Genomic DNA, 57,481 nt, shown 5'->3' on the forward strand with positions numbered 1-57,481 from the left:
AGCTGGTTGTAGACGATGTTGCCGATCGAGGCCGGATGCATGCCCTCGGCATCCTTCAGCGGATGCACCGCCGCCTGCAACGTCTTGACCGGGATATGCGCCGGCACCGGCCGCTGGATGATGATGCCGGTGACGCGCGGATCGGCGTTCAGCCCATGGATCGCCGCTTCCAGTTCACCGGCCGTGATGTCGGCGGGAAAGCGCCGCTCCTCAAAGGCGATGCCGGCCAGTGCCGCCTTGGCGCGCTGGTTGCGCACATAGACGTCCACCGCGGCAGTGTCGCCGACGGTGATCGACACAAGCTTGGGCGGAAAACCTTCGGCAGTCGCAATCACCGCGTCTTCGCGCACGGCGGCGATGATGCGTTGGGCGACCGGGCCGCCCTTGAGATAGCGGCTGTCGTCGGGCAGGGACATGGATGTCTGGCCTTTGTCTTGAAGCATTGCCGCCGACATAGCAAAAGAGCAGGCAAAAGGCAGCGGGAAAAGCGAACCGATGTGCCTCGCGTGCGACCTGCCGGCGCGGCCTGGCTTCACCATCATCCAGAAACGAAAAGGGCAGCGCGGTTTCCCGTGCTGCCCTTTCGTGACTGACCGTATCCCCACACGGCCCGTCCCCCGTTATCCCTATTCCAGAAATCTTGTGGACAGAATCACCGGTAAAAGCAACTGGAGATTACATCACCACAACCGTGGTGCCAACATTGACCCGCTCATAGAGGTCGACGACGTCCTCGTTGCGCATGCGGATGCAGCCCGACGACACCGCGCCGCCGATCGTCCAGGGCTGGTTGGTGCCGTGGATGCGGTATTCCGTCGAGCCGAGATAGAGCGCCCGCGCGCCGAGCGGATTTTCCATGCCGCCGGCGAGATAGGTCGGCAGGTAGCGGCCCTTGGCGGCCTCGCGCTTGATCATCACCGCCGGCGGGCGCCAGTCCGGCCAGACGCGCTTGTTGGTGATCTTGTGGGTGCCCGACCATTCGAAGCCCGGCTTGCCGGTGCCGACGCCATAGCGCCGCGCCTTGCCGTTCTTCTCGACCAGATAGAGGAAATTCTGCGTCGTATCGATGACGATCGTGCCTGGCTTCTGCCCGCCGTCATAGGCGACTTCCTGCGGCAGATAGAGCGGATTGATCTGCGGCCGCGCGACCATGCGCCTGGCCGGCGCCTGCACCGCTGCCGTGCGCAGCCGATCGGGTTGCGCTTGCCGCTGATAACGCCGCTGTGGCTGCACCTCCTGCCGGCTTTGCCGCACGATGCCCGGGGCGTGGCCGAGCTGCAGCACCCAGGGCGCCGAAAGGTCGGGGCTCACCACCACCGGCGGCCGGTCGGCATAGCGGTCATTGGCGCTGGAGGCGGTGACGCCGGCGGCAAGCATGGCCGCGGCGCCGAACAGGGAAAGGAACACTGACTTCATCGGAACGCACCTTGATCGTCGAACACGCGGGGAAGCCCCCGATGGCGCGAGCATTGGCGCGAAGCCGCAACCGAAACATGAATCGGAATGCGTAAAATGCCGCTTTGTCAGTAAACCTTTTGGTGTGGTTACCGGCCGGTTCAGGAATCTGGTAAAGCCGGGGTAAAAGCAGCGCGAAGCCCATTAACGAACGGATTTCTAGCGATGGAAAATGAAAACACAGGCCTGCTCGCCGGTCCCGACGGTGTGAAGCGCTGCTTCTGGCACGGCAATCTGCCGGACTATCTGCACTACCACGACCATGAATGGGGCCGGCCGGTCATTGATGATCGCAGGCTGTTCGAAAAGATCTGCCTCGAAGGCTTTCAGTCGGGCCTGTCTTGGCTGACCATATTGCGCAAGCGCGAGAATTTTCGCGCCGGCTTTGCAAACTTCGAGTTAGACAAGATCGCCGCCTTCACCGACAAGGATGTCGAGCGCCTGCTCGGCGATGCCGGCATCGTCCGCCACCGCGGCAAGATCGTCTCGACCATCAACAACGCCAAACGCGCCCGCGAAATGGTCGATGAATTCGGTTCGCTCGCCGCCTGGTTCTGGAAGTTCGAACCAGGCCCCGACGAGCGGCCCGCAATCGTCGACCTCGCCCATCTGCGCGCCAACCCGACCACGGCGGTCTCGGTGCGCATTTCGAAGGAGTTGAAAAAACGCGGCTGGAGCTTTGTCGGCCCGACCACCGTCTACGCCTTCATGCAGGCGATGGGGCTGGTCAACGACCATCTCGAGGGCTGCGTCTGCCGGGTGCAGGTGGAGAAGGAACGAAAGGCATTCAAGCGGCCGAAATAAGCTTCCTTTGCCTTCTCCCCTTGTGGGAGAAGGTGGCCGAGCGAAGCTCGATCGGATGAGGGGTGTTCCAGGGAACGCCGACGCCTCATTTCTTCCAGCACCCCTCAACCGTCTCGGCGCTGCGCGCCGATCCACCTTCTCCCACAAGGGGAGAAGGAGAAGGCCGGCGCTCAAACGCCGCCGGCGCCGGCGAGAAAGAGGCCGGCGACGATCGCCGCCACCGTGGCCAGGGCGGGATAGATCACCAACAGGCCGGTCATCAGCGCATCGCGCATGGTCGGGCCTCGGCGTTCTTCAACTGCGGCCTCGAACGGACCCGCGGGCAGCGCGCGAGCAGAGCTGTCGATGTCTGTTCCTTGTGCCGTGGTCATTGCCGGAACCCTTTGTTTCGGCGCACTTATCGGCCCTGATTGTGTCTGCACGATGCCGCGCTGATGGCGGAATTGTTTCCTTTTTGGCGCGATTTGTTTCGCAAGTGCCCTAAGCGTTTCGAAATTACTAATCACTGCAATTGGCCTCAATGTCCCTAGCCGCTTGGCCGCCCCGGCAGTGGATGAGCCAGAAGAAGTTGCCAACCCTTGCCGCACCAAGCCGCATCGGTTAGGAAACGCGCGCTCGCAACAAGTCAGTTTTACCTAGCAAAAAGACCCATCCCATGGCCGACAAATCGGAAAAGACCAAAGCGCGGCTGCCGCGCGGCTTTGCCGACCGCAGCGCCGACGACATCCGTGCCGTCGAGAAGATGATGGCGACGATCCGTGGCGTCTACGAACTCTATGGCTTCGAGCCGGTCGAGCAGCCGCTGATCGAATACACCGACGCGCTGGGCAAGTTCCTGCCCGACCAAGACCGGCCGAACGAAGGCGTCTTCTCCTTCCAGGACGATGACGACCAGTGGCTGTCGCTGCGCTACGACCTGACGGCGCCGACGGCGCGTTTCGTCGCCGAGAACTACGAGCGCCTGCCGAAACCCTATCGCAGCTATCGCTCCGGCTGGGTGTTCCGCAATGAAAAGCCCGGTCCCGGCCGCTTCCGCCAGTTCATGCAGTTCGATGCTGACACGGTGGGTGCACCGAGCGTGGCCGCGGACGCCGAGATGGCGATGATGATGGCCGACGTCATGGAAGCGCTCGGTATCAAGCGCGGCCAATACGTTGTGCGATTTAGCGATCGCCGTATTTGGGACGGAGTTCTTGAAGCAATAGGACTAGCTTCGGAGCATACTGTCACTCGTCGCCTCACTGTGTTGAGGGCAATCGACAAACTTGATCGCGTCGGCTTGGAAGGGGTCGAAGAACTACTTGGCCCTGGTCGAGCCGATGAGAGCGGGGATTTTACGAAGGGCGCCGGGCTTAAGTCCGAACAGATATTGGCCATTATGAGTCTTCTTCACGGCAGTGAAATTGATAGGATGGCGTACTCGGGGGAGGTCATTTTTTCTGGTGCAAGTGAGGCCGGCCCCTTGCATATGAAGATGGCTTTCAGTGAAGACTCTGCCTTTATGAACAATTTGAGGGCGCTAAGTTCAAAATTTTCGATAAATGAGAACTTTTCAACTGGCTTGGAAAGTCTGGAGACTATCGAAAAGCTAGTTAGAACAAGTGGGTATGGTGCGGATAGAATTCGCATCGATGGAACGGTGGTGCGCGGCCTCGAGTATTACACCGGCCCGGTCTATGAGGCCGAGCTTCTGGCCGAGATCCCCAATGAGGACGGCCAGATTGTCCGTTTCGGTTCCGTCGGCGGTGGTGGTCGTTATGACGGCCTCGTCTCGCGCTTCCGTGGTGAACCGGTGCCGGCGACCGGCTTTTCCATCGGCGTCTCGCGGCTGATGACCGCGCTGAAGAACCTCGGCAAGCTCGACACGTCGGATGTGATCGCACCGGTCGTCGTGCTGGTGATGGACAAGGACACGGAAAGCCTCGGCCGCTACCAGAAGATGGTGGCCGAGCTGCGCGCCGCCGGCATTCGCTCCGAAATGTATCTCGGCGGCGCCGGCATGAAGGCGCAGCTCAAATATGCCGACCGTCGCGGCAGCCCCGTCGCCATCATCCAGGGCGGCGACGAGCGCGCCAAGGGCGAGGTGCAGATCAAGGACCTGATCGAGGGCGCGCGGATGTCGGCCGAGATAGCGGACAATGCCGAATGGCGCGCTGCCCGGCCCGCGCAGGTGACGGTGGCGGAGAGTGAACTGGTCGGTGAGGTACGCAAAATACTCGCGGCGCAGGCCGAGGAGAGGGCACGTGGCAAATAGAGGCCGCGTTCCTTCGCGCCCCCCTCTGTCCTGCCGGACATCTCCCCCACGAGGGGGGAGATCGGCTGCTTCGTCGATCTCGCTTTTCTTGCAACGTAGGCGATTGGCGAAAGCCGGCGCGACATCCGATCTCCCCCCTCGTGGGGGAGATGTCCGGCAGGACAGAGGGGGGCGCCGTAGAGCGCCTACGTTCATCCGTCTTGGCGCTGCGCGCCAATCCACCTTCTCCCACACGGGGAGAAGGGAAGGGCGCCTGCAATGACCTCCCGCTACCCCGCCATATCAGCCGACATCACCAGCCTCTTCGCGGCGCGCAACACCCATGCTGTCGAGGTCGCGGTGCTGCAGCCGGCCGACCCGTTCCTCGACATGGCCGGCGAGGATCTGCGTCGCCGCATCTTTCTCACCGAAAGCGAGACGGGAAAGACGCTGTGTCTCAGGCCCGAATTCACCATTCCCGTCTGCCTCGACCATATCAGCTCGCAGGCCGGCACGCCGCGCCGCTATTCCTATCTCGGCGAGGTCTTCCGCCAGCGCCGCGAAGGCGGCAATGAGTTCTTCCAGGCCGGCATCGAGGATCTCGGCGATCGCGACACGGCCGCCGCCGACGCCCGCTCGTTGGCCGATGCGCATGCTTTGCTGTCGCTGGTGCTGCCGGACCAGGCCCTGACGATCACGCTGGGCGACCAGACCATTTTCGAGGCGGTGCTGGCGGCACTCGGCCTGCCGCGTGGCTGGCGCATGCGGTTGGCGCGGGCCTTCGGTTCGGCGCCGATGCTGGAGGCGGCGTTGGCCGATCTCGCCAATCCACCACGCAATGGCCAGCTCTCCGGCCCTGTCGCGTCGCTTGTGCTGGACGGTGATCTGGAAGGCCTGTCGGCGCACATCGCCGGCGGCATGGAGGAGGCCGGGTTGTCGGCGTCGGTCGGACGCGCGCCTGCCGACATTGCCCGGCGGCTGATCGAAAAGGCCGAACTGCGCAGCGTCAGGCTGTCGAACGAGGCGTTTTCGGCGCTGAAAACCTTTCTGGCGATCGACGTGCCGCTTGGCAGTGCTGCCCAGGCGCTCGAAGCCTTCGCATCGGGCGCCGGCCTTTCCCTCGGCGCGGCGCTGGAGAATTTCGCTGCCCGCGCCAGCGCAATTGCAACACACGGCCTGCCGGTCGAAAAAATCCGCTACGACGCCGCCTTCGGCCGTCCGCTCGATTACTACACCGGTCTCGTCTTCGAGATCGCGGCGGAAAATGGCGACCGGCCGCTGGTCGGCGGCGGCCGTTACGATCGCCTGCTGACGCTGCTTGGCGCGAAGACGCCGATCCCCGGCGTCGGCTTTTCCGTCTGGCTCGACCGCATCGAGGCGTTGCGGGAGAGGGCGCCATGATCACGCTGGCGATCCCGTCGAAAGGCCGGCTGAAGGAGCAGGCGCTGGAGGTGCTGGCCAGAGCCGGGCTTGCCGTCAACCTGCCCGGCGACGAGCGCAAATACCGCGCCCGCATCGAAGGCGCCGAAAGCATCGAGGTGGCGTTCCTGTCGGCCTCCGAAATCGCCGGCGAGATCGGGCAGGGGACGGTCGATCTCGGCATCACCGGCGAGGACCTGTTGCGCGAGACCCTCGCCGACTGGGAGACGCGCGCCGAGATCGTTGCTCGCCTTGGTTTCGGCAATGCCGATGTGGTGGTGGCGGTGCCCGACATCTGGCTCGATGTCGATAGCATGGCCGATCTCGACGACGTCGCCGCAGATTTCCGCCAGCGTCACGGCAGGCGCCTCAGGATCGCCACCAAATACTGGCGGCTGACCCAGCAATTCTTTTCGCAAAAGCACGGCATCCAGGTCTACCGTATTGTCGAAAGCCTGGGCGCCACCGAGGGTGCGCCGGCGGCGGGCCTGGCCGACGTCATCGTCGACATCACCACAACCGGCTCGACGCTGCGCGCCAATCATCTGAAAGTGCTGGGCGACGGTGTCGTCCTGCGGTCTGAGGCCTGTCTTGTGGCTTCGAGGAAGACGCGCGCGGCCGCCGACGAAGCTGTGTTGCGCGACATCGCCGCCAAAATGGCGTCGGTGGAGAGATAGGTTGGCCTGAACCACGGCATGTTTGTTCTTGCTTTGTGCCATCAGTTATGGTAGAGATTTCGGCACGGTGCTGATTTGCGCCCAAGGATCCGCCCGCCGAGGCGGTTTTTTTATTTCAGGTTCCGGCGGTTGCCGGCGCGACCTGGGTTCGAAACCCTGCCCACTACCATCGATGGGATTTCCACCACCTTGCCGGGCTGATAGGTTCGGCCGTCTGCGGAGGAGACGGCGATGCCGATCAATCTCGACGAGTTGAAGAATGCCACCAACCTGCGCGGTCGCGGCCCGCGCAATGGCGCAACTTTCGTCGCGCCGGTCGACGGCAGGGCGCATGTTTCGGGCGAGCGCACGGTGCCGCTGCTCAACCAGACGATTCCGGCGCTGTTTTCCGACACTGTCAGCAAATACGGCACGCTCGATGCCGCCGTTTTCGTCGCTCAGGACAAGCGTTTCACCTGGAGCGAGCTGTCTGACACGGTGGACGCGCTGGCCGCCGGTTTCCTGGCGCTCGGCCTGGAGAAAGGCGACCGCGTCGGCATCTGGTCGCCGAACCGCTGGGAATGGCTGGTGACGCAGTTCGCCACCGCCCGCATTGGCCTGATCCTGGTCAACATCAACCCGGCCTACCGGCTGACTGAACTGGAATATGCCCTGAACAAGGTCGCTTGCAAGGCGCTGGTCACGGCTGTCCAATTCAAGACCTCCGACTACCTTGGCATGATCGAGACGCTGGCGCCGGAGATCGCCAAGGCGACGCCGGGCAAGCTCAAGGCGCAAAAATTGCCGGCGCTGGAGATCGTCATCCGAATGGGCGAGGAGAATTCGCCCGGCATGTTCAATTTCGCCGACGTGCTGGCGATGGCCGGGCGCGACGAGCATGACAGCCTCGACCGCATTTCGGAGGGACTGAAGCCCGGCGAGGCCATCAACATCCAGTTCACTAGCGGAACGACGGGCGCACCCAAGGGCGCCACGCTGACCCATGCCAACATCGTCAACAACGGCAATTTCGTCACTTCGGCGATCAAGCTCACCGCCGACGACAGGCTCTGCATCCCGGTGCCGCTCTACCACTGTTTCGGCATGTCGATGGGCACGATGGGCTGTGTCACCAAGGGCGCCACCATGGTTTTCCCGGGCGAGGGCTTCGATGCCGGCGCCACGCTGAAGGCGGTGGCGCAGGAGCGCTGCACCGGCCTCTATGGCGTGCCGACCATGTTCGTCGGCCTGCTCGACCATCCGGATTTCGCCTCGTTCGATCTCACCAGCCTCAGGACCGGCATCATGGCCGGCTCGCCCTGCCCGATCGAGGTGATGAAGAAGGTGGTGTCACTGATGCATATGGCGGAGGTGACCATCGCCTACGGCATGACCGAGACCAGCCCGGTGTCGTTCCAGAGCGGCGTCGACGATCCGCTGGAAAAACGCGTCTCGACGGTCGGGCGCATCCACCCCCATGTCGAGGTCAAGGCCATCGACGCCGAGGGCGCAACCGTTGCGGTCGGCGTGCCAGGCGAGCTCTGCACGCGCGGCTATTCCGTGATGAAGGGCTATTGGGATGACGCCGAGAAAACCCATGAGGCGATCGACAGCGACGGCTGGATGCACACCGGCGACCTCGCCACCATCGATGTCGAGGGCTATTGCAACATTGTCGGCCGGGTCAAGGACATGGTCATCCGTGGCGGCGAGAACGTCTATCCGCGCGAGGTCGAGGAATTCCTCTATCGCCATCCCAAGGTGAAGGAGGTTCAGGTATTCGGCATTCCCGACGCCAAATATGGCGAGGAGCTTTGCGCCTGGATCGTGCTCAAGCCCGGCCAGGTCGCCACCGCCGAGGAGATCAAGGCCTTCTGCACCGGCCAGATCGCCCACTACAAGATCCCGCGCTACATCCGCTTCCGCACCGAACTGCCGATGACGGTGACCGGCAAGCCGCAGAAATTCCTGATGCGCGAAGCGATGGTCGAGGAGTTGGGGCTGGTAGCGCAGAAGACGGCGTGAGGGACACAGAACAGTTCGCCGTTTCAGGGGAAACGGTGAACTGCTCGGTCTCTTGTTTTGAAGCAATTCCGGACGGGTTCACACTTTTCCCGGAATTGCGCCACCCTTGGCAGCAAGTCGCAGCATGGCCTTGTGCCGATCCTCAGGCCGCCGTCGGATAGTCTGTATAGCCCCTGGAGTTGCCGCCATAAAACGTCGCCTTGTCCGGGTCGTTCAGTTCGGCATTTCGCTTCAGGCGGCTGACGAGGTCGGGGTTGGCGATGAAAAGCTTGCCGAACGCGACGAGGTCGGCATAGCCGTCCGCGACGGCCTTCTCGGCCAGTTCCTTGTCGTAGCCATTGTTGACCAGCCAGGCGCCCTGTCCGCCGGCGTTGCGATAGGCGGCTTTGAGGTCCGCATAGTCGAACGGCTTGTCGCCCTGGCTGAAGTCGCGCGCGCCGCCGGTGGCGCCTTCGACGATATGGAGATAGGCAAGGTCGCGGTTGCCCAGGCCCGCCACCACATGGTTGAACAGCGGCTGCGGATCGGTATCCGAAGCGTCGTTGGCGGGCGTCACCGGCGACAGCCTGATCCCGGTCTTGCCAGCGCCGACAGCGCCTGTCACCGCGTCGACTACCTCAAACAGGAGGCGCGCCCGGTTTTCGATGGAACCGCCATAGTTGTCGTTGCGATGGTTGGTGCCCGAGCGCAGGAACTGGTCGATGAGATATCCATTGGCGCCATGGATCTCGACGCCGTCGAAACCCGCTTCTTCGATCGCCGCTTTGGCCGCACGGCGAAAATCTTCGACGATGCCAGGAAGTTCGGCTGCGTCGAGCGCGCGGGGCTCGGACGTCTCGACGAACTCGCCAATGCCGTCCGGCTTGACCAGATAGGTCTTGGATTTTGCCCTGATAGCGGACGGCGCCACCGGCTTGCCGCCGCCGGGCTGCAGCGTGTTGTGCGAGATGCGCCCGACATGCCAGAGCTGGACCGCGATCTTGCCGCCGGCGGCATGAACGGCGTCCGTGACGCGCTTCCAGCCGGCAAGCTGGTCGGCGCCATAAAGGCCGGGCACGTCGGCATAGCCCTGGCCCTGATGGCTGATGGCGGTGGCTTCCGTTACGATCAGCCCGGCCGTGGCGCGCTGGCTGTAATAGGTGACGGCGAGGTCGCCGGGCACCGCATTCGGAGAACGATTGCGCGTCAGCGGCGCCATGACGATGCGGTTCGCAAGCGCCAGGTCGCCAAGCCGCAGGGGGTCAAAGATGGTAGTCATGAGAAATGCCTTTCATGCATTTGTGGGGGCAGTGGGGGAGGATGGTCAGAGATCGGACAAGGCGACCTGAAAGGCGGCGATGGTTTCTTCGTTGCGCTTGTAGAACACCCATTGGCCGACCCGCCGCGTGTTAACGAGGTCGGCTGACGCCAGCGTCGCCAGATGCGCCGAAACACTGGACTGCGCCAGGCCGCGACGTTCGAACTGGCTGGCGCACACGCCCATCTCAAGCGGATGCGCCTGCTCGGCGAAGTGCCGTTCAGGCTCCTTCAGCCACGCCAGGACATCACGTCGAAACGGGTGCGCCAGCGCCTTCAATATGATGTCGTGGTCCATCTTTACCTGCATCGATCTCAACCGATATATAGATCGGGAAGAGACGATATCGCAGGAAATCCATCCCATTCTTGAGGGCGATCGGAGAAAAGTTGCCGCCCCATATGGCAACGGGGCCGGAATAATTGTCGGGAACTACGCCGGTCGTTCGTCCTTTGAAGGCGCAACAACCCGAACACCGGAGCCTCCAATGACCCCGACCATCACGGCCTTCGAAAAATCGCCCGACCGCGGCAAGGGACAGGCGCGTGACATGCGTGTTCGTTGGGCGCTTGAAGAAGTGGGTCAGCCCTACGAAGTTCGACTTGTCTCGTTCGCCGCGATGAAGGAACCGCCGCATCACGCACTACAGCCTTTCGGCCAGATTCCGACCTATGAAGACGGCGATCTCGCTTTGTTCGACTCAAGCGCCATCGTGCTCCATATCGCGGAGCGCCATGCTGGCCTGCTGCCGGACGAGGCGAATGCCCGGGCGCACGCGGTCATGTGGATGTTTGCCGCGGTTACCACGATGGAGTGGACGATCGTCGAGCGCGAGACCGCCATACTCCTGGAAGGCGAGGAGACTTGGCACAAGCAGCGCCTGGCCGTTGTCGAGGATCGCATCCGTGGCCGGCTGCGCGACCTCTCCGCTCGCCTTGGCGATGCCGAATGGCTCGATGGCGCCTTCAGCGCCGCCGATCTCTCGATGGTGATGGTGTTGCGCCGGCTGAACCGGTCGAATTTGCTGGACGAGTTCCCGAACCTCCTGGCCTATGTCGCCCGTGGCGAAGCGCGCCCGGCCTTCAAGCGTGCATTCGATGCTCAGCTGGCGGTTTTCACCGCCGCATCGACCGGCTGACAAGGGCTGTTCTGGCGGCTTATGGTGACGCAGACGATGGGTTGAGGGTCGACAGCGGGCTTCGCCGCAATCCGGCCAGCTAGTTTGCCGCGGTCAGTTCAACCTGCTCGACCCCCGCCGCGATGTTGATGCCAGTTTCGCCTTCGACTGCGAGCGGTTGAAGTGCAAAGGCTTTCTCGGTTCCGCCTAGCAGGGCATCGGCGCCAACTCCAAGACCCACGGCCGCTTCCGCGTCGACGCCATCATATTTGCCGGTCAGCAGGCCATTGTCCTTGGCCGTCGAGCCGCTGACGACGGCCCATATGAGATGGCCTTCTTTCACCTCGCCGAGTTCGATGCCGAATTCGTGGATCGAGCCGGTGTAGTTTTCCGTTGTGCCGTCATTCCTGGTGAATACGCAGGTCATTGTCTGTTTGCGCTCAATGATCTCGCCGATGCCGGTCGAGGTGTCGCATTTCAGGATGCCGACCTGGGCGTTCACCGCCCAGGCCGGCGCGGTCGCGATGAACAGAAATGACGCGCCCGCAAGCGCGAAGATGCGGAAGACGGAGTGGAAAAGCATGTCAGATTTCCCTGATTGAGGTTGCGAAACTGATGCGTCGATAAAAGGTGGTTCTCCCCGGCCGGCGCGGCGATTTTGCCGTGCCTAGCCGGGAAGCGTGGATGTGACCTCCCGCTTCGTCTTGCGCGCGGCGCGCCATTCCTCGAACCGTTGCAGGATGACGAAGAAGGACGGCACGAAGAGAACGGCGAGGCAGGTCGAGGCGATCATGCCGGAAAAGACCGTGATGCCGATCGACTTGCGTGCGCTGGCCCCGGCGCCTGTCGCCACCACCAGCGGCGCGACACCGAGGATAAAGGCGAAGGATGTCATCAGGATCGGGCGGAAACGAGCACGTGCGGCCTCGATCGCGGCTTCGACGATCGGTCTGCCGGCGGCGCGTAGCTCCCGCGCGACCTCGACGATCAGGATGGCGTTCTTGGCCGACAGCGCAATCAGCAGGATCAGGCCGATCTGGACATAGAGATTGTTGTCGATGCCGAGGCCGTTGAGCACCAGGACCGGGCCGACCAGCGACAGCGGCGCGGCAAGCAGGATCGAGATCGGGGCCAGCCAGCTCTCGTATTGGCCTGCCAGCACCAGATAGACCAGGAGCAGCGCCAGGCCGAACACCAGATAGATCTGGCTGCCGACGAGCTTCTCCTGATAGGAGAGCGCCGTCCAGTCGTAGCCGGTGCCGGGCGGCAATGTGTCGGCCGCGACCCCTTCCATCAGCTTGATCGCGTCGCCCGACGAGAAGCCTTGCGCCTGCACGCCGATGATCGACGCTGAGGGATAGAGGTTGTAAAGGCTGATCAGCGAAGGCCCGACGCTTGGCGTGATCGTCAGCAACGTGCCGAGCGGAATCATGTCGCCGTTCTGGTTGCGCACGCTCAGGCGGGCGATATTCTCGGGCGTCAGGCGGAATTGCGCGTCGCCCTGCACATAGATCTGGAACACCCGCCCGAACTTGTTGAACTGGCTGACATAAGTCGAGCCGAGATAGCCGGCGAGCGTCTGGAAGACCTGGTCCGTGGTCAGCCCCAGGGTTTGCACCTTCTCGCGGTCGATCTCGACCGTGTATTGCGGGACGTTGGCGCGGAACGGCGCCGATACGCGCTGGATGCCAGACTGCGTCTGGGCAGCCCTGGTCACCGCCTCGACCGCGCCCTGCAGCTTGGCGAGGTCGAAACTGCCGTCACGCAGCTCGACCTGCATGGTGAAGCCGGCGGCGTTGCCGATGCCCTGGATCGGTGGAGGCGGCAGCACCAGCACGGTGCCGTCAGCCATGCCGGACATATTTTTGTTGAGCGTGGCGTAGAGCGAGGCAAGATCCTCGCCCTTGCCGCGCAGGCTCCAGTCCTTGAGGATGATGTAGGCGACGCCTGCGTTCGCCAGCGTCGAGTTGTTGTCGAGCGCCGAGATGCCGGCGATCGTCACCACCTGATCGACGCCAGGCGTTGCCTTGGCGATCTTCGAAACCTGTTGCAGCGTCTCCTGCGTACGGCCAAGCGCGGCGCCGTCAGGCAGCTGAACCGCGGCGAGCATGTAGCCCTGGTCCTCGATCGGGATGAAGCCGGTGGCCACGCGCGCTATGCCGTAGCCCGCCGCGCCGATGATCAGCAGCGCAATGATGCCCATAACCGTACTGTGACGCACCATGGAGCCGATCAAGCCGGCATAGCGGTTCTCCATGCGCTGGTAGACCGCGTTGAAGCCGCGAAAGAAGAAATTGCGCTGCTCCGGCGGCACCGGCCGCCTCAGCCAGGTTGCGCATTGCGTCGGCTTGAGCGTTGCCGCGTTGATGGCGCTGATTATGGCGGTTGCCGCAATCACCAGTGCGAATTGCGCATACATTTGCCCCGTAAGGCCGGGCAGGAACGCAGCCGGCAGGAACACCGCCATCAGCACTAGGGTGATGCCGATGATCGGCCCGAACAGCGCGTTCATGGCGGCAATCGCCGCATCGTGGCCCGACATGCCACGCTCCATATTGTGGGCGGCTCCCTCGACCACGACGATGGCGTCGTCGACGACGATGCCGATGGCAAGCACGATGGCGAACAGGGTCGACAGATTGACCGAGAAGCCGAGCGCGGCCATCGCCGCGAACGCCCCGATGATCGTCACCGGAACGGTCGTTGCCGGCACCAGCATGGCCCGCCAGTCCTGCAGGAAAAGCAGGATGACGATGAGCACCAGGACGGCGGCTTCGATCAGCGTCTTGTAGACCTCGTGGATCGCCTGGCTGACGAAAATCGTGGTGTTGAAGGGGATCGAATATGCCAGCCCTTTCGGGAACTCGCCCGACAGTTCCTTCATCCTGGCCTCGACCTTGCCGGCCACATCGAGCGCGTTTGCGCCCGGCGACAGGAAGACGGCCATGCCGGCGGCCGGCTGGCCGTCGAGATTGAAGAACTGCCCGTAGGTCTGGGCGCCGAGTTCGACCCGGCCGACATCGCGCACGCGCGTCATGTCGCCATTGGCGCCGGTCTTGACGATCACGGCGCCGAACTGGTCGGGGTCATCAAGGCGACTGGACACCTCGACCGTGTACTGGAAGGACTGGCCGTCCGGCGCCGGCGGCGCGCCCATCTGGCCCGCGGTGACCTGCTCGCTCTGCTGGCTCAGCGCCTGGACGACGTCCTGCGTGGTAAGGCCGCGCGCCTGCATCTTCTCGGGATCGAGCCAGACGCGCATGGAATACTGGCCGGCGCCGAACACATTGACATTGCCGACTCCCGGTATCCGGGAGAGTTCATCCTTCAGCCGGATGGTCGCGTAATTGGCGAGATAAAGGCTGTCATACTGGCTGTCAGGCGAGGTCAAGGTGACGATTTCGAGGATCGAGGTCGACTTCTTCTGAACGGTGACGCCCTGCACCTGCACCGCCTGCGGCAGCCCCGCGAGCGCCGAGGACACCCGGTTCTGCACAAGCACCTGCGCCTGGTCGAGATCGGTGCCGATGGCGAAGGTGACGGTGAGATTGTAGGTGCCGTCCGATGCAGCATAGGACTGCATGTAGATCATGCCCTCGACGCCATTGACCTGCTGCTCGATCGGCAGCGCCACCGTGTCGATCACCGCGCGCGCACTGGCGCCCGGATAGCGCGTCGTTACCGAAACCGTGGGCGGAACCACGTCGGGATACTGCGCCACCGGCAGGGCAAAGAGCGAGATGATGCCGATGACGACCATGAGGATGGCGATGGCGTTGGCCAGGACCGGCCGCTCGATGAAGAATTTGGAGATCATTGCGCTGCGCCCGTGGCAGCCGCTTCCAGTTTCTTCTCTTGCGGCTCGATCTTCTGGCCGGGCACGGCGGTCAGCAGGCCGGAGACAAGGACATGGTCATCCGCGGCAATACCCTTGGTGATGACGCGCAACGCTCCGACGAGTTGGCCCATCTCAACCGGCCGCTGCTCGACGACATCGTCCTTTCCGGCGACGAGCAGGTAGCGCCCCTTCTGGTCGCTGCCGATCGCCCGGTCGGGAACGAGCAGCATGTCCGGCTCTTCGCCCAGCGGCACGCGCACGCGCACGAAATAGCCCGGCAGCAATGCCCGGTCTTCATTGGGCAATACGGCGCGGACGGCCAGTGTGCCGGTGGCGGCCGTGACTTCTGGCGCGGCATAGTCCAGCATTCCCGCATGGGGATAGCCCGTCTCGCTCTGCAGGCCGACCTCGACCGGTATTTTCTTGAGGTCCTGCGCGGTCATTCCACGCTTGGCCATGGCGGCGCGAATGCGCAGCACATCCTGCTCCGAGATGTTGAAATTGACGTAGATGGGAGCGAGCTGAATGATGGTCGCCAGCGTGGTGGCGCCGCCGGCGCCGACCAGCTGCCCCATCGAAACCTGGCGGGAGGTGACGGTGCCCGCGAACGGCGCCTTGACCTCGGTGTAGCTCAGATTGAGTTGAGCCTGCTTGACGTCGACCGCGCTCTGTTTCTGCTTGGCGATGTCGACTTGGGCCGCCGCGGAGGACTGGTCCAAGGTCGATTGCGAGATGATTTTCTGGGACAGCAGCTCCTGCTGCCGCTTCAGGTCGGCGCCGGACTGCTTGGCGGCCGCATCGGCTGAACCCTGGCCGGCCTGGGCTTGCTCGAGCGCCAGCTGATAGGTATCGGGCTCGATCAGGAACAGCCGGGCGCCGGCCTTGACCTCGTCGCCATCCTTGTAGTCGATTTCCTGGATAAAGCCCGAGACGCGCGCAACCAGCGGCGTCGTGTTTACCGCAGCAGTGTTGCCAGTGGCCTCGAGATAGGGCGTCACGCTCTGCTTCAATGGAAGCGCCACGTCGACCTTGGGCGGAGGCGGTGCTACGTAAGCATTCTGCTCGTTGCAAGCGGACAATAGTATTGTAACGGCGACCAGGCCTGCCGCCGGCGCGATTCTACCTGATACGAAAAGCATTTTCCCCCTCTGGATACTTCCCGGTGTATATCGCACTATATGAAAGTGAGCTAATTTACATATTTGCGGGGAGGTTGTCATGCGGATTGCGTTAAGCGTGCTTTTCCTGGCGACCCAGATGGCGGCCACCGTGGCGATGGCGCAGACGGCGTCCGAGCGCGAGGCCTGCGAGGCGGATTACAAGAAGTTCTGCAGCGGCGTGCAGCAGGGCGGCGGCCGCATCATCGCATGCCTGTCCGGCCATATGAGCGAGCTGACGCCCGAATGCCAAAAGGTCGTCAAGGCGAATACGCCTGGATAGGACCGGCACGATCTTTCCGGGCCGCGGGTGGCATTATGTTTCTAGACTATCGGACGCCTCGGGCGAGGCCTGCGGGCGCAGGATAGGGAGTGGTCGCAGCGCGCCAGATGTGCTCCAAATAGACTTCCACAAGAGCACAAGCGTAAAAGGCTGCAATGAGCGGTTTCGCAAGATCGGCGGTTTCCTACGCGATGCCGTTGGCCGCTCTCGCTGTGGCCATCGCGGTCAGGGCCAGCGGGCTGTCGGTAGACCAGGGTTCCATCAACATGAGGATCCTGGTCGGAGCGATTTCGAGCGCGATCATGTTCACCACCATCTTTGTGGTGCTCGACCACGCCGAGGCGGTGGCGCGTCGGGTAGGGGAGCCCTACGGCACCCTGGTGCTGACCATAGCCGTGACGGCCATCGAGGTGTCGATCATCGTGTCCATGATGTTGCATGGCGAAAACAACCCTACACTTGCACGCGAATCCGTCTTCTCGACGGTGATGATCACATCCACCGGCGTTGTCGGCGTGTGTCTGACATTTGGCGGCTGGCGGCATCGCACGCAGGCGATTGTCCGACAAGGGACCAGCGCCTATCTGGCGGTTCTGATCGCGCTGACCGTCATGACGCTTATTTTGCCGACCTACACGCAAACTACGGATCCAGGCACATTTTCGGCGGCTCAGCTTGGCTTTGTCAGCGTACTTTCGGTGCTGCTTTATGCGGGTTTTCTATTCGCGCAGACTGTCCGCCACCGGGACGATTTCATTGAAGGACAGGCACACGGCGTCTCGACGCGAGCCGACCCTCACGAGAGCATCCTCACGCGCGTTCTGCTGCTGGCGATCGGTCTGATCGGCATTGTCATGCTTGCCGAGCAAGTCGCCGCAAGCATCGAGGATACGCTGGTTGCCTACCAGGTGAGCCAGGCCGACGCCATTGTGGGGGCATTGATCGCCGGCCTCGTCCTGATGCCGGAGTCCGTTTCGGCGATTCGTGCCGCCCTCAACAACGAGTTGCAGCGCGGTTTGAATGTCGCGATGGGTTCGGCCTGCGCCACGATTGGTTTGACCATCCCGGTGGTCGCTGCCGCCAGCCTGCTGACGGGAAGGGGCCTGACGCTGGGCATTCCCGCGGCTGACACCGTACTTTTGGTCCTGGCGCTTTTCATAAGCAGCGTCAGCTTCAGCAACGAAAGAACGACGTTCCTGACCGGCCTGGTCCACCTTGTCGTCTTTTTCACCTATGTGCTTTTGATCTTTGTTCCGTGAAGGTCTTGGTGCGAGTTGGCAATCGGTGACCTGATGCGTGTGGCGATAGTAGTAGAACTGGGGCAGAGTGCCGTGTGTCCCTTTTACAGGCCTGGAACTATATTATTGCGGTGACCCGGCCTGCCTTATCGAGGCGACAACCGACCTTCGCCTGCCGGACTTCGATGCCGCCTTTTCCTGCGTAATCTATTCGCACTTGGATCGGCGCCGTGAGTGCACCTCGACGTTGATGCAAGGCACCCGCGCTTACCGCACGGACACGGACGGCGCCAAGCGGCTTCGCGGCGGAAATGATCGCCGCGCGGCAGGCTTGCACGACCGCGGCTGGCGTACCGGGTATCGCTTTCAGGGGTCCCACGGATCCAAACGGGTAGCCCAGGGTCGAGTTACCCCGGCCTGTCCTGGAAGGCCTGAGAACGGATGGCAGAGAGATCGATTGCCTGGTGGTCTTGGCGGGGACAATGGCTTTCGCGACGGCGGGCGGACTGCCGGGAGCAGTAACCGATTTGTTTGCGGCGGACGGATCGTCGCCCACGCCGACACCCGCTGAAACGCTTCCGCTTGTGTTGCTGGCATTGCCACTAACGTCTGCGTCGACTGATCCTGCGCCGACCGAAGCGCCAACGTTTGCTCCACCCACACTGTCGACGCTCGTGCCCACCCCCACAGATGTGCCTTGCGAACCGACGCTCACTCCAGCACCGACCCCGAGACCGCCAACGCTCGCGCCTGCAGAAACGCCTTGCGAACCGACGCTCACTCCACCACCGATCCCTAGACCGCCGACGCTAACGCCCAAACCTGCACCCAGAGCCGAGGCAGGGCCGATCGCAATCCCGATCGTCAACGCGGCAGCCACATATTTTTTCATTTTGATACTCCCGTGCGGCATACATTCAGCTTCTTCGTCGGCACCGGCGCAGCTCGCGCTAGTTCAGTGGGCGCGTTGGGAGCAATGGTGCGGGAAGTTCGATGGCCAGCACCTCAAGCTGCGGCGACTTCCGGTACTTCACTTTCTGTTTTTTCTGCGAGCGCGGTTTACTGGCTGGCTGCACGCCCGAGTCCGATAATGCACTTGCAATTGCACTCGCGGGGGTACGTGCTTTCAGCGTGCGCTCCGCAGCGGCGCGACGCTTGTCCTTGACGATCGACTTACGCGCGGCACTGAGGCTGCGGGCCAAACCAGTAGCTCTTTCACGCTCCTGGTCCAGTGCCGCACTCAATTCTATTGAGTTCTGCTTCAAGGCATCGCGGTCCCGGCGAACAATGTCGAGGTCACGTTCAGCTGAATCTGCCCGTTCGCGCTCCAGTGCGAGTGTCTCTCCGGCTTGCTTTGAAGCGGCCTCGGCTGCCTGGCGGCCTTTCACGGCGTTGGCCTGCTCGCCCGCGGCCAGATTTGCGCTTTTCTTGAGAGCATCGATGGTTTGACGCGCCGTGGCGAGTTCCTGTTCGAGGGACTCAACCTTCTGCCGATCAAGCGCTTGCTTGGCGGAAGCCTGAGCGGCTTCCTGATTTGCGCCTGTCTTGAGAGCGTCGATGGTCTGACGCGCCGTGGTGAGTTCCTGTTGCAGGACCTCGACCTTCCGGCGCTCCTCATCAAGCGCTTGCTTGGCGGAAGCCTGGGCGGCTTCCTGATTTGCGCCTGTCTTGAGAGCATCGATGGTTTGACGCGCCGTTGTGAGTTCCTGCTTGAGAGATTCAACCTTCTGCCGCTCAAGCGCTTGCTTGGCGGAAGCCTGAGCTGCTTCCTGATTTGCGCCAGTCTTGAGAGCGTCGATGGTCTGACGCGCCGTGGTGAGCTCCTGTTGCAGGACCTCGACCTTCTGGCGCTCGTCATCAAGCGCTTGCCTGGCGGAAGCCTGAGCGGTTTCCTGATTTGCGCCTGTCTTGAGAGCATCGATGGCTTGACGTGCCGTGGTGAGTTCCTGCTGGAGGGACTCAACCTTCTGGCGCTCAAGCGCTTGCTTGGCGGAAGCCTGAGCGGTTTCCATTGAGGTCTGCGCTTCAGGCACGGCGCCTTTCGTGCTGTCCCAGAGACTGGCTGTCGTCTTCAGATTTTCGATAACACGATGCGCCGTCTCCAGACTATGCGCGAGCGCCTCGTCTCTTCGCTGCTGTGCCTCCAGGGCCTCTGCCTGCCTGGCCAGCTCCGCTCGTGCTGCGGCCAATTCGCGGCGCAAGGCTTCCTGGGATTCGAGCGCGCTAGGTTGCGCCTTGTCCGGCTCTTTCTCGATATCGGGGCGGTCCGAAACCACGACCGACGAGCTGTCGTTCGCTGCGGCAACCGCTGACGCTTCGGGCGCCGACTGGCTATTTGCCGGAGATGCCAACAGCAGAATGAGCACCAACGAAACGAGAGACGGCAGAGCGTTACGCCCCCTGTCACATATCCCGTGAAGTAAGATCAAAGGACGCGATTTAATAAAGTTGAAGTCACAGCGGAGACACTTTGACCTGGGACTCTGCACATGACTCATTCCTGAACCTCGCCGACCGCGGCCCTCACCGCTATTGTATTCTCCATTACTGCACGCCGCGGCGCTGGATGCCGCGCACCTAGAGGTTAACTCCTATCTCCTGGTTTTCGTCATTCGAACGAACGAAAATTTCGTTCTTCCGAAAGGCTGCGTGCTCAATGCCACAGACTGCTCTGTCTGGTCATCCAGAGCGGCGGGTAGCCGATACCACTGGTCGCCATGACCTCGTTTCGTAGCGGTCGTTTCCAGCCGGTTTCAGGCCGCGTGCTTGGAACCAATGATGGGCGAGACTGTTCAGCTATGATTTTGATACGACGCTGACGTGCCCGGCAGGCTGGGGAAGCGGCAATCCAAGGAGTTCTCATCATGAAGATTTCGTCGAGATTTCGTTCGGTCGCGGTTGGCGTTATCGCCGCCGCGGGAGTTGGCTTTGCCAGCACTGCGTATGCCGACAGCGGCACCATCCGCTTCGCCGTCTATAAGGCAGCCTTCTTCATCGGCGGCTCCGGTGGCGAGGGCACGCTGACCTTCCATGGCCGCCGATATCCCATCTCGGTCGGCGCTGTCTCCGGCGGCTTCGCCTTCGGGGTCTCCAAAACCTATTTCCGAGGCACTGTGCGCAACATTCGGCGCGCCCGGGATGTGGCCGGGGTGTACGGTGCAGCGGGCGGTGGCGGCGCGCTTGGCAAAGGGGCCCAGGTGATCGTCATGACCAATGACAAGGGCGCTCAACTCGAACTCTCAGGCAGACAGGTGGGCCTGCAAGTCAACGCAGATCTTAGCGGTATGAGCATCTCGCTGAAGTAAGAGCCGAATGGCGGCTCCGACCTCGACCTCAAGCCGCCAACACCGCCGCATCCAACCCTCGAATAATCTTAGCCAGTTCAACACACTCGTCGTGCCGCGCCTTGTTGCGTCGCCATGCGAGACAAATCGTGCGTTGCGGCATCGGCTCCTTGAACGGCACGATCTTGAGATCCGGCATGGCGCTGGCCGGCCTTGTTGCCATTTCCGGGATCAGCGTGACGCCGAGCCCGTGCGCCACCATCTGCAAGAGCGTCGTCAGGCTGGTGGCGCCGTAGCTTGCCATCGCCACCGGACGCACGCTGCCGCAGACGGCGAGCGCCTGTTCGCGCAGGCAGTGGCCTTCCTCCAAGAGCATCAGCCTTTCCAGCGCCGGACTTTCCGGCGGCACCGGCGGCGAGGCGAATGCGGGATCGCCGGCCGGCACGGCGAGGAAAAACCGGTCGCGGAACAGCTCTTCGCTGACCAGTCCGGGTTGATCGAGGGGCAGGGCGGCGATGAAGGCGTCGAGCCTGCCCGACGCGCTGTCCTCGATGAGCGATGCGGTCACCGCTTCGCGCAGTTCGAGTTGCAAGGCCGGGAAATGCCGTTTCAGCTCCGGCAGCGCATGCGGCAACAGATAGGGCGCGACCGTCGGGATGATGCCAAGCCGGAAGCGCCCCTCCATGGCCGGGCGGCCGCGCCGGGCCGTCGTCTCGACGTCACGGATATCGGCGAGAATGCGCTCGATGCGGGGCTGCAAGGCCAGCGCTTCGTCAGTCATCCGCACCAGCTTGCCGCCACGCTCGAACAACCGGCAGTTCAGCTGCTGCTCCATCCCGGCGATCTGTGAGGACAGCGCCGGCTGGCTGACGCCGGCAAGTTTTGCGGCGCGGCCGAAATGCAGAGTCTGCGCCAGCGCCTCGAAATACCGCATCTGCCGGACAGTGAGGCCTATCATAAGAAAAACCTATCGAAAAAAACAGGAAAGGCAATTTGTTTTTATCGGCGATGCGGCCTACTCTGGAATCATTCCAGAATGGTGCGGCCGCTGGGCCCGCCCGGAAAACTCATGAAATCGGAGACGAAAATGGACGCTCAAACCGACGATCCCAGCACGGGCAAATGCCCGGTCGTGCACACAACCATCGCCAGGGCCAACCGCGACTGGTGGCCGAACCAGCTCAATGTCCAGGTTTTGCACCAGCAGTCCTCGCTGTCCGATCCGATGGGCGAGGCGTTCGACTATGCCGAGGAGTTCAAGAGCCTCGACCTGAACGCGGTGATCAAGGATCTGCATGCGCTGATGACGGACTCGCAGGACTGGTGGCCGGCCGACTTCGGCCATTACGGGCCGCTGTTCATCCGCATGGCCTGGCACAGCGCCGGCACCTACCGCATCGGCGACGGCCGCGGCGGCGCCGGAGCCGGCCAGCAGCGTTTTGCGCCGCTGAACAGCTGGCCGGACAATGTCAATCTCGACAAGGCCCGCCGGTTGCTTTGGCCGATCAAGCAGAAATACGGCCGCAAGATCTCCTGGGCCGATCTGATGATCCTCACCGGTAACGTGGCGCTGGAATCGATGGGCTTCAAGACTTTCGGTTTTGCCGGCGGCCGCGCCGATGTGTGGGAGCCCGAACAGGACATCTACTGGGGTCCGGAAGGCAAGTGGCTGGCCGACGAGCGCTACAGCGGCGACCGCGATCTGCAGAACCCGCTTGCCGCCGTGCAGATGGGTCTGATCTACGTCAATCCGGAAGGCCCGAACGGCAATCCGGATCCGCTCGCCGCGGCGCGCGATATCAGAGACACCTTCGCGCGCATGGCCATGAACGATGAGGAGACAGTCGCGCTCATCGCCGGTGGACACACTTTCGGCAAGACCCATGGCGCCGGCGACGCGTCGCTGGTCGGCGTCGAGCCGGAAGGCGCCGACATCGAGCAGCAGGGTCTCGGCTGGGCAAGCACATTCGGCACCGGCAAGGGTGGCGATGCGATCGGCAGCGGCCTGGAAGTGACCTGGACGACGACGCCGACGAAGTGGAGCAACAACTTCTTCGACAATCTGTTCGGCTTCGAATGGGAGCTGACCAAGAGCCCGGCCGGCGCCCATCAGTGGACGCCGAAAGGCGGCGCCGGGGCCGGCACCGTTCCGGATGCCCACAGCCAGGCCAAGCGTCATGCGCCCTCGATGCTGACCACAGACCTCGCCCTGCGCTTCGATCCTTCCTACGAGACGATCTCGAAGCGCTTCCACGAGAACCCGGATCAGTTCGCCGACGCGTTCGCGCGCGCCTGGTACAAGCTGACCCACCGCGACATGGGCCCGCGTGTGCGCTATCTCGGCCCGCTCGTTCCCAAGGAAGAACTGCCCTGGCAGGACGTCATCCCGGCGGTCGACCATGTCCTGATCGACGAGCAGGACGCTGCAGCGCTCAAGGCTGAGATCTTGGCGACCGGCCTTTCGGTGCCGCAACTGGTCGCGGCAGCCTGGGCTTCGGCCTCGACCTTCCGTGGTTCCGACAAGCGCGGCGGGGCCAACGGCGCGCGTGTTCGCCTGGCGCCGCAGAAGGATTGGGCCGTCAATCAGCCAGCCGAGCTGGCCAAGGTCCTCGACAAGCTCGAAGCGATCCGGAAGGCATTCAATGCCTCGCAGTCCGGCGACAAGAAGGTTTCGCTTGCCGACCTGATTGTTCTCGGTGGCAGTGCCGCCATCGAGAAGGCTGCGAAGGACGGCGGGAACGACGTCAAGGTTCCCTTCACGCCGGGGCGCATGGACGCTTCGCAGGAGCAGACCGACATCCACTCCTTTGCGCCACTGGAGCCGGCCGTCGACGGCTTCCGCAACTATGTCAGTGGCAAGCTGCGGCTGACTGTCGAGGAGGCGCTGGTCGACCGGGCGCAATTGCTGACGCTGACGGCGCCGGAAATGACGGTTCTGGTCGGCGGCCTGCGCGTGCTCGACGCCAATGTTGGGCAATCCAAGCACGGCGTCTTCACCAAGCGGCCGGCAACGCTCAGCAACGACTTCTTCGTCAACCTGCTCGATATGGGCACGGAATGGAAGGCGACGTCGGACGCCAAGGATGTGTTCGAGGGCCGCGACCGCAAGACCGGCGAAGTTAAATGGACCGGCACCCGCGCCGATCTCATCTTCGGCTCGCATTCGCAGCTGCGCGCTCTCGCCGAAGTCTATGCGACGGCGGACGCGAAGGAGAAATTCACCAGGGATTTCGTGGCGGCGTGGACTAAGGTGATGAACGCCGACCGCTTCGACCTGGCGGCCTGATCCAGGCACTTGATGTAACAAAAGAGGCGCGGGCCGTGGTCCGCGCCTCTTTTGTATTCAGGCTTCGAAAATCAATCCTTCTCGAAAATGCCGGCCTTGGCGACGACACCTGCGATGGCGCCGCCGATCAACGGTGCGACGATGAACAGCCAGAGCTGGCCGATCGCGGCACTTCCCGAAAACAGCGCCGGGCCGATCGAGCGGGCCGGGTTGAGCGACGTGCCGGTGACCGGGATGATGGCGAAATGCAGCCCGGCCAGCGTCAGGCCGATGACGAGGCCGGCGAAAGCCGTCGTATGCTTGGCGCTGGTGACGCCGAGGATCACCGTCACGAAGGTGAAGGTCCCGATCAGCTCCCACAGGAACGCCGAGCTGACGCCCCATTTTGTCGTATCCCAGCCATTGGCGCCGAAGCCGCCAGTGTGGCCGCCGACCTGGCCGGAAACGATGATCCACAGCGCCAGCGACGCGATGATGGCGCCGATGACTTGCGCGATCCAGTAGGGGATGACGTCCTTGGCCGGCATCCGGCCGGCAAGGAACACGCCGAGCGTCACCGCCGGATTGAGATGCGCGCCCGAGATCGGGCCGATCGCATAGGCCGCCGCAATAAGGCCGATGCCGAACGCCAGACCGATGCCTTCCTGGCCAATCGGCAGCGCGCCGCCGAAGCCGCCCGTCACCACCGAAGCAGTGCCGATGAACACCAGTAGAAATGTACCCAGAACTTCCGCCAGATAAGTCTTCATTGCCCTCTCCTCGTAATTTCCCGTCGATCCGCTTGCTGTTCTTGGCGAATCACGCAGCGGAAGAGTATCGCAACCTGAAAAGTTTGAAAGCGCGAGCATTGCGCCAGCCGGCGCGCTTGTGCGCTCCAGTCGCGCACTGTAGAGCGCGCAGGGAACGCTCCACGCCCGCGCCGTACCTTTCCGAAAATCGTTCCGATTTCTGGGCTGATGCGATAGAGCAGGGCCGAACGCAATTTGCCGACAAGGCCAAACAACGGAAATAAAAAATGCGATTGGGAGGACGTCTGGCGGCGGCCATTGAAGTGCTGGAGGACATTAGCCGGCGCCACCGTCCGGTGGCCGACGCGCTGAAGGACTGGGGGCTGTCGCACCGCTTTGCCGGCGGCGGCGACCGCGCGGCAATCGGCAACATCGTCTATGATGCGCTGCGCCGCAAGCGCTCCGCCGGCTGGCTGCTCGGCGAGGACACGCCACGCGCCATCGGCTTCGGCGCGCTGCTGCTCGAATGGGACCAGACGGCGCAGTCGCTGAACGGGGCGCTCGACGGCGACAAGTTCGCGCCGCCCTTGCTGAGCGACGGCGAACTGAAAACAGTCGCCGACCGCCGGCTTGCCGATGCGCCGGCTGCGGTGCGGGCCGATATTCCCGATTGGTGCGAACCGCTTTTCGAGCGCGCCTTCGGCGCGAACTGGGTCGGTGAGGGCGCCGCACTTGCCACCCGTCCGCCGCTGGACATCAGGGTCAACACGCTGCAGGCCGATCGCGCCAAGGTGCTGGCGGAACTGACGCAAACCGGCGCGAAAGCCGCCGACATCGCGCCGCACGGCATCCGCATCCCGCCGATCGACGGCGACGGACGCCATCCGAACGTACAGGCCGAGCCGGCCTTCCAGAAAGGCTGGTTTGAGGTCCAGGACGAGGGCTCGCAGATTGTGGCAGCACTTGCCGGCGCCGAGCCTGGCATGCAGGTTCTCGATTTTTGCGCCGGCGCCGGCGGCAAGACGCTGGCGCTGTCGGCGGCCATGGGCAACAAAGGCCAGGTCTTTGCGCATGACTCCGAGAAAGCGCGGCTGGCGCCGATCTTCGACCGCATTCGCCGCTCGGAAAACCGCAATGTGCAGATCGTCACCAAGCCGGCGGAACTCGCCCCTCTCGAGAACCACATGGACATCGTCCTGGTCGATGCGCCTTGCACCGGCAGCGGCACCTGGCGGCGCCGGCCCGATGCCAAATGGCGGTTGACGCAGAGACAGCTCGATGCCCGCAAGGCCGAGCAATCGGCGATCCTCGACGATGCCAGGGCCTTCGTCAAACCCGGCGGCCTGCTTGTCTACATCACCTGCTCGGTCTTCGACGAGGAGAATGGCGACCAGGTCGCGGCCTTCCTGGAGCGTCATGACGGCTTTGTCCCGGTCGACCACCGGAAGTTCTGGGACAGCCGCTTTCCCGGCCACGCGGCTGCCGCGCGCATTGGCGGCGCGGGCGGCATCTCGCTGTCGCCGCTGCTCAGCGGCACCGACGGGTTTTATCTTTGCGCACTGCGTAAGGCTGGCTGACGCCGCGGTTGACATTCCACGCCAGTGCTCCAGTTCGGAGGTGGCGGCGCTGAAGCCGCTAAGGGGCCTTGCTTGCAAAAATACCTGTCGCTTTTTCTTTTCCTTGTTCTGGTGCTGGGCGGGGGCTTGCTGATCGGCTACGCGACCTTACCGGGCGAATGGTACGCGTCCCTGGTGAAGCCGCCCTTCAATCCACCCAACTGGATTTTCGCGCCGGTCTGGTCGCTGCTCTATGTAATGATCGCCATAGCCGGCTGGCGAGCATGGCGGTGGAATCCGGCCAGCCCGGCGATGAAGATCTGGGGTGCCCAACTGGCCTTGAATTTCCTCTGGTCACCGACCTTCTTCGGCGCCAAATTGATGGGGCCGGCTCTTGTCGTCATTGTCCTGCTTCTGGTCAGCATCATTGCCTTCATCATCCGGGTCTGGGATCGTGAGCCACTTTCCGGCTGGTTATTCGTGCCATATGCGGCATGGGTCGCTTTCGCGACCTTGCTCAACGCGTCTATCCTTTGGTCGAATTGATATGCCTTTGTTGCAGTGCAGCAAAAGCGATTGCCTGTCGTACGCGCCTCTGCAATAAGCTTCCCTGAGATGTGCCTGAGGTGTGAAAGCAATGGCCATGGCAGCAAAGATCGTACCCGCCCCCGACTATGAGGACCGCGTCAGAACGTCCTTCGCGCGCCAGAAGGCCATGACGACCATCGGCGCCGAACTGACGCTGGTGACGCCCGGCATCATCGAGATCGAGATGCCCTATTCGGCGGCGCTAACCCAGCAGCATGGCTTCCTCCATGCCGGCGTCATTTCGACGGCGCTGGATTCGGCCTGCGGCTACGCGGCGTTCTCGCTGATGCCGGAGAATTCCAGCGTGCTGACCATCGAGTTCAAGGTCAACCTGCTGGCGCCTGGCCGGGGCGAACGCTTCCTGTTTCGCGGCTCGGTCACCAAGCCCGGCCGTACCATCGTCGTCGCCGACGGCCAGGCGTATGCCTTCGCCGCCGACGGCGAGGCCAAGCTGATCGCCACCATGACCGGAACGATGATGACGGTGGTCGGGCGTGATGGCATTGAAGGGTGAGCCGATGGGCAACGCCGTCCGGATCGCGGGCAGGAACGTCCTCTTCGTCATGGCCGCCGAAGCCGAATACGGTCCGCATCTCAAGCGACTGTTCACGCCTGTGATGACAGGCGTGGGACCGGTCGAGGCGGCTGTCAGGCTCGGCGCTGAACTGTCCTGGCTGAAGTCCGAGAAGGCGCTGCCGGACCTCGTCGTTTCTCTCGGTTCGGCTGGCAGCCGCACGCTTGAACAGACGGAAATCTACCAGGCCGCATCGGTCGCTTATCGCGATATCGATGCCTCGCCCTTGGGCTTCGAGAAGGGCGCGACGCCGTTTCTCGACCTGCCGGTGACGGTGCCGCTGCCGTTCCGGATTCCAGGCATCCGGGAGGCGACGCTGTCGACCGGTGGTGCGATCATTTCCGGTGGCGCTTATGATGCGATCGCCGCGGACATGGTCGACATGGAGACCTTTGCCTGTTTGCGCGCCTGTCAATTGTTCGGCGTGCCGCTTGTCGGGCTGCGCGGCATTTCCGACGGCGCCGCCGATCTGAGGCATGTCGGCGACTGGAAGGAATATCTCCACGTCATCGACGAGAAGCTGGCCGATGCCGTCATGCGGCTCGACCAAGCGATCGGATCGGGCGCACTTCAGTTTGATTCATCGCGTGAAGATGCGGAATCGGATTGAGAGAGACGTCTCGCAACCCATTGCGCCGACTCATTTCTTTCTCTAAACGCTCGCCATGAAGACAGCCAATCACCCCGACACCGTCCTGATTGTCGATTTCGGCAGCCAGTTTACGCAGCTCATCGCCCGCCGCATCCGCGAAGCCGGCGTCTTTTCCGAGATCGTGCCCTTCCAGTCGGCCGAAGCGGCCTTCGAGCGCATTAATCCTAAGGCGGTAATCCTGTCGGGCGGCCCGGCCTCGACGTCGGACATTGGCAGCCCGCGCGCGCCGCAGATCGTCTTCGACGCCGGCGTGCCGGTGCTTGGCATCTGCTATGGCCAGATGGCCATGTGCGTGCAGATGGGCGGTGTCGCCGAAAGCTCCGACCATCGCGAATTCGGCCGCGCCTTCGTCGAGATCGAGAAGGACAGCCCACTGTTCGAGGGCCTGTGGGCGCCCGGCCAGCGCCATCAGGTGTGGATGAGCCATGGCGATCGCGTCATCTCCTTGCCCAAGGGCTTCGAGGTGCTTGGCAAATCGGAGGGCTCGCCCTTCGCCATCTTCGGCAATGTCGAGCGCAAGATGTATGGCATCATGTTCCACCCCGAGGTGGTGCACACGCCGGATGGGGCAAGGCTGCTCAGGAATTTCGTCCACAACATCGCCGGCATCGAGGGCGACTGGACGATGCGCGCCTACCGCGAGCACGCCGTCGAGACGATCCGCAAGCAGGTTGGCAAGGGCAAGGTGATCTGCGCGCTGTCGGGCGGCGTCGATTCCTCGGTGGCGGCACTCCTGATCCACGAGGCGGTCGGCGACCAGCTCACCTGCATCCTCGTCGACCACGGCCTGATGCGCAAGGACGAGGCAGCAGGCGTGGTGGCGATGTTCCGCCAGCATTACAATCTGCCGCTGATCCTGGTCGACGCCTCGGACCGCTTCATCTCGGCGCTGGAGGGCGAGGCCGACCCCGAGAAGAAGCGCAAGACCATCGGCCGGCTGTTCATCGAGGTGTTCGAGGAGGAGGCCAAAAAACTCGGCGGCGCCGATTTCCTGGCGCAGGGCACGCTCTATCCCGACGTCATCGAAAGCGTCTCCTTCACCGGCGGCCCGTCGGTGACCATCAAGTCGCACCACAATGTCGGCGGCCTGCCCGAGCGCATGAACATGCAGCTGGTCGAGCCGCTGCGCGAACTGTTCAAGGACGAGGTCAGGGCGCTCGGCAAGGAACTCGGTCTGCCCGACAGCTTCATTGGCCGGCATCCGTTTCCAGGCCCCGGCCTTGCAATACGTTGCCCGGGCGGCATCACCCGCGAGAAGCTGGAGATCCTGCGCGAGGCCGACGCCATCTATCTCGACGAGATCCGCAAGGCCGGCCTGTACGACGCCATCTGGCAGGCCTTCGCCGTGCTGTTGCCGGTGCAGACCGTCGGCGTGATGGGCGATGGCCGCACCTATGAATTCGTCTGCGCGCTGCGCGCCGTCACCTCGGTCGACGGCATGACTGCGGATTTCTACCACTACGACATGGCGTTCCTCGGCGCCGCCGCCACGCGCATCATCAACGAAGTGCGCGGCATCAACCGCGTCGTCTACGACGTGACGAGCAAGCCCCCGGGTACAATCGAGTGGGAGTAGAGGGATACAAACGGCGGCGTTAGCGTAGTTTCGGTGGCGGCGTCACTGTCGAAAATTGTTTTCGTGTCCGTATCGCATTTCCGCTGAACTGGCATTCTCCATCTGCGATCTGGCAAGTCCGATCTGCGCCCACGTCCCCAACGAAGTAAAGACCTTTCAAAAAGGGAGAGGGCTACAGCGTAGAACGACGTGCACAAAGGCGGGTCTGCTTCGCGCCGCATGTCCGTCATTCCGGGCGAAGCGCAGCCTTCCCGGAGGCGGTCATCGCTCAACTTTACCCCCAAAGGCCTGGTCGGGAGGGCTCTGCTGGTCCACTTTCGGGCATACATGTTTTCGCATGGTGCTTCGGCGCAAGTTGAAGCACTAATGGACAGTGCATGTTTCTCTTCAGGTTTCGCGGTTTACCAGCCTAGCGCCACTGTCAACTGCGAAGGCCGTCACGGATGGACGAGAAATAACGGTCGGTTCCTACCTGCCCGCCCTTCAACGCGACCTCTAGCCCGTCGATCGCTTCGATGCTGGAATGAGCTACGCAAAGTGGGGAACCGGGCGAGGCGGGCAGGGTCATCCTGACAGTCAGCGCGTCGACGCCCATTTCTCCCAGCGCATGGCTTGACGTGTCGCCGCCGGCAATGATCACGCGCCGCAAGCTCTGCTCCTCCGTCAATTGGCGCAGCAGCGCACCGAGGCCTCGGCCGAGCTTGTGGCGCGCGCCCTCCTGCCGGTCGATCTCGGCGCCGCGATCCGCCTTAGGCCCGAGCGCCGTGTAGAGGATGACGCTGCGCCCCGCCTGCAGGCTGGCGCGGCCGCGTACTGCCGCACGCGCGATCGCCTGATCGGAACGTTCCGAAACCAGTTCGATAGGATCGACCTCGATCCCGTCGAAGCCGTCGGTCAAAGCATGGCGGATCTGCCGTTCCGTTGTCGGCGAGCAACTGCCCGACACCACAGCTATCCGGTCGGCGGCGCCCGGCGGTGGGAAACTCGCGCTTGCATTTCCCTGCCATTCTGCAAGCAGCGCATATTCGATGCCGGAAGAGCCGACGACAAAATACCCCCCCTGCTTGCGGGCGCGCCAGATCTCCTTGCCGGCAAGGGCCTGGGTGTCGCGGCTGTCGACATCGACGAGCACGATGCCGGTGCCGTCGGCGATCAGCCGATCGAACGAGCTCGACCGCGACGCGGATTGCAGGGTCGCGAGGTCAACCAGCCCTGACGTAAGCTCCGTCTGCCGCGACAGGTGGATCAGCAGGTCGGATTCATCCATCGGCGTGGTCGGGTGGCGACTCATCACCGGATGGCGGTCGATGCGGAAATACTTTTCACGATAGGCCGCAAACAGATGCCCGAAGGCAGTGTAGCGCTTGAGCTGCGGCGCGCCGACCAGCAGCGGCACGCTGTCCTGACTGAAGACAGAGCGGCCGATCTCGATCGCCCGGCCGATGCTGCCGATCGTCGGGCTGGAATCGAAGGTCGAGCAGACTTTGTAGTGGCAGATCTCGGCGTTGAGTGTCTTCAGCCAGGCGAAGGCGCTCTTGAGATGCGTGTCCATCCATTGCGGCGTCTCGCTTCGGCTGGTCCCGGCCAGCCCGATGGCCTGGCAATGGCTGAACTGCGCAAGCAAGGCCTCGTCCGGCTGGCGCATGAACAGCACGGTGGGCACGCCGCCGAGCTCGAGCGCCTCCATGACGTCGGTCGAGCCGGTGAGGTCGTCGCCATAATAGCTGAGCAGCAGGTTTTGCATCGCTTCAGGCCGCCTTGCCGTCACCGAATTTTTCGATCGAGCGCGCCAATTCCGCATGATTGTGGGCGAATTCCGCCAGCGACGTGCCGTCGACCGCCGCTTGCCACGCCTGCTGCACGGCGCGCACGCCGGCGCCCGGACCGTCCGGATGGCTGACGATGCCGCCGCCGCAGAGATAGAGGAGATCGACCGTCCGGCCGGTTCGTTCGTATGTCTCGGGCGCCTGTCCGCCCCACTGGCCGGAACCCGCAACCGGCAGCGCGCAATCATCAGGCGCAAAAATCGGCGTCGTCACCGCCTTGAAGGACTCGACGAAAGACTCGTCCGGCTCCCAGTATTTCGAGGCGATGCCGTTGATCTGAAACTGGTCGACACCGAGCAGCCGCCAGAACTGCTGCCAGACCTTGAAATCCATGCCGAGGCCGGGATGTCGTGTGAGGATATCCCAGCCATTGCGATGGGCGTGGATCACCAGGCTGGAGCGCTTCCTCAAAAAGGCCATGCCACCAAAGCCGATGGAATTGATGTTGACCACCGCGCAATTGCCGCCGGCCTTCGCCACCAGATCGTGGTTGCGCATCATCTCGTCCGGATCGGCATGCGAAATGCCGAAGGCATACATCACCTTCTTGCCGGTCTTCTGCTGGTGGTCGAGGATGAGCGGCATGATTGCCTTCACGCGCTCGGCCAGCGGCGAATAGGCGGGGCTCATCAGCTTCTCGTCGTCCTTGATGAAATCGACGCCGGCCGCGATCAGTTCTGCCACCATTGCGGCCGCCTCGTGCGGCCGCAACCCCAGCGCCGGCTTGACGATCGTGCCGATGATCGGCCGATCCGTGACGCCAGTCAGCCTGCGGCTGCCGGCGACGCCGAACTGCGGACCTGGATGCGCGCCCCGATAGTCCTCCGGCAGCTTCATGTCGACGATGCGGATGCCGGACAGGCCCTTGATCGAATAGACGCCGCCAATGGCGATGGTCATCAGCGCCGAAAGGTCGGTGCCGATGGCGTCGAACGGAAAGGCGATATCCACATCCGCACGCTTGAACGGCCCATCACCGGTCTCGGGAATGGAGGGCTGAAGGGCGTCGGGCAGGTGCCGTATTGCCAGAACGCGTGCGGCCACCCTGGCCTTGAGTTCCTCGGTCTCGCCCGGCAGCGCAACGAAGGTTCCGGTCGACTGGTCGCTGGCGATCTTGGCCGCCAGCGCATCGATGCTCCCCGACGTTTCGATGCGGTAGGTAAGGGTGATCATGATCTGCTATCCAGGTCGAAGGAGTTCGAAAAAAGTTCCCTGATCCTCGAAATCTGGTATAATGAGTACATAAGTATTGCAAGGGATATCCTGCTTGCGGGATATGATCCGACTGGCGGACAGGCATTCTGGAAATCATGACGGCAGTGCTAGATAGAGGCCGGTCAAGGGAGTGATTCGCGACGATGAACCGTTCGGAGCCGATCGTCCGGCGCAAGCTTTCCGACGAAGTCTTTTTACGGCTGAAGCGCCTGATCACCAGCGGTGAATTGCTGCCGGGCGACGACATGCCGTCGGAGCGCGAGCTGATGGAGCGCTTCGAGGTTGGCAGGCCGGCGATCCGCGAGGCGATGCAGGCGTTGAGCAATATGGGGCTGGTGGCGATCTCGCATGGCGAGCGCGCCAAGGTGCTGCAGCTGACCGCCAAGTCGATCATCAAGCAGGTCGACGGGGCGGCCAAGATCATCCTGTCGTCGTCGAAGGACACGCTGGAGCACCTCAAGACAGCGCGCATCTTCTTCGAGCGCGGCATGGTCAGGGAAGCCGCCGAAAAGGCCACCGCAGAGGATGTGCAGCGGCTGCGCGCCACCGTTGCCGAACAGCGCAGCTTTCGCGGCGACTCCGAAGCCTTCATATCCGTCGACATGAAGTTTCATACCCAGATCGCCGCGATATCCGGCAACCCGATCTATGTTGCGGTCAGCGAAGCGATGCTGGGTTGGCTGAAGGAATATCACACCGAAATGCTGATCTGGACCGGCAAGGAACAGTTCACGCTCACCGAGCACGAAGAGATCATCGGCCGCATCGAGAAGAAAGATGCGGAGGGCGCCGAAAAGGCGATGATCAAGCACCTCGAACGCTCGCGCGCGCTCTATGTGATGAATTCGGAAAAGTGAATCCGCAAGTTCAGCTGATCCGGCTGATCGCGTAAGGCGCCATCACAAGCTGACCTTGGCCAAGCGCTGAAATGTCGACAGGTACATCGTCCGCTGTCAGGTTCGCCAGCCACAGGACGGTCTTGCCCGAGGCGGAGCGCCCGGCCAGCGCCAGCACCTTGGTCTCATCGCTCGTCCTTGCCGCCAAATGCGCAAGGCCGGCCATTTCGCAAAGCCCTTTGATGGCGTGGAAGATCGGCCGGGGTGTTCCCTCTGCGACGGGTTCTCCAGATGCCGCGAGCACGCCAAACGGCCCGGTTAAACCGGAGAGCGTGAGTTGCTCCAGCCCAACCGATGCGACTCGCGCGGCATAGCCGATCGTCCATGCCGCCGAGAACAGGCCGGCATGGCGGGGATCGCGGTCAGCCATGGCAATGCGCTGTCCCCCAGGATTGGCCTTTGTCGCGCCGCCGTAAGGGTTCTGCCGCATGGCGATGGTCGACGGACCGATGCGGTAGGGCTTTGTTCCAAAGATCGCCCGCACGGATGCGATGATGAAAGGCAGCGCCTCCAGCGATTGCATGACGCTGAGATCGTCGGCGGCATGCACGATCGGGCAGGTGCAGTGGCTGACGAAATCAAGCTGATTGGGCGGCACGCGCTTGCGGTTGAGTTCGGTGAAATAGCTGAACATGCCGCCGCCGAGGCGCAGATCGGGAAAGGCGCGCCGGGCAGCGGCATAGACCTCTTCGAGCGGCGGACACTCGGGCCAAGCACTGCCGGGCGGCGTCGACTGCCGGTCGACCGAAGGCGAGACGGCGATTGCCGAGAGCGTCAGCCCGGCCTGGCGTACCCTGTCGGCGACGCCTGACAGCTCAACACTGAGATCACTCGCGCCGGCAACAACGCATTCGAGGGTGGTGGATATCGGATAGGCCACCGCAAGCCGGGCATACGAGCGCAAGGCGTCGAGCCCATGACCGCGCGTCGGATCGTAGTGGAAGATCAGCTGCTGAGGACCCAGCGCGGCGAGTATCGGGAGGTTTGCGAGCGCAGTGTCGGCGTCTTCCGGGTAGATGATCACGCCGATATCCGGCAGCTTCGGTCCGGCTTCGCCGAGTTCGACGCGAACCGGCTCGGCGATTGCTGCAGCGGCCGGGACTTTCGCGTCGCCGGTTATGCGCAGGCTGATCGTCTGGCGCAGGCTTCGGCCGGCAGGCAGCACATAGGGCCATGGCAGCGCGAGCGGTCGAACATAGGTCTTGTAGGATGCATCGGACCAGTTGCGCTGGTCCTCCATCTCGAAGGTGTCACCTTCCATCCGGCATTCGGCGGTGACGCCAGACTGAACCTGATGGGTAATCGACCGCAGATTCTTGAAGGGCTGCCAGGGGTCGATCAGGTCAGGAAGCCTCGTCGCCACCACGCTTCCGTCGGTATGCTCGACCGTGACCGGGCTGCCGGCCAGGCCGGCGATCGGATGCAGGATGCAGAAACCGCAGCGATTGGTTTCGAAATCGCTTTCGGGGAGAGCCGTTGCGTCGAAAACCAGCCGGCCGTCGGCATCGCCGTTGATCGTGGCACGAAAGTCGAGCCTGCTTCCGCCTTGCCCCAAGCAGCTTGCCGAGTAACTGACAGTGAAGGCATCGGCGCCCAGGTCGATGACGAGATCCGTCAGCGTCGGTTCGTAGGTACCCCAGTCGCGATCCCTGACGATGTAGGCGATGGCGCGCAGCACTTCGATGCCGCCATAGCGGACGGAGCGCAGGTTGCCATTGACGAAGTCGGCGCTGAGCGTGCCAGCCCGCAGCCTGACCGGTTCGGCTTCAACCGCGCGCGTGCCGTAAAGGAGGAAGGCGTCGGTAGTCATCTCAGCAAGGCGTCGAGCTGCACCGGTTCGCGGCTCGCAGCACCCGCATAGGCGGCCTCGACCAGCGCGAACGTCTTGAGATTGTCCGCACCTGAGGTGGCGGGTTCGCGGCCCGCGGCAAGGCAGTCCACCCAGTGCTGCTGGATGGCAACGACGCTTTCCTGGATGTTGTGCCAGGGCCGCGATGCCCAAGGCAGCAGCGGCGGCGAGGCGTCAGTCACCTTCGTGCCGTTCTTGCCGGTGACGGTAAGCCGGTACCCTTGCGCAAGCCGGATGGTGCCGTCACTGCCGTCGATTTCGATCAGCGTTTCGGGAAATGGTTCGGTGGCGAGCTTCGTCGCGTAGCTGCAGTCGACCACCGAGGTGGGGCCGCTCTTGTGGTCCATCAGCATGGTTGCGACGTCCTCGCCGGCGATAGCAGGGTTGATCCGCGCGGTTCGTGTCGTGATCGTCGACACGTCGCCCAGCAAGAAGCGGGCTATGTCGAGACTATGGATGCCGAGGTCCTCGATGATGAAGCGCTTTCCCGTCGCCAGATAGGGCTGGCCGGAAAACACGTCATAGGCAGAGCGGAAGGAGATGCGGCCGAAGAAGGGCGTGCCGATCTCGCCGCTGTCGAGCACGGCGCGCACCGCCTGGACCGGTGACTGCCAGCGGAAATTCTCGTGCACCATCAGCTTCACACCGGCGTCCGCACAAGCCTTTACCATCGCCTTGGCGTCGGCAAGCGTCGGCGCGAACGGCTTTTGGCAGATTGCCGGAACACGGTGCCGTGCTGCCATCTCGACCAGCGGACGATGGCTGGGTGCTGTGGTGGCGATATCTACGAAATCCAGGCTTTCGCCGGCAAAAAGTGTCGTCGCGTCGGTATAGCGCCGGGCGATGCCGAACTGGTCGCCGACGATCCTCAATCGTTCCGGGTCGCGGTCACAGATGGCGACGATCGAGACGCCGGCAATGTCGCGCCAGGCATGCATCTGGTTGACGGCAAAGAAGCCGCAGCCGATCAGCGCTCCACGCAACTCCGTCATGCTCAGCCTGCCTTTGCCATCTGCATCAGCGTCACGCGGCTCTGTAGCCGGCGCTGCGCCTGATCGACGACGACCGCGACGATGATGACGAGGCCCTTGATCACCATCTGCCAGAACGAACTCACCCCCATCATCACCAACCCGTCCGAAAGAATGCCGATGACGAAGGCACCGACAATGGTGCCGCCGATCGTGCCGCGCCCGCCCGACATCGAGGTGCCGCCAAGCACCGCCGCCGCGATGGCGTTCAGCTCGAAACTCTCGCCAGTTGCCGGATGCGAGGCCATCAATTCGGAGGAGATGATCAGGCCGACGATCGCCGCGCAGAAACCCGAGAACATGTAGACGAACATCTTCACCATGTTGACACGCACGCCGGAAATTCGCGACGCCCGTTCATTGCCGCCGACCGCGAAGATGTGGCGGCCGAGCGGCGTGTATTTGGCGAGATAGGCCGCCGCCAGCGCAACTACGATGAGGATCCAGATCGCCACCGGCAGGCCGAGCAGTCGGCCGGCGCCGAGGAAACCGAAGCCAGTGGTGCCGAGTTCCGACTTGCCGACGAGGTTGGGGAAGGTGCGGCCATCGGACGACAGCAGCGCCAGGCCGCGCGCGACATAGAGCACGCCGAGCGTTGCGATGAACGGCGCGACGTTCAGCCTGGTGATCAGCAATCCATTGACGGCGCCGATCAATATGCCGACGGCAAGGGTGATGAGCGCGATTTCGACCACGTTGAAATAGATGGTGTAGCCGATCTGCAGGTCGATGCCGTTGAGCACGAGATAGCCGGCGACCATGCCGCACAGGCCGACGATCGAGCCGACCGAAAGGTCGATGCCGCCGGTGATGATGACGAAGGTCATGCCCATGGCCAGGAACGCATTCAGCGCCACGTGCTTTGACATCAAGATAAGATTGGCGGTCGACAGGAAGTTCGGCGCCGCGATCGAAAAGAAGATCAGCACGGCGATCAGCGCGATGAAGGTCCGCGCCTTCATCAGCGTCAGCAGCAGCGAGCCGCTGGCAGCAGAGGGAACAGCCGCCTTGGCCGGGATGTCAGTCATGGGCGGTGTTCTCCGTGTGCGGGGCCGGCCCGTGGCCAAGCGCCGAGGCAGCGACAAGAACTGCCTCCGTCGCCTCGGCGCGATCGAACATGCCGGTCAGTTTTCCATTGCTCATCACCGCGATGCGGTCGGACAGCGCCATCACCTCATCGAGATCCGAGGTTGCGAAGAGAATGCCCAATCCGTCGCGCGACAGTTTGCGCATGGTGCGGAAGACGTCGGCCTTGGCGCCGACATCGATGCCGCGGCTTGGCTCGTCCATCAGCAGCACCTTGGGCCCGGTAAGCAGCGCCTTGCCGATCACCACCTTTTGCTGGTTGCCGCCGGACAGCGACGAGACCTCCTGTGCCGGATCGGCAACCTTGATCGCCAGTTCCCGCACCATCTGCACCACCGCCTGCCTTTCAGGGCCGCCGCGGATATGAAATAGGCGGACAAACCGCGACAGGCTGGCCAGCGTCAGATTGCTGGCAACCGACAGGATCGACACCAGCCCTTCGCGCTGGCGGTCTTCGGGGATCAGCGCCAGCCCGCGCCGGATGCGCCGTGTCGTATCGCGCTCCTTGACCCTCTTACCGGCGATGAAGATCGTTCCGGTGGCTCGGCCATGACGGCCCATGATGCAGTCGAACAGCTCGCTGCGTCCGGCGCCCATCAGGCCATAGATGCCGAGGATCTCGCCGGCGCGCAGCGACAGCGAGACATGGTCGACCGCAAGACCGCCGGTCGCGCGCGACAGGCAGATGTCCTCGGCGCGGAATATCTCTTCGCCTGGAACATGGCCGTCGGCTTTGGCAAAATCCTTGGCGTCGGAGCCAATCATTTGCCGCACGATCCACCGCGTGTCGACGTTTTTCATCTCCTCCTGACCGGTGATGTGCCCGTCGCGCAGCACGGTGATGTAGTCGCCGATGCGGATCAGCTCCTCGAGCCGGTGCGAAATGTAGACGATGGCGACACCGCGCGCCTTGAGGTCGGCAATCACCTTGAACAGGATCTCGACTTCCGCTGCACTCAGGGCCGAGGTCGGTTCGTCCATGATCAGGATGCGCGCATCGAGCGAAACCGCCTTGGCGATCTCGACCAGTTGCTGCTGGCCGATGCGCAGATCCTCGACCAGTATGTCGGGCCGGATCCCGGCCTGCAGGCGTTCGAGAAATTGCGCAGCGCGGCGCTCCTGCTCCTTGCGGTCGATCTTGCGGAACCGGTTGGTGATCTCGCGGGTGGCGAAAATGTTCTCGGCGACGGTCAGGTTACCGAACAGGTTCAGCTCCTGGAACACCATGCCGATGCCGCGGTTCACCGCGTCTCCCGATGACGCGAAGGAGACGTCTTCACCTTCGAGCAGAATACGGCCGGCGGTCGGCTGCTCTACCCCGGCAATGATCTTCATCAGCGTCGATTTGCCGGCGCCGTTTTCGCCGACCAGCACATTGACCGCGCCCTTGCGCACCTCGAAATTCGCGCGCTTGACCGCAACGGTGCCCGAATAGACCTTGGAGACGTCTTCCAGCTTCAGAATGACATCGTGATTTGCCACGGTACTCATGGCTTCGGCCCGATCTCTGCCTCCGCCGGCGTCACCAGCGGCAGGTCCTGGCCGCTTTCGAGCGTGTAGGCGCCGAGTATCTTGGCCGTCCGGCCTTCCAAGGCGTCGCGCGGCAGTTTGGAAAGCACGGTCTTGCCGGCATAGGCGTTGAACGCCTTGCCGAACTGGGCAAAATCGATCTGGTTGGTGAAGTCGTTGAACTGGACGAAATCGAGGCTGTCGCGCAGCGCGGTTCCCCGCATCGCTGGTCCGATCTGCACCCGCGCATCCGCCTTGCCGTCGCCATCGACATCGACATCCACCGTCGCCGCGCGCGACTGGGTGTTTGCGGCGACGATCTCGCCCTCCAGGCGAACGGTGAAGGTCCATGGCGAGTTCGCCTGCTTATTTGGGTTACCGTATTTGGCACCGGCAGCGGCGGGATCGGTTTTCGCCAGGGCGTGCACCTCGGGAAACGGCCCGGCTTTCTGCTGGAGATAGGGCACGACCTTCGCCGCCCATATCTCCTCGACCATCTTGTCCGGATTGAAAGCGGCAGCGTCGCCGCCGTCCGCCGATTGTGTAGGCAGAATCTTGCAGGCGGTCAGGCTGATGCCGACTGTCACGGCAAGGATCGACCAGGTCGGCTTGTTCAGCATGGCGGCCTGTTGTGCAGCATGGTGGTCGGTACCCACAGAAAACGGCGGCGAGGGACGAATCGAAATTCGCCCCTCGCTATTCATGTCACGCTGGCTCAGTTCGTCAGCGCGAAGGTTTCCAGCTTCGGAGCGTTTTCACTGTTGACCAGAACGCAGTCCATCAACTGCTTTTCCTTGGCGGGCGACTTCTTGTTCTTGATGAAGTCGTTGGCCTGTTCAACCGCCATCTGCGCCTGCGCATAAGCCGGCTGCAGGACCGTCGCCTTGATGCCGCCCGCGGTGATCGAATCGCGCACGTCGTTCGATCCGTCGAAGCCGACAACGATGACGTCCTTGCGGTTCGCCGCGACCAGCGCCGCATAGGCGCCCATCGCCATCGTATCGTTGCCGGAGATGACGCCCTTGATGTCGGGGTTGGCCTGCAGGATCGATTCCATCTTGGAATAGGCCTCGGTCTGACTCCAGTTGGCCGATTGCTGGGCGACCATCTTCAGGTCCGGATAATCGTCGATGACGTCGTGATAGCCCTTGGAGCGGATGCCGGCATTGGTGTCGGATTCCTTGCCGACGAGCTCGACGAAATTGCCCTTCTCGCCCATCAGCTTGACGAATTCCTGCGCACCGAGCTGGGCGCCCTGGTAGTTGTTGGAAACGATCTGCGCGACGGCAACGCCGGTGGCGTTGATCTCGCGGTCGATCAGGAAGGACGGAACGCCCGCGTCCTTGGCCTTCTGCACGGCAGCGACGGTGGCATCGGCGCCGGCATTGTCGAGGATGATCGCCTTGGCGCCGCGACCGATCGCCGTGTCGATCAGTTCGGACTGCTTGTTGGCGTCATCGTCATGGACGAGCACCAGCGCTTCATAGCCGAGTTCCTTGGCCTTGGCTTCCGCGCCGACGGCTTCCGCCTTGAAGAACGGATTGTCGTGTGAGGGCGTGATGATGGCGATGAGGTCCGCCGCATAGGCTGGGGCTGCGGTGCCAAGTGCCAGCATGCCGGCGAAAGCCGCGAGTGTCATTCTGCGAGTGAGTTTCATGAAGTCCTCCCGTTGAAAAAGCCTTGATCAATTCAGGCCACTGTCCGCATTTCAGACTGCGGATCGTCTCAGTTGCAAAACCGTTTGTTTGCCAGCTGAACGGACCGTCGTGCACCCGCTTTCCGGCCGTCCTCCGTTCGTCCAGGCCACGAATCCCCCTGCAAAGGCGTGTTGGCCTGAGCACAGCAATAGCTAGGCCAACTGGTATGATGAGTCAATCACAAATTCAGATGACATGTACCTGATGAGTATGCGATTTCCCCTTCACCCGCCTTTTTCAGGTGATGCGCTGAATGCTTGCGGCGATCTCTTCCGGCTCGAACACCCGCTTCCAGTCGTCGCGCATCAGCACCGGCTTGCCAAACTCGATCGCCTTGTTGCAGGCGTCGGAGAACACACCCTTGGTTTCGCCGAAGATTACGGCGCCGAGCACGTTCATGTGGCCGAGCAGGAAGTCGAGTGCGGCCTGCTGGTCGACGCCGCGCGCAACCACTTCATCGACGGCTTCCTTCATGACGACGAGCAGCGAGGCGCACACGGTTTCCGAAAGGCCGGGCTCCAGCAACGCCATCTGATCGACGCTGACGCGGTGCGAGCGCATGACCGGCGCCCAGATGATCTTGGCGATCGCCTCGCCCTTGGCGAAGTCCTCCTCCGGCCCCTGCATCAGCGCGCTGACCATATGCTGTTTGGCCTTGACGCCGCCGAAATAGTCCTTCTTGGCCGCCATGTCGGTCTCGTCGTTGAAGATCGGCGGATGGCAGGGATGGGTGACGAAGTAGGTCAGGTCCGGCCGCTTCGGCAAATGGCCGGCGAAAGGTGCTGCGGCGTCGAGCACCACCACCATCGTGCCTGATGCAAGCTTGCTCTCGATGCTGGCCGCGACCTTGCCGATATGCGTGTCGGGAACCGCCAGGATCACCACCTCGGCGCCTTCGAGCGCCTCATCGGCGCTGACGGCATTGAAACCCAGCCCCGATTTCAGCCGCTCGCGGCCGGCCTCGCTGACCTCGACATGGCGTATCGTGTAGGGCGAGCCGCGAAAATTGGTCGACAGGCGGTAACCCATTTTCCCGCCGGCACCGAACAGTGCAATCGTTGTCATGTATCGCTACTCCTGATGTCCAACGACGGCTCCGCCAATCGTCATGTTATCAACTGGTATAATCACTCTACCAAAGTTTGGCAATCTGGATCGGCATGGAATGCCGCTGATTCATGCCGGGCCACCCCTGGTCAGCGTTGCGGCATCATCGTCGCCGCTCGCGACATCGACGGACGTTCGCCGCGCCATCGCTTGCCTTCCAGCAAGAGCGAGCACGAAGATGACGACGATGCCCTGGACGATATCCTGGGCGCCGGGAGGCAGGCCGATGATCTGCATGGTGGTGACGATCAGGATGAGAAGAATGCTGGCAAACATGGTGCCGAGCGCGGTTGCCGAACCGCCGAAGATAAGCGTTCCGCCCAGCACCACCGCTGCGATCGACTGCAGCAGATAGGGCTGGCCCATTTCGAGGAAGGCGCCGCCAATATAGGCGCCGAGCAGCAGCCCGTTGAGGGAGGCCAGCACCGACGAGATGATGAATGCCGATGCAATCACCGGGCCATTCCTGATGGCGGCCAGCCGTGCGGGCGCGCAACGCCCGCTTGAGATCCTCATACTCGAAGGCGCCGGCGAGACTGACTATCCCGCCTTCGCGGCCAAAAAGGGCCGTCGTTGCGCGGATGTCGTGAGTTGCTTCTTCAGGCGGCGCGGCCGAAGCGATCAACCCTGAAATCGTCGAGCGGCGTTTCGCAACGGTCGGTCATGATGAGCTCGGCCATGGCATCGCCCACACCCGGACCGAGCTGGAAGCCGTGTCCGCTGAAGCCGAAAGCGTGAAACAGGCCTGGCGTCGTCGCCGAGCATCCCATGACCGGCAGCATGTCCCTGACATAGCCCTCGCAGCCGGACCAGGTGCGGATGACCGTAGCCTGCGCGATCGCCGGCAGCAGTCGCGCGACGGCGCGCAACTGCATGGGCAAGCGCATGGGGTCGGCGGCCGCGTGGCCTGGATCGAGGTCCACCGCGACTCTTTCGGCCGCTCCGCCGAAGACAATGTTGCCTCGCTCGACCTGACGCAGATAGGCGCCATGGTCCTTATTGCGCGTCCAGATGCCGACAACCGGCAGGATCCGATGCGGCAGTGGCTCGGTCACGCCCATCTGCGGGCCGCGGGCGTCGAGCGGAACCGCTTCGCCGAATTGTGCGGCGATGCGCGCGCCCCAAGCACCGGCAGTGTTGAGCAGACACTCGGCGTCGAACGTACCTTTTGAGCTGGCTACAAGGAAGCTGGAGCCCGTGCAGGTGATCTTCTCCACCTCAGCCGCCTCGACGATTTCGGCGCCCAGCCTGCGGGCAGCCTCGGCAAAGGCCGGTGCGATCAGCCGCGGATTGCCGCTGCCATCGTGCGGCGAGAACGACGCCGCAATAGCATCAGGACCGAGACCGGGAAAACGAGCGCGAATCTCGCGCGGGCTGAGCTCCTCCAGTTCAAGCCCCCACGGCAGCGCTGCCTCGGCATAGGCCCGCATGTCGGCGAGGCTATCTTCATCGAAGACCAGCCGGATATGGCCGGCAGCGCGGAATTCCACGTCGCGGCCAAGCATTTTTTCGGCCTCGCCCCACAGCCTGAGCGAGCGATGGGCCAGCGGAAGCTGGGACAGATGACGCCCCGTGCGCCGGATGTTGCCGAAGGAGGCAACCGTTGCTCCAGCGCCGATCCGGTTGCGCTCGATCAACGTCACGCGCGCGCCGCGCCGGGCCAGGAAATAGGCCGAAGCCGTCCCCATCAGTCCGCCGCCCAGCACGATCACATCCATGGCGCCCTCTTGCGGTGAATCTTTGACCAATCTTGTCCGCACCACGGTATTGCGTCAAAGATGGGTTTGGACAGAAGCCATAAGCTTTACCTATGGAGTAGCAATGCGGGCCAGGCAGCTCGAAGTGTTCATCGCCGTCATGCGCGCGGGCACCGTGACCGCCGCGGCGCGGATGCTGAACATCTCCCAGCCTGCTTTGAGCCAGATCCTGCTCCACGCCGAGGACGAACTCGGCTTCACGCTGTTCGAGCGGGTGAAGGGCCGGTTGCGGCCGACCCCGGAGGCGCTCGAGATCTTCCCTGATGCCGAGAGGTTGTCGGCGGGGCTTGAAGGCTTGCGCCGCAAGACTACCGATCTACGCCTGGGTCGGGCAGGGCTGGTGCGGGTCGCCGCCTCGCCGCCGCCGGCCATGGCTATCTTGCCGCGTGCGTTCATCAAATTCCGGGCCCAGCATCCCAACATAATGTTGCGTGCTCATAGCGCGCCGATCGCTGCCATCATCGACATGCTGCGAGCGGGCGATGCCAGCCTCGGCGTGGCCATGGACGACCGGCTCCCTCCGGATATTGAGGCGGAGGTGATCGGCAGCGTCGGCTTCGCATGCCTGCTGCCCGCTGGGCACGCGCTGCAAAAGAAAGCCGAACTGACGCTCGCCGACCTCGCCGGGGAGGAGTTGATATCGTATCGCGGCAACACTCGTCCTGCCGACGAACTGGCCAACGCTGCCCGCGCGCAAGGTGTGACGCTTTCGCCGTCGCTCGAAATCGACGTATCCATCTCCGCGGTCGGTTTTGTCCAGGCCGGTCTGGGCATCGCCTTGGTCGACGCGCTGCTGCCTTGGCATCAGTTTGCCGGGCTTGCGGTCAGGCCGCTGACGGCAGGACCGGAATTTCCGATCGCGCTTCTCACTTCGCGGACGCGGGCCCTTTCACGCTCCGATGAGATGATGCGCGACCAGATCCGCGTGGCCTGTTCCGCCGTCCTGCATGAGCATCGCGCGAAGACATAAGCAAGACTTATATCCCTACTCATCATACGTCTTGGACCCGCACCATCCGGTCGTGCCAGGTTTGCTTGGCAGACAGGAAGGGACGCATCATGGATGGTGTCATCATGGCGGATGAGGCGCAGAACAGAGCCGACTGGAAGGTCGGCGTCGATATCGGCGGAACATTCATCGATTTCTGCGCGCTCGAAGCAAATTCCGGACGCCTCGCCTCGCTGAAAGTGCTGACGACGCCAGAAGATCCGGGCGCCGAGCTAATGACCGGTCTCACTCTGCTGGCCGAGCGCGAAGGCTTTGACCCTGCCCATATGACACGCTTCGTGCATGGCACGACCGTCGGCATCAACACGATCATCCAGCGCAAGGGCGCGCCGCTCGCGCTGTTTACCAATGCGGGCTTCGAGGACGTTATCGAACTCGCAAGGCTTCGAATGCCGGACATGTATTCGCTGTTCTGCTCGCGGCCGGACCCGCTGATCTCGCGCGACATGGTGTTCGGCATTCCGGTCCGCATGCGTGCCGATGGGAGCGAATCCCGGGCGCCGGACATGGCGGCGGTGGAAATGGCGGTGGCAGTGGCGAAAGCGAACGGGGCGCAAGGCATCATCGTGTCCTTCCTCCATTCCTGGCGCAATGCCGCGCAGGAAGCATCCGTGAAGGCAGCGATAGCGCATCTTGCCCCCGACCTCTTCGTCTTCTCCTCGGCCGAGGTCTGGCCGGTCATTCGCGAATACGAGCGCAGCTCTACAGCCATTCTCAACGGCTATGTCCATCCGCGTGTCTCTGGCTATCTGACGGCGCTGGAAGAGCGGCTGAAGGGCCGAGGTGTGCCGGCCCGCCCCATGCTGACGAAATCGAACGGCGGGCTGATGAACGCTGCCGAAGGCAAGCGCGCCTGCGTCAACATGCTTTTGTCGGGAACGGCCTCGGGCGTCATCGGCGCCTCATGGCTGGCGCGCCAGGCAGGCGAAGACAAGGTTCTTACCCTCGACATCGGCGGCACCTCGGCCGACTTTGCGCTTATCATCGGCGGCGAGGCGCAGTTTGGCACCGGCGAACTGATCGGCGAATTTCCGCTCCATATCCCTTCCGTGTCGGTGAGCTCGATCGGTGTCGGCGGCGGCTCGATCGCCAGTGTCGATGCGCAGGGTGTGCTGCGGGTCGGACCGGAATCGGCCGGTTCGACGCCAGGACCCGCGTGCTACGGCCGTGGCGGCGAGAGGCCGACGGTGACGGACGCCATGGTGGTGTGCGGATGGCTCGGTCACAGCGAGATGGCCTATGGCCAGCTCAGGATCGACACCAGACTGGCGCATCGCGCGGTCGGCGAGCTTGCCACCCGGCTCGGCCGCCCCATCGAGCAGACCGCGCAGGCAATCCTCGACATCGCGGTGTCGGAGATGTTCGTCGAGGTCGAGAAGCTTGCCTCGCGCGCCGGCGTCGACTTGCGCGATTTCACGCTGATGCCTTTCGGTGGCGGCGGCCCAATGCTCGGCGCCTTCCTTGCCCGCGAACTCGGGATGAAGCGCGTCATGGCGCCCCGCCGACCCGGTGTGGTGTCGGCGCTGGGCGGGCTGGTGGCGGACCTGCGCGGGGACTTCATTCGCACCATCTTCAGCCCGCTATCGGGCGTGGCGCTCGCCGGGATTCGCGAGGCCTTCGAGGCGCTGGCGCGTGAGGGCCGCGACTGGCTTGCGGCGCAGGGGCACGATGCGGCGGCGGAGCTCAATCTCACCTGCGACATGCGCTATGTCGGGCAGAGCTATGAGATCGAGGTCGTCCTTCTGCCGGAATGGCTGACGGACGGCAATGTCGCCGCCATCGAGCAGGCCTTCCATCTCACCCATGAGCGGCTCTACGATTTCCACGACCCGGAGGGCGAGATCGAACTTGTGAATGTCCGGCTATCGGCCATAGGTGCAGGGCCGAAACTCTCTCTCCCGGAGACCGACGAGATCGATGCTCCGGCCATTCCGGCGCGCCGGCTCTCCGTCTACACGGGTGCCAGCGTCGAGACCGTCGACCTCCACAACCGGCAAGCCCTCGTGCCGGGCAGCACGTTCCACGGGCCTGCCGTGGTCGTCCAGGAAGACACTACCTTCGCCATTCCCACCGGAACGCAGGCAAGGGTCGACCGCCATCTCAACCTTTTGCTGACCTTCCCGGAGTGATGCCATGTTTGACCGGACAAACCTTCAGGTTCTGGCGAACCATGCCCGCGCGGCCGCCGAGAACATGGCCCACACGCTGCACCGCACCGCGCACTCCGCTTTCGTCAAGGAGACGCAGGACTTTACCGTGATGCTGATGGACCGTTCAGGCGCGACGTTCGCCGTGCCGATGGAACTCGGCGCCACCTGGTATCCGGGGCTTTCGTATCACCGCGCGATCGCGATGGTCGACGACTACCGGCCGGGAGATGTTGCCTTCACCAACGATCCCTATTCCGGCCACGTCGCCACCCACGCGCCCGACACGCATCTTTGGAAACCGGTCTTCGTCGATGGCGAGATCGTCGCCTGGACCGGAGGGCATATCCACAACACCGACATCGGCGGAGCAGTGCCAGCTTCGCTCAGCCGGGCGCTGACCGAAATCCATCAGGAAGGCATCCGCTTTCCTCCCATGAAGCTGGTGAAGGAGGGCGTCTTCGACGAGATGATCCTGCGCATCATGAGCACAAATGTGCGCAAGCCAGACCTCAACATCGGCGACATCAAGGCGCTTGTCGGCGCGCTCAACACCGGCGAGCGCAAGATCCAGGCGATGGTGCGGAAGTTCGGCAAGGCCGGCTTCATCGAAGGCGTTGCCGCGCTTCTCGACCATGCTGAGGCGCAGGCGCGCGACGTGCTGCGCTTCATGCCCGACGGCACGTGGGAATTCGCGGATTATGCCGACGAGGATTCGGTCGAGGCTAATCCCTGCCGGCTGAAGCTGACGCTGACGATCAAGGGCGACGAGGCGCTGCTCGACTTCACCGGCTCCGATCCGCAGCTCGGCTCCTCGCTCAACGTGCCTTCAGGCGGCGACCCGCGTCACACCATGCTGCTGGTGGGCGTCTACTACGTGCTCTACACGCTCAACCCGAAGATACTGCTCAACACTGGCCTCACTCGGCCGTTCACCTGCATTACCCCCCGGGGTTCGATGCTGAACCCGGTATTCCCCGCCGCCGTGGGCATGCGTTCGCTCACCTGCGCCCGGTTGCGGTCGGTCATCTTCGGCGCCTTTTCGCAAGCGGTACCGGAGCGCCTGCCCGCGGCTCCGGCCGGCAACAACTGCATCGTCAACGTCATGACCACTGATGAGCGCACCAGCCGGACCGTCATCGCTGCAGTCAACCCCGTGGTGGGGGGCGGCGGCGCGATGCCGCATCGCGACGGGACCAACGGATCGGGCGCCGACGCCGCCTATCTCAAGAACACGCCGATCGAGATCACCGAGACGGAAACCCCGGTCGAATTCGTGAAATACGGGCTCGCCCGGGATAGTGGTGGGGCGGGCCGCTGGCGCGGCGGGCTGGCAACCGAGATGGCCTTCCGCGTCTTCGCGCCGGACTCCCGGATCACGGCGCGCAACCGCGACCGCAGCTTCTTCCGGCCCTGGGGCGTGCTGGGCGGCAAGGCGGCGGGCCTGTCGGACATGGTTGTCAATCCGGGGACCGTGCACGAGCGGCGGCTGGGCAACATCGACACAGCGGTTCTGCAACCTGGCGACGTGCTCGATATCCGCTCCGCCGGAGGCGGCGGGCGCGGCGATCCGCACGAACGCGAGCCCTGGCGGATCGCGCAGGATGTGCGGCGCGGCTATGTCTCGTCAACGGCCGCTGAGCGCGACTATGGTGTCGTCATCCGCGACGGCGAGGTCGACGAGCAGGCGACGGCAAGGCTGCGCGCGCGGCAGGGACCGGCCGCCGGCCATTTCCATTTCGGCCCGGAGCGCGAAGGCTACGAAGCGCAGTGGACCTCGGCGGCGTATGACCGGCTCACCGCTATACTAAGGGACTTGCCGATCCACTGGCGGTTCTTCACTAAGACGGAGGTCTTCCGTCGCATGAAGGGGCGCTCGGGGCCTGAGGGCGTCCAGGCAGCTTTCGATGCGGTCTGCGAGCGGTTCCCCGAATTGCCTCGTCCCGGCCCGGTGCTAGAGGCCGCGGAATGATCATCGCCGGCCGTATCGTCCGGCTGGCCGAGCGCGACCGGGCAGAAGTGCATTTCTTTCTCGACGGGCAGACGCGTGCTGCACTGGCCGGCGACACCGTTCTGACCGCCATGCTGGCATCAGGGCACGCGTTGCGAAAGTCCGAGTTCGGACCGGAGCCGCGAGCCGGGTTCTGCCTGATGGGAGCCTGCCAGGATTGCTGGGTGTGGCAGGACGAGGGACCGCGACTTCAGGCGTGCTCGGCACTTGTCAGCGAAGGCATGCGATTGCGTACGATGTCACCGGAGAGTTGGCCGTGAGCGAGACGTTGCCGCCGCGGATCGTGATCGTGGGCGCCGGTCCGGCCGGCATAAGGGCGGCGGCTGCGTTGGTCGATGCTGGGCTCAAACCAGTGGTGATCGACGAAGGGCAGCGCGCAGGCGGCCAGATCTATCGGCGCCCGCCTGCCGGTTTTACCCGCACAGCGGAGCAACTTTACGGGTCGGAGGCGGCGAAGGCGGGCGCACTGCATGCGCTCTTCGACAGGTTGGCAGAAGCGGGGCGGCTCACCCATTGCGCGGCGAGCTCGGTCATCGCATCGCATGAGGGTCGGCTGCACGTGCTGGGGGAGAGTGGCGTGCAGGTGATCTCCTATGACCGCCTGATCCTTGCGACCGGCGCATCCGACCGTGTCGCTCCGGTCCCGGGCTGGCAGAGCGCCGGCGTCTATAGCCTTGGCGCGGCGCAGATCGCGCTCAAGGCACAGGGCGTGGCTCTTGGGCAGCGCATCGTCCTGATCGGGTCGGGGCCTTTGCTGACGCTGGTCGGCGCCCAGCTCCTCAAGGCTGGAGCGGATGTAGCGGCGGTGCTGGACACCTCTCCCTGGCATCAGCAGGTACGGGGGCTCCGGAAGCTTGCCGCCCGGCCGTTCGTCGCGATGCGCGGTCTGGCCCTGCGGGCGCGGCTCGGCGGCCGCTACCATGCGGGCGTGACGCTCATGCGGATCGAGGCCGAAGGGAAGGGTGTCACAGCGATGCGGTGGCGCGACGCCGGCGGCCATGAACGCCTCACCGAATGCGACATGATTGGCATGGGCTGGCATCTGCGGGCGGAGACCCATCTGGCCGACTTGGTGGGATGCGCCTTCACTTTTGATGAGCAGTGGCGGCAATGGCTACCACAGACTGACCAGATGGGTCGCGCCGGCAACGGAGTCTATCTTGCGGGCGATGGCCTTCGTCTTCTGGGAGCAGACGGCGCGGAGATCGCTGGGCGACTCGCGGCGGCAGCATGCCTTGCCGATCTCGGATTTCCGGCACCCCGCGCCAGCGTCGATCTGCGCAAGCTCGCGCGGCTCGAGCGCTTTGCCGGCGGTCTGGCTTGCGCCTTTCCCTGGCCGACCGCGATGGTGCGGGCACTCCCCGACGACGCGGTCGTCTGCCGTTGCGAGAACGTGACTGCCGGAGCTGTGCGCGAGAACGGGGGTTTCGGCGGCGGCGAGGCCAATAGGACGAAATCGCTCTCACGCGTCGGCATGGGGCGATGCCAGGGGCGCTATTGTCAGTTGGCTGCCGTTGAGCTTGTCGCGACGCAGACCGGTTGCACCCCCGGCGCTGTCGGCCGGTTTCGCGGGCAGGCGCCTGTCCGGCCGGCGCCTATCGGGGCTTTTCTCCGTGAAGGCTGATGGATTCCGGAGGCTTTGCCTGGATGTCGGCCTGTATCACGTCTTAGAAATCGGCGACCTTGCCCCAAGCCGAAGCGTCGAAGCGCCGAGGATCATAAGCTGTCGGATCGACGATCGGTTCCGACCCGGTCACCAGATCGGCGACGAGGTGCCCGGCGCCGGGTCCGATGCCGAAGCCGTGCCCCGAAAATCCGGCAGCCAGGAAGAATCCCGGAACGGAATGTATCTCGCCGATGGCGGGCACGCCGTCCGGCGTGCTATCGATGTAGCCAGCCCAGGCCGCACTGATCCTAGTCTGGCGAAGTGCCGGCAGCAGCTCGAGCGCCCGGGCGTGGGTCAGGCGGATGGTCGCCTGGTCCGGGGTCGGATCGAGGATGCGCATCCGCTCCATCGGCGTCGGCCGGTCGAGCCGCCAGTGTCGGAGCGTTTCGTGGCCCGAGCGCGTGCCCTCCAGACCGCCGGGCGCGAGGCTTCGCCACCGCTTCAGGAACATGGGCAGGAATTGCGACGAGAAGCGCAGCTGTTGCGGCGTGACGTCCACGCGGCCGCGTCCGCTTATGGCGAGCGTGTAGCCGCCGTCGCTGCGACGCGTGGCCGAGATCCTTGCCGTGTGCAGCGCATCCGGAAGGCCTTCCGCGCCGGGCGAGACGGACAGGATGGACGATCGGACCGACGCCTGGGGAAAGCGGAAAGCGAACTGATGGCAGAAGGAGGACGCCCAGGCACCGCCGGCCAGCACCGCCACTTTCGTCCGGATCGTTCCGCTTTCCGTGACCACGCCGCTCAGGCGCCCACCTTCGGTCTCGATACCGCGTGCGGCGCAATTCTGGTGCACGGAACCCCCCAGCTTGAGGGTGGCGCGGGCGACCGAGGGCGCGGCCCGCGACGGATCGGCGGTGCCGTCGGTTGGCGAGAAGACGCCGCCCCTCCACGTCCGGCCCGTGGCGCGGCCCCGCTCGCTGGCCTCGGCGCCGTCGAGCATATGCGTGGTGACGCCGGCCGTTCTGGCGAAGTCACGCCAGCGCGCCCAGCCGGCCAGTTCCGCCTCGTCATTGCTGAGATAGAGCAGACCGCAGCGGCGAAAGCCGGTATCCTCGCCGGTTTCCGCCGCGAAACTGTCCCACAGATCGAGGCTGCCGGTCGCCATCGGCAGCTCGCGGGCGTCGCGGTTCTGCTGGCGGCACCATCCCCAGTTCCTGGAGGACTGCTCCGCACCGATGCGTCCCTTTTCGACAAGCGCGACCTTCATGCCGCGCCTGGTCAGATAGTAGGCCGCGAAGACACCTACGACGCCGCCGCCGATCACCACCGCGTCCGCGGATTGCGGCAGTTCGCCAGATGTCTCGATTTGCTGCAGCGGCGCGCGCATGATCCCTCAACCTTTGAAGCGCCAATCTACCGCGTTGCCCAGGCAGCCGCTGCTGCAGTTGAGGCTGAAGCAGAATTTTATTCCGGCAGCTTGGTTGAAATCGGGAGCCGCTGCGTTTCTTAGCGGTGTCCGCTTGGATGGACAGGCCAGCGGGCTGTGGTAGTGTCAATGTTGTTGGTATGGCAGCATTTTGTGCTGTGGCATGCGTTGTTCGGAGACGGCCGTGAAACTGGATCGGATCGACATCAGAATTCTTCACGAATTGCAGAAGAACGGCCGCATCACCAATGTGGAACTGGCTGATCTGGTGCATCTGTCGCCAAGCCCGTGCCTGATGCGGGTCAAGAAATTGCAGTCGGAAGGCTACATCGAAGGCTATTCCGCGCAGATCAATATCGGCAAGCTTGGCCAGACGCTGACGGTGTTCACCGAAATCACCTTGAAGAACCACCGTCAGATTGACTTCGCCCGCTTTCTCGCTGTCGTGGAGAAAATCGAGCAGGTCATCGAATGCCATCTTGTGTCGGGCGGCTACGACTATTTGATGAAATTCGTGACCTCCGGCATTAGTGAGTATCAGACGATCATGGAGCGACTGACCGACATGGATATCGGCATCGACAAGTATTTCAGCTTTGTGGTGCTGAAGTCACCCATCGTCAAGGCGCACATGCCGCTGCCCAGCCTGTTTCCGATGTAGTCAGCGGTGGCTGCGCCGCGCTGCACTTGCCACCTTCAGCCCGCTACAAGATGTCCGGCCGCAATATTGCGTGCAATTCTTTCAATTCGGCTTGCATCTCAGCGATCATCCAGGCGCAGATGTCGGAGACGACAGGCCGTACCGGCCGTGAGCGCGGTGCAATCAGCTGATGGATCCGGCCAGTGTTGATCTGCCTGTCCGAAGCCGGGACAAGGGTTCCCTGAAGCAACGCCCTTGAAACATTGCTGAGCCAGCCAAGCGCCACGCCTTCTCCGTTCATCGCGGCCTGTAGGACGACCGCATAGTCCGAGAACTCCAGCCACTTTGCCCTGCTCGTCTTGCGGTCCGCCACACTGCCCCAGGAGTCCAGCCACTGCTCCTTGGCGTCGGTCAGGTGAAGCAGGACATGACGTTCCCCGGTTCCGGCATGCATCAACCGACCGTGGCCCGACAGATAGGATGGGCTGCACACTGGAACGATGATTTCCGGCGAGAACGCCCAGCGGTGATAGTGCGTATCGTCATTGGCTAGGATTCTCGTGGCAAGGTCGACATTCTCGGCGGGTCCTCGCAAAACGCCCGCGATCAGTTCGAACCTCAGGTCCACATCAGGAAATCTCGCGTTGAACGCCCCCAGCCTCGGAACGAACCAATACGTTGCCAGAGAACTCGACAGTGAAAGGGTGACCACCGGCTTTGCAGTGCTGTTCTGCTTGATTCTGCGGATCACCGCCTCGATGCCGTCAAATCCCTCCCGCACCGCCGAGTAGAGGTCACGACCGTCTGCGGTTGGGGCCAACCCCGTTGGGCTCCGCGTAAAAAGAGCGACGCCAAAATCGGCCTCGAGCTGGGCAATGGTGCGGCTGATGGACGGTTGCGTGACGTTGAATTCCCGAGCGGCGGCCGTGAAACTACCCGATCGGACAGCCGCTTCGAAGATAAGAAGTCCGCGCGCGGAGGGAACGAGTTTTGCGAAGCCAGCCATGCGCCCAGCGTATAGCCACCCCAAGAATTTTCAAGCTTTCTGGGCCGTAGCAAATGGTAGACCATAACCTTTATGAATGGTTCGGATATGAACATAACGGCGCCTCGTGCTGGAGGGGCAACCAGTGATCCTCTGCTTCAGCCGTTTCGGCTCAAGGGTCTGACGCTGCGCAACCGCATCGTTAGCACCAGTCATGCCTCGATGCTGGACGAGGGCGGCATGCCGCTCGAGCGCTACCAGCTCTACCATGAGGAGAAAGCACGCGGCGGCCTGGCGATGACCATGGCGGGCGGCTCGGCAATGACCTCGCCCGATTCGAGCTGGGGCGGCGGCCAGCTGGATCTTTCGACCGATCGCATCGTCCCTCATCTCCAGTCGCTGTCGCGGCGCATCCATCACCGTGGCGCGGCCGTCATGTGCCAGGTCTCGCATCTCGGCCGGCGCGCCACCGCCTATGCAGGAAACTGGCTCCCGCCGGTGGCGCCGTCACGCGTTCGCGAGACGCGAAACCGGAATTTCCCGAAGGAGATGGACGCCGCGGACATCGACAGGATCGTCAAGGATTACGCCAGTGCCGCAAAGCGCTGCCTGGACGGCGATCTGGATGGCATCGAGACGGTCACCGGCGGGCATCTGATTGGTCAATTCCTGTCGCGCAGAACCAACAGACGCACGGATGGATTCGGCGGTTCGCTGGAAAACCGGGCGCGGTTCGGCCTGATGGCTCACGAGGCGATTCGCCGCGCGGTGGGCGACGATTTCGCTGTCGGCATCCGGTTCGTGATCGACGAGGCGGTCGAAGACGGGTCGGATTTCGAGGAATGCCTTGCCTTTGCCAGGCTGTTCGAGCGGGAAGGCCATATCGACTTCTTCAACTGTATCTTTGGTCGCATGGACACCGACTTGTCGCTGGCTGAGCAGAACATGCCCGGCATGTTTAGCCACAGCGCGCCGTTTTTGCCACTGGTCGGGCAGTTCAAACGGGAAACCAGGCTGCCCGTGATCCACGCGGCCGGCATTCGGGACATAGCGACTGCGCGGCATGCCATCCGCGAGAACCTTGTCGACCTGGTCGGCATGACCCGAGCGCATATTGCCGACCCGCATATTGTCAACAAGGTGATGCGCGGAGAAGAAGAACGCATCCGCCCGTGTGTCGGCGCATCCTACTGCCTGTATAAGAAGGTGCAATGCATTCACAACCCGGCCAGCGGCCACGAATCGATCATCAGCCATACCATCGTGCGAGCCGAAACGCCGAAACGCGTGGTCGTGGTTGGCGGTGGCCCGGGCGGGATGGAAGCGGCAAGGGTCGCCGCCGAGCGCGGACACAAGGTGAGCCTGCTTGAAGCCGGAGCGCGACTTGGCGGTCAGGTCCTCGTCGCGGCCTCCGCCTTCGACCGCAAGGATCTCATTGGCATAATCGACTGGCGTATCGACGAGCTCGCTCGCCTGGGCGTGGAAGTCCGTCTCAACACCTATGCGGACGCAGAGGTCGTCCTTGCCGAGCAACCAGACGCGGTCATCATCGCCACCGGCGGCATTCCGGACATGGAACGGCTGGAGGGCGCTGAACATTGCGACAGCGTCTGGGACGTCCTGACCGGGGTCGTGCCGACGAAGGACGACGTGCTCATCTACGATGAGACTGGACGCCAGGCAGCAATTTCCTGCGCCCTGCATCTTGCCCGCCACGGGCGCGTGGTCAGCCTGGCCATAGCGGACGACACCTTGGCGATCGAGACGCCCTATCCGGACAGGGTGAGTTTCCGCAAACGTGCCTCGGAACGCGGCATCCGGGTCGTCAGCGACGTGCGCCTGGTCAAGGCAGCGCGCCAAGGCAGCGGCATCGCCGCCAGATTCCGGCATGAGCTCACCGGTGCAGAGACGGAAATGACCGCGGCCCAACTCATTGTCGAGCGCGGCACGACACCCATGGAAGATACCTACCAGGAATTGCGTGCGCGCTCAGCCAACAACGGCGTCACCGACATAGCACTCATGACGGGAACGGAAACGAAGGGGGACAATGGTCCCCAAGCTGCCGGATCGTTCGTCTTGCACCGCATTGGAGACGCAGTTGCCAGCAGGGACATCTACTCGTCGATCTATGAGGCCTACCGGCTCTGCTCGCAAATATAGACGGGGCGAAAGCCCGTTGCGGCATGCTGCTTTGCCCTGGCAGGAAGCGCGTCACCTCGTCTGGAAAACACATCGGCTCAAGAAGACCCAGGTCGAGCCAGATCGGAAACTCATGCCTTACAGGGTTCGCCTCTTATACAATTCGCCAGGAGTGGCGTCGAGAGACCACCTGAGTACGGTCCTGGGCAGCCCATGAAACTCGATCGGATTGACATCAAGATTCTGTACGAGCTGCAGAAGAACGGCCGCATCACAAATGTGGAGCTGGCGGAACTGGTCAATCTCTCCCCCAGCCCCTGCCTGATGCGGGTAAAGAAGCTGCAAGCCGAAGGCTATATCGTGCGCTATTCGGCCCAGATCGATATCGCAAAGCTGGGGCGGACGCTCACCGTCTTCACGGAAATCACGCTAGGGAACCATCGTCAGATCGACTTCGCGCGTTTCCTTGCCGCCATCGATAAGGTTGATGCGGCTGTCGAATGCCACCGCGTTTCCGCCCGTTACGACTATCTCTTGAAATTCGTCACGGGTGGGATTGCCGAATATCAGGCGATCGTGGAGCGGCTGACCGACATGGATATCGGTATAGACAAGTGTTTCAGCTTCGTGGTGCTGAAGTCTCCCATCGTCAAGGCGCATATGCCGCTGCCCAGCCTGTTTCCGAGGTGAGGCTCTGCCGTTTCGTCAGCGATGGCCGTACTGGCGGACCAGTTCGGGGTCTCGGGCGAGGCCATCGAGCCACGTTGGATCGAGCTTCGGCACGGAGGAGAACAGAAGCTTCGAATAGGGGTGGGTGGGCGCCTTCAGCTTGTCGGGCGTGATCTGCTCCACCCGCTCGCCATTGTACATGACCATGATTTCGTCGCAGATCGCTTCGACGACGGAGAGGTCGTGGCTGATGAAAATGTAGGAAAGGCCCAATTCTCGCTGCAGCTCCTTGAGCAGCTCGATCACGGCGGATGCCACCACTGTGTCGAGCGCCGAGGTGATTTCGTCGCAGATGATCAGCTTGGGTCCGGCCGCCAGCGCGCGCGCGAAGTTCACCCGTTGCTTCTGGCCCCCCGAGAGCTCCGAAGGGCGACGGTAGCGCAGCGTCCTGGGCAGGCGAACCATGTCGAGCAGTTCGTCGACGCGCTTCGATCGCGCCTGCCTGTCGAGCCCGTGATAGAAGGCCAGCGGTCGGGCAATGATGTCCTCCACCGGCTTGGCCGGATTGAGCGCGGTATCGGCATACTGGAAAACGATCTGCATCTCGCGCAGCTGGTCCTGGCTGCGTTTCCTGGCGGCGCGCTCCAGTTGCTTGCCGTCGAAGACGATGTCGCCGGCCGCCGCCGGATGGATGCCGGCAATGACTCGCGCCAGCGTCGATTTCCCACAGCCGGATTCGCCGATGACGCCGAGATTGCGTCCGGTCTCCACGACGAGGCTGACGGAATCGACAGCGCGAATTAGCGGCAGTCCGTCATCGCGCACCGCGCCATAGCCTGCCGTTACATTGTCGATGCGCAGCAACGGCTTCGCGCCGGCATCTGCGTCTGCATGTGCTTGCCGCGGCTTCGGCTCGAAGGCAGCCAGCAGTTCGCGCGTATAGGGGTGCTGTGCAGCCGAAAGAATCTGAGCCGTGGTGCCGGTCTCCTGCACTTCGCCGCCCTTCAGCACAACGATGTGGTCGGCGATCTGGGCGACGACGGCGAGGTCGTGGGAAACGTAAACCCCAGCTATTCCGCCAGCCCGCATGACCGACTTGAATGCCTT

49 protein-coding genes and 1 pseudogene (1 of these 50 cut by a window edge) are annotated in these 57,481 nt (G+C 63.3%); 24 read left to right on the forward strand and 26 right to left on the reverse strand.

All coding sequences use genetic code 11. The annotated features are described in order from the left end of the window. Positions 1-416: tetrahydrofolate dehydrogenase/cyclohydrolase catalytic domain-containing protein (locus tag C9427_RS07040; protein WP_146172515.1), on the reverse strand; the 416-nt coding region annotated here is incomplete at its 3' end. A 259-nt stretch (positions 417-675) separates the two neighbouring features. Beyond that, positions 676-1,416, reverse strand: coding sequence for a L,D-transpeptidase (locus C9427_RS07045; protein ID WP_107648419.1), 741 nt, complete (start codon positions 1,414-1,416; stop codon positions 676-678). Positions 1,417-1,620: 204 nt separating this feature from the next. Between C9427_RS07045 and C9427_RS07050 the strand changes: the two genes are divergently transcribed. Continuing rightward, complete coding sequence (locus C9427_RS07050; protein WP_107648420.1) at positions 1,621-2,259, forward strand: DNA-3-methyladenine glycosylase I; 639 nt, start codon at positions 1,621-1,623, stop codon at positions 2,257-2,259. 170 nt (positions 2,260-2,429) lie between these two features. Here the strand turns inward: C9427_RS07050 and C9427_RS07055 are convergent, their stop codons facing one another. Then, positions 2,430-2,630 (reverse strand): hypothetical protein, encoded by a 201-nt coding sequence (locus C9427_RS07055; RefSeq protein WP_107648421.1) that lies wholly within the window; start codon positions 2,628-2,630, stop codon positions 2,430-2,432. A gap of 374 nt (positions 2,631-3,004) precedes the next feature. Here C9427_RS07055 and hisS point away from each other — a divergent pair, with 374 nt between their 5' ends. The 4 genes from hisS to C9427_RS07080 all read left to right on the forward strand — a co-directional run bounded on the left by hisS (position 3,005) and on the right by C9427_RS07080 (position 8,592). Continuing rightward, complete coding sequence (gene hisS, locus C9427_RS07060; protein ID WP_425351634.1) at positions 3,005-4,513, forward strand: histidine--tRNA ligase; 1,509 nt, start codon at positions 3,005-3,007, stop codon at positions 4,511-4,513. Positions 4,514-4,771: 258 nt separating this feature from the next. Then, a complete protein-coding gene (locus C9427_RS07070; RefSeq protein WP_107648423.1) occupies positions 4,772-5,893 on the forward strand; it encodes an ATP phosphoribosyltransferase regulatory subunit in 1,122 nt (373 codons plus the stop codon). After that, entirely contained in the window at positions 5,890-6,588 is a 699-nt protein-coding gene (gene hisG / locus C9427_RS07075) for an ATP phosphoribosyltransferase (RefSeq protein WP_107648424.1), read from the forward strand. Before C9427_RS07070 ends, hisG begins: the two co-directional genes overlap by 4 nt. A gap of 231 nt (positions 6,589-6,819) precedes the next feature. Then, entirely contained in the window at positions 6,820-8,592 is a 1,773-nt protein-coding gene (locus tag C9427_RS07080; protein WP_107648425.1) for an AMP-binding protein, read from the forward strand. A 142-nt stretch (positions 8,593-8,734) separates the two neighbouring features. On the opposite strand, the gene C9427_RS07085 is transcribed toward C9427_RS07080, so the two are convergent. Next, a complete protein-coding gene (locus C9427_RS07085; RefSeq protein ID WP_107648426.1) occupies positions 8,735-9,850 on the reverse strand; it encodes an alkene reductase in 1,116 nt (371 codons plus the stop codon). Between the two features lie 45 nt (positions 9,851-9,895). Next, positions 9,896-10,186 carry an ArsR/SmtB family transcription factor gene (locus tag C9427_RS07090; RefSeq protein ID WP_107648471.1) on the reverse strand — a complete coding sequence of 97 codons (291 nt, stop codon included), beginning with the start codon at positions 10,184-10,186 and terminating at the stop codon, positions 9,896-9,898. Positions 10,187-10,376: 190 nt separating this feature from the next. Here C9427_RS07090 and C9427_RS07095 point away from each other — a divergent pair, with 190 nt between their 5' ends. Beyond that, positions 10,377-11,027, forward strand: a complete 651-nt coding sequence (locus C9427_RS07095) for a glutathione S-transferase family protein (RefSeq protein WP_107648427.1) — start codon at positions 10,377-10,379, stop codon at positions 11,025-11,027. Between the two features lie 79 nt (positions 11,028-11,106). Here C9427_RS07095 and C9427_RS07100 read toward each other — a convergent pair whose 3' ends face one another. The 3 genes from C9427_RS07100 to C9427_RS07110 all read right to left on the reverse strand — a co-directional run bounded on the left by C9427_RS07100 (position 11,107) and on the right by C9427_RS07110 (position 15,983). Beyond that, positions 11,107-11,589, reverse strand: coding sequence for a DUF992 domain-containing protein (locus C9427_RS07100; RefSeq protein ID WP_107648428.1), 483 nt, complete (start codon positions 11,587-11,589; stop codon positions 11,107-11,109). Between the two features lie 84 nt (positions 11,590-11,673). Then, the gene (locus tag C9427_RS07105; protein ID WP_107648429.1) at positions 11,674-14,823 is read right to left on the reverse strand and encodes an efflux RND transporter permease subunit; all 3,150 of its coding nucleotides are present in this window, start codon (positions 14,821-14,823) and stop codon (positions 11,674-11,676) included. Beyond that, a complete protein-coding gene (locus tag C9427_RS07110; RefSeq protein ID WP_107648430.1) occupies positions 14,820-15,983 on the reverse strand; it encodes an efflux RND transporter periplasmic adaptor subunit in 1,164 nt (387 codons plus the stop codon). The genes C9427_RS07105 and C9427_RS07110 overlap by 4 nt, the downstream gene beginning before the upstream one ends. A 79-nt stretch (positions 15,984-16,062) precedes the next feature. Between C9427_RS07110 and C9427_RS07115 the strand changes: the two genes are divergently transcribed. Together C9427_RS07115 and C9427_RS07120 are read left to right on the forward strand one after the other, a co-directional pair. Then, positions 16,063-16,284: a cysteine rich repeat-containing protein gene (locus C9427_RS07115; RefSeq protein ID WP_107648431.1), complete on the forward strand. Its 222-nt coding sequence runs from the start codon at positions 16,063-16,065 to the stop codon at positions 16,282-16,284. 302 nt (positions 16,285-16,586) lie between these two features. Then, the gene (locus tag C9427_RS07120) at positions 16,587-17,543 is read left to right on the forward strand and encodes a calcium:cation antiporter (protein ID WP_245437016.1); all 957 of its coding nucleotides are present in this window, start codon (positions 16,587-16,589) and stop codon (positions 17,541-17,543) included. 97 nt (positions 17,544-17,640) lie between these two features. On the opposite strand, the gene C9427_RS34710 is transcribed toward C9427_RS07120, so the two are convergent. Both C9427_RS34710 and C9427_RS07130 read right to left on the reverse strand, forming a co-directional pair. Next, positions 17,641-18,414: a hypothetical protein gene (locus tag C9427_RS34710; protein ID WP_107648472.1), complete on the reverse strand. Its 774-nt coding sequence runs from the start codon at positions 18,412-18,414 to the stop codon at positions 17,641-17,643. Between the two features lie 58 nt (positions 18,415-18,472). After that, positions 18,473-19,888 carry a coiled-coil domain-containing protein gene (locus tag C9427_RS07130; RefSeq protein ID WP_146172516.1) on the reverse strand — a complete coding sequence of 472 codons (1,416 nt, stop codon included), beginning with the start codon at positions 19,886-19,888 and terminating at the stop codon, positions 18,473-18,475. A 498-nt stretch (positions 19,889-20,386) separates the two neighbouring features. On the opposite strand from C9427_RS07130, the gene C9427_RS07135 reads away from it, so the two are divergent. Beyond that, positions 20,387-20,827: a lipid-binding SYLF domain-containing protein gene (locus C9427_RS07135; protein WP_107648434.1), complete on the forward strand. Its 441-nt coding sequence runs from the start codon at positions 20,387-20,389 to the stop codon at positions 20,825-20,827. A gap of 28 nt (positions 20,828-20,855) precedes the next feature. Here the strand turns inward: C9427_RS07135 and C9427_RS07140 are convergent, their stop codons facing one another. After that, positions 20,856-21,764: a hydrogen peroxide-inducible genes activator gene (locus C9427_RS07140; protein ID WP_107648435.1), complete on the reverse strand. Its 909-nt coding sequence runs from the start codon at positions 21,762-21,764 to the stop codon at positions 20,856-20,858. Between the two features lie 129 nt (positions 21,765-21,893). On the opposite strand from C9427_RS07140, the gene katG reads away from it, so the two are divergent. Further along, entirely contained in the window at positions 21,894-24,092 is a 2,199-nt protein-coding gene (gene katG, locus C9427_RS07145; protein ID WP_107648473.1) for a catalase/peroxidase HPI, read from the forward strand. A gap of 71 nt (positions 24,093-24,163) precedes the next feature. Here katG and C9427_RS07150 read toward each other — a convergent pair whose 3' ends face one another. Further along, entirely contained in the window at positions 24,164-24,841 is a 678-nt protein-coding gene (locus tag C9427_RS07150) for an MIP family channel protein (protein ID WP_107648436.1), read from the reverse strand. 266 nt (positions 24,842-25,107) lie between these two features. On the opposite strand from C9427_RS07150, the gene C9427_RS07155 reads away from it, so the two are divergent. From C9427_RS07155 to guaA, 5 genes are all read left to right on the forward strand, one after another. Then, on the forward strand, positions 25,108-26,397 hold the full coding sequence (locus C9427_RS07155; protein WP_107648437.1) for an RsmB/NOP family class I SAM-dependent RNA methyltransferase: 1,290 nt from the start codon (positions 25,108-25,110) through the stop codon (positions 26,395-26,397). 72 nt (positions 26,398-26,469) lie between these two features. Then, positions 26,470-26,922 carry a TspO/MBR family protein gene (locus tag C9427_RS07160; protein WP_097572227.1) on the forward strand — a complete coding sequence of 151 codons (453 nt, stop codon included), beginning with the start codon at positions 26,470-26,472 and terminating at the stop codon, positions 26,920-26,922. Between the two features lie 97 nt (positions 26,923-27,019). After that, positions 27,020-27,478 (forward strand): PaaI family thioesterase, encoded by a 459-nt coding sequence (locus tag C9427_RS07165; RefSeq protein ID WP_107648474.1) that lies wholly within the window; start codon positions 27,020-27,022, stop codon positions 27,476-27,478. Between the two features lie 4 nt (positions 27,479-27,482). After that, positions 27,483-28,148: a 5'-methylthioadenosine/S-adenosylhomocysteine nucleosidase gene (locus C9427_RS07170; protein ID WP_107648438.1), complete on the forward strand. Its 666-nt coding sequence runs from the start codon at positions 27,483-27,485 to the stop codon at positions 28,146-28,148. 55 nt (positions 28,149-28,203) lie between these two features. Further along, positions 28,204-29,766 carry a glutamine-hydrolyzing GMP synthase gene (gene guaA / locus C9427_RS07175; RefSeq protein WP_107648439.1) on the forward strand — a complete coding sequence of 521 codons (1,563 nt, stop codon included), beginning with the start codon at positions 28,204-28,206 and terminating at the stop codon, positions 29,764-29,766. A 421-nt stretch (positions 29,767-30,187) separates the two neighbouring features. Here guaA and C9427_RS07180 read toward each other — a convergent pair whose 3' ends face one another. Both C9427_RS07180 and oiaX read right to left on the reverse strand, forming a co-directional pair. After that, positions 30,188-31,510, reverse strand: coding sequence for a four-carbon acid sugar kinase family protein (locus C9427_RS07180; protein ID WP_107648440.1), 1,323 nt, complete (start codon positions 31,508-31,510; stop codon positions 30,188-30,190). A gap of 4 nt (positions 31,511-31,514) precedes the next feature. Continuing rightward, entirely contained in the window at positions 31,515-32,765 is a 1,251-nt protein-coding gene (oiaX, locus tag C9427_RS07185; RefSeq protein ID WP_107648441.1) for a 3-oxo-isoapionate-4-phosphate decarboxylase OiaX, read from the reverse strand. A 185-nt stretch (positions 32,766-32,950) separates the two neighbouring features. On the opposite strand from oiaX, the gene C9427_RS07190 reads away from it, so the two are divergent. Beyond that, positions 32,951-33,664 carry a transcriptional regulator NanR gene (locus C9427_RS07190; RefSeq protein WP_107648442.1) on the forward strand — a complete coding sequence of 238 codons (714 nt, stop codon included), beginning with the start codon at positions 32,951-32,953 and terminating at the stop codon, positions 33,662-33,664. Positions 33,665-33,674: 10 nt separating this feature from the next. On the opposite strand, the gene apnL is transcribed toward C9427_RS07190, so the two are convergent. The 9 genes and pseudogenes from apnL to C9427_RS07235 form a co-directional block, all read right to left on the reverse strand. Beyond that, positions 33,675-35,513 (reverse strand): D-apionate lactonase, encoded by a 1,839-nt coding sequence (gene apnL / locus C9427_RS07195; protein WP_107648443.1) that lies wholly within the window; start codon positions 35,511-35,513, stop codon positions 33,675-33,677. After that, on the reverse strand, positions 35,510-36,544 hold the full coding sequence (locus C9427_RS07200) for a Gfo/Idh/MocA family protein (protein WP_107648444.1): 1,035 nt from the start codon (positions 36,542-36,544) through the stop codon (positions 35,510-35,512). The genes apnL and C9427_RS07200 overlap by 4 nt, the downstream gene beginning before the upstream one ends. Before the next feature lie 2 nt (positions 36,545-36,546). Further along, a complete protein-coding gene (locus tag C9427_RS07205; RefSeq protein WP_107648445.1) occupies positions 36,547-37,611 on the reverse strand; it encodes an ABC transporter permease in 1,065 nt (354 codons plus the stop codon). Continuing rightward, complete coding sequence (locus C9427_RS07210; protein ID WP_107648446.1) at positions 37,604-39,160, reverse strand: sugar ABC transporter ATP-binding protein; 1,557 nt, start codon at positions 39,158-39,160, stop codon at positions 37,604-37,606. Before C9427_RS07210 ends, C9427_RS07205 begins: the two co-directional genes overlap by 8 nt. Next, positions 39,157-39,798, reverse strand: coding sequence for a DUF2291 family protein (locus C9427_RS07215; protein WP_107648475.1), 642 nt, complete (start codon positions 39,796-39,798; stop codon positions 39,157-39,159). Before C9427_RS07215 ends, C9427_RS07210 begins: the two co-directional genes overlap by 4 nt. A gap of 95 nt (positions 39,799-39,893) precedes the next feature. Further along, entirely contained in the window at positions 39,894-40,835 is a 942-nt protein-coding gene (locus tag C9427_RS07220; protein WP_107648447.1) for a D-ribose ABC transporter substrate-binding protein, read from the reverse strand. A gap of 277 nt (positions 40,836-41,112) precedes the next feature. After that, on the reverse strand, positions 41,113-41,940 hold the full coding sequence (locus tag C9427_RS07225) for a phosphogluconate dehydrogenase C-terminal domain-containing protein (RefSeq protein WP_107648448.1): 828 nt from the start codon (positions 41,938-41,940) through the stop codon (positions 41,113-41,115). Between the two features lie 111 nt (positions 41,941-42,051). Next, positions 42,052-42,474, reverse strand: a pseudogene (locus C9427_RS07230) (ABC transporter permease); the annotation flags it as partial. 107 nt (positions 42,475-42,581) lie between these two features. Next, the gene (locus C9427_RS07235; protein WP_107648449.1) at positions 42,582-43,700 is read right to left on the reverse strand and encodes an NAD(P)/FAD-dependent oxidoreductase; all 1,119 of its coding nucleotides are present in this window, start codon (positions 43,698-43,700) and stop codon (positions 42,582-42,584) included. Positions 43,701-43,803: 103 nt separating this feature from the next. On the opposite strand from C9427_RS07235, the gene C9427_RS07240 reads away from it, so the two are divergent. The 5 genes from C9427_RS07240 (at position 43,804) to C9427_RS07260 (ending at position 50,530) form a co-directional block, all read left to right on the forward strand. Continuing rightward, a complete protein-coding gene (locus tag C9427_RS07240; RefSeq protein ID WP_107648450.1) occupies positions 43,804-44,709 on the forward strand; it encodes a LysR family transcriptional regulator in 906 nt (301 codons plus the stop codon). An 89-nt stretch (positions 44,710-44,798) separates the two neighbouring features. Then, positions 44,799-46,877 carry a hydantoinase/oxoprolinase family protein gene (locus C9427_RS07245; protein ID WP_107648451.1) on the forward strand — a complete coding sequence of 693 codons (2,079 nt, stop codon included), beginning with the start codon at positions 44,799-44,801 and terminating at the stop codon, positions 46,875-46,877. 4 nt (positions 46,878-46,881) lie between these two features. After that, the gene (locus C9427_RS07250) at positions 46,882-48,867 is read left to right on the forward strand and encodes a hydantoinase B/oxoprolinase family protein (protein ID WP_107648452.1); all 1,986 of its coding nucleotides are present in this window, start codon (positions 46,882-46,884) and stop codon (positions 48,865-48,867) included. Then, positions 48,864-49,166 (forward strand): (2Fe-2S)-binding protein, encoded by a 303-nt coding sequence (locus tag C9427_RS07255; protein WP_107648453.1) that lies wholly within the window; start codon positions 48,864-48,866, stop codon positions 49,164-49,166. Before C9427_RS07250 ends, C9427_RS07255 begins: the two co-directional genes overlap by 4 nt. After that, on the forward strand, positions 49,163-50,530 hold the full coding sequence (locus C9427_RS07260) for an NAD(P)/FAD-dependent oxidoreductase (RefSeq protein ID WP_107648476.1): 1,368 nt from the start codon (positions 49,163-49,165) through the stop codon (positions 50,528-50,530). The genes C9427_RS07255 and C9427_RS07260 overlap by 4 nt, the downstream gene beginning before the upstream one ends. A 43-nt stretch (positions 50,531-50,573) precedes the next feature. On the opposite strand, the gene C9427_RS07265 is transcribed toward C9427_RS07260, so the two are convergent. Further along, positions 50,574-51,899, reverse strand: coding sequence for an NAD(P)/FAD-dependent oxidoreductase (locus tag C9427_RS07265; RefSeq protein ID WP_107648454.1), 1,326 nt, complete (start codon positions 51,897-51,899; stop codon positions 50,574-50,576). Between the two features lie 223 nt (positions 51,900-52,122). On the opposite strand from C9427_RS07265, the gene C9427_RS07270 reads away from it, so the two are divergent. Next, a complete protein-coding gene (locus tag C9427_RS07270) occupies positions 52,123-52,599 on the forward strand; it encodes an Lrp/AsnC family transcriptional regulator (RefSeq protein WP_107648477.1) in 477 nt (158 codons plus the stop codon). A 43-nt stretch (positions 52,600-52,642) separates the two neighbouring features. On the opposite strand, the gene C9427_RS07275 is transcribed toward C9427_RS07270, so the two are convergent. After that, positions 52,643-53,584, reverse strand: coding sequence for a LysR substrate-binding domain-containing protein (locus tag C9427_RS07275; RefSeq protein ID WP_107648455.1), 942 nt, complete (start codon positions 53,582-53,584; stop codon positions 52,643-52,645). 87 nt (positions 53,585-53,671) lie between these two features. On the opposite strand from C9427_RS07275, the gene C9427_RS07280 reads away from it, so the two are divergent. Together C9427_RS07280 and C9427_RS07285 are read left to right on the forward strand one after the other, a co-directional pair. Beyond that, positions 53,672-55,726, forward strand: coding sequence for an NADH:flavin oxidoreductase (locus C9427_RS07280; RefSeq protein ID WP_107648478.1), 2,055 nt, complete (start codon positions 53,672-53,674; stop codon positions 55,724-55,726). Between the two features lie 192 nt (positions 55,727-55,918). Next, complete coding sequence (locus tag C9427_RS07285) at positions 55,919-56,395, forward strand: Lrp/AsnC family transcriptional regulator (protein ID WP_107648456.1); 477 nt, start codon at positions 55,919-55,921, stop codon at positions 56,393-56,395. A gap of 15 nt (positions 56,396-56,410) precedes the next feature. On the opposite strand, the gene C9427_RS07290 is transcribed toward C9427_RS07285, so the two are convergent. Beyond that, a protein-coding gene (locus C9427_RS07290; protein ID WP_107648457.1) for an ABC transporter ATP-binding protein crosses the window boundary here: on the reverse strand, positions 56,411-57,481 show its 3' portion. Its footprint extends 585 nt past the window's final position; only the last 1,071 of its 1,656 coding nucleotides appear in the window; its start codon lies beyond the right edge, outside the window — the gene reads right to left on this strand; the stop codon is at positions 56,411-56,413.

It is taken from the genome of Mesorhizobium helmanticense (genome assembly GCF_003034915.1).
GTDB lineage: Bacteria > Pseudomonadota > Alphaproteobacteria > Rhizobiales > Rhizobiaceae > Mesorhizobium > Mesorhizobium helmanticense.

Excerpts from the sequence above, each read along its gene's own strand:
- C9427_RS07045 (WP_107648419.1), bottom strand. The coding sequence starts at position 1,416 with ATGAAGTCAGTGTTCCTTTCCCTGTTCGGCGCCGCGGCCATGCTTGCC.
- C9427_RS07050 (WP_107648420.1), top strand. The coding sequence starts at position 1,621 with ATGGAAAATGAAAACACAGGCCTGCTCGCCGGTCCCGACGGTGTGAAG.
- C9427_RS07055 (WP_107648421.1), bottom strand. The coding sequence starts at position 2,630 with ATGACCACGGCACAAGGAACAGACATCGACAGCTCTGCTCGCGCGCTG.
- hisS (WP_425351634.1), top strand. The coding sequence starts at position 3,005 with ATGGCGACGATCCGTGGCGTCTACGAACTCTATGGCTTCGAGCCGGTC.
- C9427_RS07070 (WP_107648423.1), top strand. The coding sequence starts at position 4,772 with ATGACCTCCCGCTACCCCGCCATATCAGCCGACATCACCAGCCTCTTC.
- hisG (WP_107648424.1), top strand. The coding sequence starts at position 5,890 with ATGATCACGCTGGCGATCCCGTCGAAAGGCCGGCTGAAGGAGCAGGCG.
- C9427_RS07080 (WP_107648425.1), top strand. The coding sequence starts at position 6,820 with ATGCCGATCAATCTCGACGAGTTGAAGAATGCCACCAACCTGCGCGGT.
- C9427_RS07085 (WP_107648426.1), bottom strand. The coding sequence starts at position 9,850 with ATGACTACCATCTTTGACCCCCTGCGGCTTGGCGACCTGGCGCTTGCG.
- C9427_RS07090 (WP_107648471.1), bottom strand. The coding sequence starts at position 10,186 with ATGGACCACGACATCATATTGAAGGCGCTGGCGCACCCGTTTCGACGT.
- C9427_RS07095 (WP_107648427.1), top strand. The coding sequence starts at position 10,377 with ATGACCCCGACCATCACGGCCTTCGAAAAATCGCCCGACCGCGGCAAG.
- C9427_RS07100 (WP_107648428.1), bottom strand. The coding sequence starts at position 11,589 with ATGCTTTTCCACTCCGTCTTCCGCATCTTCGCGCTTGCGGGCGCGTCA.
- C9427_RS07105 (WP_107648429.1), bottom strand. The coding sequence starts at position 14,823 with ATGATCTCCAAATTCTTCATCGAGCGGCCGGTCCTGGCCAACGCCATC.
- C9427_RS07110 (WP_107648430.1), bottom strand. The coding sequence starts at position 15,983 with ATGCTTTTCGTATCAGGTAGAATCGCGCCGGCGGCAGGCCTGGTCGCC.
- C9427_RS07115 (WP_107648431.1), top strand. The coding sequence starts at position 16,063 with ATGCGGATTGCGTTAAGCGTGCTTTTCCTGGCGACCCAGATGGCGGCC.
- C9427_RS07120 (WP_245437016.1), top strand. The coding sequence starts at position 16,587 with ATGTTCACCACCATCTTTGTGGTGCTCGACCACGCCGAGGCGGTGGCG.
- C9427_RS34710 (WP_107648472.1), bottom strand. The coding sequence starts at position 18,414 with ATGAAAAAATATGTGGCTGCCGCGTTGACGATCGGGATTGCGATCGGC.
- C9427_RS07135 (WP_107648434.1), top strand. The coding sequence starts at position 20,387 with ATGAAGATTTCGTCGAGATTTCGTTCGGTCGCGGTTGGCGTTATCGCC.
- C9427_RS07140 (WP_107648435.1), bottom strand. The coding sequence starts at position 21,764 with ATGATAGGCCTCACTGTCCGGCAGATGCGGTATTTCGAGGCGCTGGCG.
- katG (WP_107648473.1), top strand. The coding sequence starts at position 21,894 with ATGGACGCTCAAACCGACGATCCCAGCACGGGCAAATGCCCGGTCGTG.
- C9427_RS07150 (WP_107648436.1), bottom strand. The coding sequence starts at position 24,841 with ATGAAGACTTATCTGGCGGAAGTTCTGGGTACATTTCTACTGGTGTTC.
- C9427_RS07155 (WP_107648437.1), top strand. The coding sequence starts at position 25,108 with ATGCGATTGGGAGGACGTCTGGCGGCGGCCATTGAAGTGCTGGAGGAC.
- C9427_RS07165 (WP_107648474.1), top strand. The coding sequence starts at position 27,020 with ATGGCAGCAAAGATCGTACCCGCCCCCGACTATGAGGACCGCGTCAGA.
- C9427_RS07170 (WP_107648438.1), top strand. The coding sequence starts at position 27,483 with ATGGGCAACGCCGTCCGGATCGCGGGCAGGAACGTCCTCTTCGTCATG.
- guaA (WP_107648439.1), top strand. The coding sequence starts at position 28,204 with ATGAAGACAGCCAATCACCCCGACACCGTCCTGATTGTCGATTTCGGC.
- C9427_RS07180 (WP_107648440.1), bottom strand. The coding sequence starts at position 31,510 with ATGCAAAACCTGCTGCTCAGCTATTATGGCGACGACCTCACCGGCTCG.
- oiaX (WP_107648441.1), bottom strand. The coding sequence starts at position 32,765 with ATGATCACCCTTACCTACCGCATCGAAACGTCGGGGAGCATCGATGCG.
- C9427_RS07190 (WP_107648442.1), top strand. The coding sequence starts at position 32,951 with ATGAACCGTTCGGAGCCGATCGTCCGGCGCAAGCTTTCCGACGAAGTC.
- apnL (WP_107648443.1), bottom strand. The coding sequence starts at position 35,513 with ATGACTACCGACGCCTTCCTCCTTTACGGCACGCGCGCGGTTGAAGCC.
- C9427_RS07200 (WP_107648444.1), bottom strand. The coding sequence starts at position 36,544 with ATGACGGAGTTGCGTGGAGCGCTGATCGGCTGCGGCTTCTTTGCCGTC.
- C9427_RS07205 (WP_107648445.1), bottom strand. The coding sequence starts at position 37,611 with ATGACTGACATCCCGGCCAAGGCGGCTGTTCCCTCTGCTGCCAGCGGC.
- C9427_RS07210 (WP_107648446.1), bottom strand. The coding sequence starts at position 39,160 with ATGAGTACCGTGGCAAATCACGATGTCATTCTGAAGCTGGAAGACGTC.
- C9427_RS07215 (WP_107648475.1), bottom strand. The coding sequence starts at position 39,798 with ATGCTGAACAAGCCGACCTGGTCGATCCTTGCCGTGACAGTCGGCATC.
- C9427_RS07220 (WP_107648447.1), bottom strand. The coding sequence starts at position 40,835 with ATGAAACTCACTCGCAGAATGACACTCGCGGCTTTCGCCGGCATGCTG.
- C9427_RS07225 (WP_107648448.1), bottom strand. The coding sequence starts at position 41,940 with ATGACAACGATTGCACTGTTCGGTGCCGGCGGGAAAATGGGTTACCGC.
- C9427_RS07235 (WP_107648449.1), bottom strand. The coding sequence starts at position 43,700 with ATGGATGTGATCGTGCTGGGCGGCGGACTGATGGGGACGGCTTCGGCC.
- C9427_RS07240 (WP_107648450.1), top strand. The coding sequence starts at position 43,804 with ATGCGGGCCAGGCAGCTCGAAGTGTTCATCGCCGTCATGCGCGCGGGC.
- C9427_RS07245 (WP_107648451.1), top strand. The coding sequence starts at position 44,799 with ATGGATGGTGTCATCATGGCGGATGAGGCGCAGAACAGAGCCGACTGG.
- C9427_RS07250 (WP_107648452.1), top strand. The coding sequence starts at position 46,882 with ATGTTTGACCGGACAAACCTTCAGGTTCTGGCGAACCATGCCCGCGCG.
- C9427_RS07255 (WP_107648453.1), top strand. The coding sequence starts at position 48,864 with ATGATCATCGCCGGCCGTATCGTCCGGCTGGCCGAGCGCGACCGGGCA.
- C9427_RS07265 (WP_107648454.1), bottom strand. The coding sequence starts at position 51,899 with ATGCGCGCGCCGCTGCAGCAAATCGAGACATCTGGCGAACTGCCGCAA.
- C9427_RS07275 (WP_107648455.1), bottom strand. The coding sequence starts at position 53,584 with ATGGCTGGCTTCGCAAAACTCGTTCCCTCCGCGCGCGGACTTCTTATC.
- C9427_RS07280 (WP_107648478.1), top strand. The coding sequence starts at position 53,672 with ATGAACATAACGGCGCCTCGTGCTGGAGGGGCAACCAGTGATCCTCTG.
- C9427_RS07285 (WP_107648456.1), top strand. The coding sequence starts at position 55,919 with ATGAAACTCGATCGGATTGACATCAAGATTCTGTACGAGCTGCAGAAG.